The sequence below is a fragment of the Actinophytocola sp. KF-1 genome (assembly GCF_054661535.1).
Map to the genome: position 1 here is coordinate 538,612 of NZ_BAAFVK010000004.1, position 57,671 is coordinate 596,282.

Consider the following 57,671-nt stretch of genomic DNA (forward strand, 5'->3'; position numbering starts at 1 on the left):
ACGATGCCGAAGTTCCCGCCTCCGCCACCGGTGTGCGCCCACCACAGGTCCCGGTTCGGGTCCGACTCCGACCTCGTCGCCACGACCTTGCGGGGCTGTCCCGCGGCGTCCACGACGACGACCTCGACGGCGTGCAGGTGGTCGACGGCGAAACCGTGGATGCGCGAGTAGAAGTTGTAGCCACCGCCCAGGATGTGCCCGCCGACGCACACCTCCGAGCAGCCCGCGGACGGCATGGTCACACCCCAGCCCTTGAAGAGCGTCCCCTGCAGGGGCTGCACCATCGCACCCGGGCCGAGCGCGAAGGCCTGCCGCTCGTCGTCGAAGTAGACGTCGGACATCTGCGACAGGTCGATCAGGTCGTTGATGTCGGACGTCGTCGTGAAGTTCTCCAGGCAGTGGCCGCCGGAGCGGACGGTCACGCGCCTGCCCGCGCCGACGGCCCGGCCGAGTGCCGCCACGACGTCGTCCGCGGAGCCGGCGACCGTCACCCGCTCCGGCCTGCCCGCGAACCGCGTGTTGTGGCCCCGCAGGAAGCTGTCGTAGCGGACGTCCCCGGGCTGGATGGTGACCGGGTCGAAGGGCGAACACCCCGCGCGGTGGGTTTGCTCAGCGGCCGCGGGTGCCGCACCGGCGAACGTCCCAGCCGAAACCGCACCGGCACCGACGACCGCGGCACGGGTCAACAACGCCCTGCGGCTTAATTCAGCCATGTATGCAACTCCTCAAATCCTGATATCAGGCGGACAGCGCTATTCGATCCGACCATATCTCGAACATGGCAGACGCAACCAAGGCCCGACTCTTATCTCGGTATCACATCGGTCTTAAGTCGTCACGACGCATGAATACCCGGCTACAATTCGGTCGAGGCCATCCGGTTACACCCCCAGCACTCAGCATCGACTACGGTCGCACGACATGCCGAAAGATGATCACATGGCAGCACAGCACCGGTCAAGGTCGGGCGGCGTACGCGCCGGTAAGCGCGAGTGGATTGCACTCGGCGCGCTGGCATTACCAGCGTTGCTCATCTCACTTGACAACACGGTCCTGTATCTGGCAATTCCACATTTGAGCGGCAGCCTCAACCCCAGCGGTCAGCAATTGTTGTGGATCGTCGACGTCTACAGTTTCATGATCGCGAGCCTGCTCATCCTCGCGGGCACGCTCGGGGACCGGGTGGGGCGGCGGCGGCTGTTGTTGATCGGTGCCGCCGGTTTCGGCGTGGCCTCGCTGCTCACCGCGTTCGCGGTCAGCGCGGAGATGTTGATCGTCAGTCGCGCGCTGCTCGGGATCGCGGGCGCGACCCTGATGCCCTCGTCGATGTCGCTGATCCAGAACATGTTCGTCGAACCGCGCCAGCGCTCGCTCGCGTTCAGCGTGTGGATCGCCTGTTTCCTCGTCGGCGGGGCGATCGGGCCGGTGGTCGGCGGGGTGATGCTCGAGCACTTCTGGTGGGGCTCGGTCTTCCTGCTCAGTGTGCCCGCCATGGTCCTCCTGCTGGTGGTCGGTCGTGCGCTCCTGCCCGAGTACCGGGACCCGGCACCCGGCCGGATCGACGTCGTGAGCGTCGTGTTGCTGGTCCTGGCGCTCCTGACCGCGGTCTACGGGGTCAAGAAGGTGGCGGGCGACGAGGCCGGCCCGCTGCCCGCCGGCGCCCTGGTGGCGGGCCTGGCGCTGGGGACCGTGTTCGTGCTCCGCCAGCGACGGCTCGACAACCCGCTGATCGACTTGAAACTGTTCCGCGAGCGGACCTTCTCCACCTCGCTCGGCAGCATGGGACTCGCCCTCTTCGTGATGGCCGGGTCCCAGTTCTTCGTGACCCAGTACATGCAGATGGTGATCGGGCTGTCCCCCTTCGAGGCGGGTCTGTGTTCGCTGCCGGCGAGTGTCGGCGGCGTGACGGGCGCTCTGCTCGCACCGCTGCTGCTCCGGCGGATGCGAGCGGCGGCCGTGATGGCCGCCGGGCTGGTGATCACGGCCGTCGGTTTCGCCATCCTGACGCAGATCAACGAGGAGAACGGCGTCGTCGTGGCGATGGTGGCGCTCGGCCTGCTGAACTTCGGCGTCTCCCCCACCATCGCGCTGGGCACCGACATGATGATCGCTTCGGCGCCGCCGGAGAAGGGCGGTGCGGTGTCCGCGATCTCCGAGACCACGCACGAGATCGGTCTGGGCGCGGGCATCGCGGTGATCGGCAGCATCGGGACGTCGGTGTACCGCGCCCAGACGGCGGACGGGCTCCCGCACGACCTGCCGGACCGCTCCGCCCCGGCGTTCCTCGACACGATCGGCTCCGCCGTGGAGGAAGCGGGCAGGCTGGCGACCGCTGCGAGCGACGTCGCTCTCGGCGTCGCCAGGGCCGCGTTCACCCAGGGCATGTTCGTGGTCAGCGTCATCTGCCTCGTCGTCACCGTTCTCGCGGTGTCGATGGTGGCGCTGCTGCTCCGTCGTGCGCGGACGGACACCGAGGTGGCCGATGCGCCGGCCGAGGTGCCGAGCACACCGCGGACGTAGCCCGGAACGCGAAAGAACGACACGGCCGCACGTCGGCCGTGTCGTTCTTCGCGTTGCCGCCTACTTCGTGGCGATGAGGATGCCGTGCGGCGTCCACCCGGGGCAGGGCACGCGCTTGATGGCGTGGAATCCGGCGGCACGAAGGCACTCTTCGTGCTGTTCCCACGAGTAGATCATCCCACCTTCCGCGGGGAGGGCGGCGAAGTAGACGCTGTCGAGCGCGGCGACCACCGGCCCGTCACCGTCGTCGCTGGACATGGAGTTGAAGATGACCAGACGTCCGCCGTCGGGCAGGGCGTCGTAGGCCTTGCGCAGGAGCAGGGTGTTCTCTTCCAGCGTCCAGATGACGAGCTGGTGGGCGAACATGATGGTGTCGAACCCGGCGGGGAACGGGTCGGCGAACATGTCCCCGCTGATCACCGAGACGCGGTCGGACAGCCCCGCTTCGGCGATCTTCTTCTGGGCGATGGCCTCGGTGGCCGGGATCTCGAACACGGTGGCCGACAGGTGCGGGTTGGCCTGCGCGAGTGCGATCGAGTTGACCGCGTCCCCACCACCGCAGTCGAGGAGCTTCTTCGCACCGGACAGGTCGAGCTGCTCGACCAGGTGGGCGTTGGCGAGTTCCGACCACGACCGCATGTACCGGTAGAACACGGACTCGAGGTGCGGGTTCTCGCTCAGGCGGTGGTACAGGTCGCGGCCGGTGCCCCGGACGCGGCGCAGACCCACGTTGGAGTTCGTCCTCAGCGATTCGGTGAAGTCGAGCTGGCCCTCGTAGACGACGTACTGCTCGAAGGCGACCGTGTCCTTGAAGCGCTGCCAGTCACTGCCCTGCTGCAGGTCGGTGATCACCTGCGCGTTCGCGTAGTTCCCGTCGCGTCGCACGGTCAGCCCGAGTGCCGTGGTGCCCAGCAGCAGGATGTCCGTCGCGCGGTCCGCCAGCCCGAGCTTCGCCTTGATCTCGGGCTTGGTCAGCGAGCCGTGCTCTGCCAGGAGCTCGAAGAGCTGCAACTCGCAGGCCGCGTTCAGGTACTGGAAGGCAGCGTGTCCGAAGAGGATCCACGACAGGCCGGGCATGTCCAGCGCCGGTGGCGCGGAGGTCTTCCCCGTGCTGCCGAGTGTCGACGTCATGACCTTGGTTCTCCTTTTGGTTCCGTTTGTTGGTTCAGCTGCCGGCGCGCTTGTACGCCAGCGTGATCCCGTCGAACACGGGCAGCGTGCTCAGCGCGACGCGTTTGTCGTCGCGCAACGACGAGTTCAGTGCGCGCAAGGAGTCGGTCTCCGGGTCACTGATGTCCCGGCGAGCCACCTTTCCGGACCACAGCACGTTGTCGAGCACCATCAACCCGCCCGGGCGCAGCAGTTCGAGGCAGCGTTCGAAGTAGAGCGAGTAGCTTTCCTTGTCGGCGTCGACGAACGCGAGGTCGACCGTGTCCGCCGCCCCACCCGACAACAGCGCGTCGAGGGTCTCGAGGGCCGGCCGCAGCTCGAGCTGGATGCGGTCCGCGACACCCGCCCGCTCCCAGAACGAGCGGGCGATGCCGGTCCACTCCTCGCTGACGTCGCAGGCGATGACACGACCGCCGGGTGGCAAGGCCCTCGCCATGGCCATTGTGCTGTAGCCGGTGAACACGCCGACCTCCAGCACCGTCTTGGCCGACAGCAGCCCGACGAGGAACCCCATCAGCTGACCCTGTTCCGGCGGGACCAGCATCGTGTGTTCGGACAGCTGCAGCGTGGTCATCCGCAGTTCGCGTGCGAGGTCGTCCTCGCGGAGCGACACGTCGTGGACGTACTGCTGGATCTCGTCGTCGAGCACCAGGCTGTGGATCATCGTGTTCCTCCACGGATTTCGGGTACGGGCAACTGCGGCAGCTGGTCGAGGCGGATCTGACGGAACTGGCTCAGCACGCCGACGGCCGACCGGTTCGACGACGAGTTGGCGAGGAGACTGGGCGACTCGGCACCGACGAAGTGCTCGCACACGCCGCGGTGGGCGTCGTAGGTCTCCCCCAGCGCGTCCCGGAACGCGGCGAGTGGTGCGGCGTTCCGCCGTGTCAGCCAGTCCCATCCGGAGGTGGAGCGCGCGAGTTCGCGGACGAGGGCCTCGTGGTCGCGCCAGCGCAGGCCGCTCATCTTCGGTGGCGCGACCGGAGGCATCAGGGTCGGCCGGATCTCGGCGTTGTACTCCGGCTGGGCCACGTCGCCCGCGTACTTCAGCGCGCCCCGGGATGCCCACATCAGCGCGGTCGCGACGCCCGCCGCGATCAGCGCGCCGTCGACGTCGTCGCGCGCGGCGTGGTCGCCGAGGCACGAACAGGCCATCGCGCATCCCTGTGCCAGCACCATGAACAGGTGGTGGCCGCGCACCCAGCTGCGCAGCGCGTCGTACGGCGCGGGCTCCCGGCGCCCAGCAGGGACGGGCACGCCGCGTGGCCGGGGCGCGGTGGCAGGGTCGGCGCACCAGTCGAGCAGGTGGTCCACGCCGCGCACCAGGTCGGTCCAGGACCGTTCGTCGAGGCCGCAGCCGCGGTCGACCGCCGGTTCCAGGACGCCGATCAGGGCGGCGATCGCGGCGTCCACGAGCAGCGGCAGCGGCGGCCCTTCGACGCGGTGGATGCCGAAGGCCAGGTCGTTGTCCCGGTTGGCCGCCGACTCGACGGGGTCGTGCCGGATCTGTTCGCCCGGGAGTTCGCCGAGTTCCCTCCTGGTCCGGATCGCGGCGGCCAGGAGCGCGTCGACGTCGGCGCGGGCACGCGGGTCGGCGATGCGGGCGACGGCGAGCCGGGCCCGGTCGCGGTGGTCCGCCAGGTCCCGGACGGTGCGGGGCAGGTCCTCGGGCCGGCCGAGACGGAACGGCACGGTCGCGACCTTGGGCAGGTAGTCAACCATGGCGTGCCGGTTCACCGTCGCCTGAGCAGCGGACGGCCGAGCGGGAGGCGTTTCCCGCCGGTCGCCGCGAGCATCGCGCCGGCGAAGATGTACATGCCGACGAGGATGAACAGCAGCATGCTGACCATGCCCACGTAGATGAGCCACGGGTCGCCGGGCTGGGTCGGGTTGTTGATCGTCCGTTCGATGGCCTGGTTGATCGAGCCGAACAGGGACAGCAGGGTCACGTCGACGATCACGAACAACACCGTGAACACCCTGGGCAGGTGCAGGGTGGTCAGCGTCAGCAGGATCATCACGATCGCCCACACGACGACGAAGTTCGCGGTGGCGGCACGCTGCTCGATGTTCTCGAACTCGCCGAGCAGGCTGTTGTTCAGCACGATGCTGAGCACGGAGAAGCTGAGCCAGAACGTGCCGAACAGGCCGTAGATGGCCGCGAAGACACCGTCACCGAGCCGCATCGACCAGCGCGCGGCCATCAACAGCAGGACGCTGCTGCTGAAGATCATGATCGGCAGCGAGGCGACGAGTGAGTTCGCGGCGACGCTGTAGTCGACGAGGTAGAGCGCCAGGGAGATCGAGCCGATGAGGAACCCGGCGAACCCCGGCAGGCTCGGGTCGGCGGTGAGCTGACCGAACCGGCTCTCGGCTGCCTGCGCCCCACCGACGAGTCCTACCGGCGCGGTGTGGCGCTCTTTCGCTTGTGTCATCTCACATTTCTCCCGTGTAGTGGGTGGAACCGGACGTCGGTCACGTGTCGTTCACCCGGCCGAGGACGCGGGGCACGCGGGGAATGGCGGTCGGTGCGGCCGCGGCTGTCCGCTCGGGGAGCTGGGCGGCGAGCTCGGCGACGGTGGGGTGGTCGAAGACCAGCCGCAGCGGCAGGTCGACGCCGGTGCGTGCGGACAGCCTGCTGATCACGCGGGTCGCGAGCAGCGAGTGGCCGCCGAGGGTGAAGAAGTCGTCGTCCGCGCCGACGTCGGCGACGCCGAGCACGTCGCGCCAGATGTCCGCGACCAGTCGTTGCGCGTCCGTCTGGGGTGGCCTGCGTGGCCCGTCGGACGGTCTGGCCTCGGGCGCGGGAAGGGCGCCGCGGTCGATCTTGCCGTTGGGCAGCAGCGGCAGCTCGGGCAGCGTCACGAACGCGGACGGCACGAAGTGCGCGGGGAGCAGTGCACGCAGGTAGGTGGTGAGGGAGGCGCGGTCGGCGTCCCCGTTCGCGGGCACGACGTGGGCGACGAGCTGGGTGGTGCCGGAGGTGTGGTCGTGCGGCGTGACGACGGCGTCCGTGACGTTCGGGTGGCCGCGCAGTGCGGTTTCGATCTCGCCGAGTTCGATGCGATGGCCGCGGATCTTGACCTGGTTGTCCACCCGCCCCAGGTAGTCCAGCAAGCCGTCCGGCCGCCACCGCACCAGATCACCGGTGCGGTACATCCGGCCCTTCCCGAACGGGTCCGGCAGGTACCGCTCGGCCGTCAGACCGGGTCGCTCGTGGTAGCCCCGCGTGATCCCCGCCCCCGCGAGGTACAACTCCCCCACCGCACCCAACGGCACCGCCCGCAGCTCCGCGTCCAGCACGTACGCGCTGGTGCCGTCCACCGGCACACCGATCGGCGTGCGCTCGTGCCCGGGGTCGGTCACCGCGTGCGTCGAGTAGGTCGTGTCCTCGCTCGGCCCGTACAGGTTGTTCACCTGCTCGACCACCGGGTGCGCGTACAACGCACGCACCAACTCCGGCGGCAGCGGCTCACCCGCGAGGTTGACCGTCCGCGCCCCCGGCGGGATCGCGTCCGACGCCAACAACTCACGCGCCGCCGACGGGACCGTGTTGACGAGGGTGACGTCCCGGTACCGCTCGGGGTGCTCGATCACGTCCAGCACCGTGTCCGGCGTGAGGATCACGGTCCCACCGACCGACAGCGGCGCGAAGATCTCGAACACCGACAGGTCGAACGACACCGACGTCGCCGCCAACGTGCCCGCCAACTGCTCAGCCGAGAACACCCGACCGGCCCACGCCACCATCGCCGCCGCCTGACGGTGCTCGATCACCACCCCCTTCGGACGACCCGTCGACCCCGACGTGTAGATCACGTACGCGACATCCTCGGGCGTCGCGGTGGCGGGCAGCCGTTGTCCTGGGCCGTCGGCGGGCAGATCGGCTGCCGAGCGGAGCACGGCGGCGGCCGCCGCGTCGTCGAGCATGAAGGCGATGCGGTGGTCCGGATAGCCCGGGTCGATCGGCACGTACCCGGCGCCGGACTTCAGCACCCCCAGCACCGCGACGACGAGGTCGCTCGTGCGTGGCAGGCACACGCCGACCAGGTCACCGGGTCCGAGCCCCTGGTCCCGCAGGTGCCGTGCGAGCCGGTTGGCCTTCGCCTCGAGCTCCGCGTACGTCAGCGTCCCGTCCACCGCCCGCACCGCCACCGCGTCCGGTGTCCGGTCGGCCTGGCGCTCCACACCGGCCTGGAGCAACGCGGGTCCGGCCGCGGCGACCGGTGAGGCGGTCAGCGCGGCGCGGCGCGCCTGTTCCGCCGGGCTCGCCACTTCCAGCTCGGCGACAGTGCGGTCGGGGGTGGTGGCGATCGCCTCGACCGCGGTGACGAGACGGCCCGCGATCATCTCGGCGGTGGCGGCGTCGAACAGGTCGGTGTTGAACGCCAGGTGCCCGGACAGGGCGCCGTCGCGCTCCTCGACCTGCACGACCAGGTCGAAGGGGGTCGCGCGGCGGGGCACCGCGACCGGTTCGACCACGAGCCCCGGCAGGTGGGGGCGCGGCGGCGTGCCGTTGACGGCGAGCAGCACCTGGAACAGCGGGCTGCGGCCGCGGTCGCGGTCCGGGCGCAGGTGACGCACGAGTTCCTCGAAGGACACCCGCTGGTGCGTCCGGACGCGGTCCACGGTGTCCCGCACGGTCCGCAGCGCCTCGGCCAGCGTGGCGTCGGGGGGCGTCGTGAGGCGCAGCGGCAGTGTGTCGACGACGAAGCCGACGACGTCGGCGAGCGCCGGGTCGTCCCGGCCCGCCGCCGGGGTGCCGATCGTGAGGTCGTGGCGGCCGGTGAGCTTGGCCAGCACGGTGGTGAGCGCGGTCGCGAGCACGACGAACGCGGTGGTGCCCGCCGTGTGCGCCGCCGCGCGGACGGTGGCGGCGGGCAGGTCGAGCGGCACCGTGTCGCCGCGGTAGGTCTGGGTCGCCGGTCGTGGCCGGTCGGTCGGCAGGTCGGGGGCGACCGCGCCGTCGAAGTGGTCTCGCCAGAATGGGAGGTCCTCCGGTGCCCGGTTCCGTTGCCAGCGCGCGAAGTCGGCGTACTGGACCGGTGCGGGCACCGGCGGTTCGGCGTGTCCGGCGGCCAGTGCGCCGTAGCGGTCGGCGATCTCGCGGAGCAGGAGGTCGAGCGACCAGCCGTCGGCGATCGCGTGGTGGAGGTTCAGCACGAGCACGTGGTCGTCGGTGGCGACGCGCACGAGCGTCACCCGCCACAGTGGCCCCTCGGTGAGGTCGAAGGCCCGGTCCGCCTCGGCGTCCACGGCCGCGGCCCAGTCCTCGTCGTCCACCAGCACCAGCGGCACCTCGGGTGCCGGCGCGACGACCTGGACCACGGTGCCGTCGACCTCGCGCAGCGACGTCCGCAGCGCTTCGTGCCGCAGTGCGGTGTCGCGCAAGGCGGTGCGTAGCGTGCCCACGTCGAGCGGTCCGCCGATCCGGGCGGCGCCGGTGATGTGGTAGGCGAGGTTCGCCTCCTGGTCGATGCGGCACAGGATCCACAGCCGTTCCTGTCCGGTGGACGCGGGCAGCACGAGGGTGCCGTCTGGTTCCGGCACCCGCTCGACGGCCGTGATCTCGGTGGCGGTGCCCGCGGTGGGGAGGTTCGCCGCCAGTTCCGCGACGGTCGGGTGTTCGAAGACCAGCCGCACGGGAACGGCCACGCCGGTCGCCGCGCCCAGCCGGTGTGCCACGCGGATGGCGAGCAGCGAGTGGCCGCCGAGGCTGAGGAAGTCGTCGTCGGCACCGATGTCGGTGACGTCCAGAACTTCCCGCCAGACCGCCGCCACCAGGCGCTCGGCGTCCGTCCGAAGTGGACGGCGCAGCGCGGTCGACCGCCGGAGGTCCGGGTCGGGCAGGGCAGCGCGGTCGATCTTGCCGTTGGGCAGCAGCGGCAGCTCGGGCAGCGCCACGAACGCGGATGGCACGAAGTGGCCGGGCAGCGACGCCCGCAGGTGGGCCGCCAGTGCCGAGGTGTCGAGGTCGTCCGCGGCCGCGACGACGTAGGCGACCAGGATGTCGGAGCCGGCGGGGTCGGGCCGGGCGACGACGACGGCGTCGGTGACGCTGTCGTGCCTGCGCAGCACCGACTCGATCTCGCCCAGCTCGATGCGGTGGCCGCGGATCTTGACCTGGTTGTCCACCCGGCCCAGGTAGTCCAGCAAGCCGTCCGGCCGCCAGCGCACCAGATCGCCGGTGCGGTACATCCGGCCGTTCCCGAACGGGTCCGGCAGGTATCGCTCGGCCGTCAGACCGGGCCGCTCGTGGTAGCCCCGCGTCACACCGGCGCCCGCCAGGTACAGCTCCCCCACCACACCCAACGGCACCGGCCGCAGCGACGCGTCCAGGACGTACGCGCTGGTGCCGTCCACGGGGACACCGATCGGCGTGCGCTCGTCGGCAGGGTCGGTGACGGCATGCGTGGAGTAGGTCGTGTCCTCGCTCGGCCCGTACAGGTTGTTCACCTGCTCCACCACCGGGTGCGCGTACAACGCACGCACCAGTTCCGGCGGCAGCGGCTCACCCGCGAGGTTGACCGTCCGCGCCCGCGGCGGGAGCGCGTTCGCGGCGAGCAGTTCGCGGACCGCGGACGGGACCGTGTTGACCAAGGTGACGTCCCCGTACCGCTCGGGGTGCGCCACCAGGTCGAGCACGGTGTCGGGGGCGAGGACCACGGTCCCGCCGACCGACAGCGGCGCGAACAACTCGAACACCGACAGGTCGAACGACACCGACGTCGCCGCCAACGTGCCCGCCAACTGCTCGGCCGGGAACACCCGGTTCGCCCACGCCACCATCGCCGCCGCCTGGCGGTGTTCGATCACGACCCCCTTCGGACGACCGGTCGAACCGGAGGTGTAGATCACGTAGGCGACGTCGTCGGGGGCACCGGTCGGCGCCGGCCGGTCGTTGCGGCCGCTCCACGGGATGTCGTCCGGGGACCGGACGACCGCGGCCGCGTGCGAGTCCTCGATCATGAACGCGACCCGCTCGGCCGGGTAGCCGGGGTCGATCGGCACGTAACCCGCGCCGGACTTCAGCACACCCAGCAGCACCACGACCAGGTCGCTGGTGCGTGGCAGGCACACGCCGACCAGGTCGCCGGACCCGATGCCCTGCTCTCGGAGGTGCCAGGCGACGCGGTTGGCCCCGGCCTCCAGTTCCGCGTACGACAGCGTGCCGTCCACGGCGCGCACCGCCACCGCGTCCGGTGTCCGGTCGACCTGGCGCTCCACACCGGACTGGAGCAGCGCGGGCCGGGCCGCGGCGACGGGCGCGCTGGTCAGCGCGGCGCGCCGCGCCCGCTCGGCCGGTCCTGTCACGTCGAGTTCGGCGAGCCTGGTGGCGGGGGCGGCGGCCATCAGCGATACGACGGCGGCGAGTCGCTCGGCGAAGAGCCGGGCGGTGGCCGCCGCGTACAGGTCGGTCCGGTAGGTGAGGTGACCGGTGATGTCGGCGCCGGACCGTTCCAGGTGGAGGGACAGGTCGAACTGGGTCTCCGCCGGGGGCATCGGCAGGCGGTCGATCCGCAGGCCGGGCAGGTCCACGGCGCGGGGCGGCGTCTCGTTGAGCGCGAGCATCACCTGGAACAGCGGGCTCTGCGACGGGTCGGGCCTGCGGGCGAGGGTGCGCACGAGCTGGTCGAAGGGTGTGCCGGCGTGCCGGTGTGCCTCGACGAGGGCCTCGTGTGTGGCGCGCAGCGCGTCGGCGAGCGTCGCGCCCGGGGCGGTCGCGGTGCGCAGCGGCAGGGTGTTGACGAAGAACCCGAGCACGTCCGCGGTGTCCGTCCGGGTGCGGCCACTCGTGGGGATGCCGATGGTCACGTCGTGCGTGCCGGACAGCGCGCCGAGCAGCACGCTGGTCGCGGCCGCGACCACGGCGAACTCGGTGGTGCCCTCGGCGGTGGCGAGGCGGCGGACGGCGTCGCCGGGCAGCGTCAGGGGGACGTGGGCGCCGCGGTGGGCCGGCTTGGCCGGGCGGGGGTGATCGGTCGGCAGTGCGAGCGGCGGCGCGCCGGCCAGCCGGTCACGCCAGTACGCGAGTCCGTCCTCGTCGTCGGGCTGGGTGTCCTGCCAGTGCGCGACGTCGCCGAACTGCACGACGGGCTCGGGCGGCAGCGCGGCACCGTCGGTGAGCGCCCGGTGGACGGCGGCGATCTCGGACAGCAGCACGTCCAGCGACCACCCGTCGGCGATGGCGTGGTGCAGCGACAGGAGCAGCAGGTGCTCCTCGTCGGCCAGCCGGACCACACGTGCCCGGAACAGCGGCCCGTCGGCGAGCTCGGTGGTGCTGTGCCGCCACCGAGCGATCAGGTCGTCCTCGTCGGTGCCCGCCACGTCCTCCGGGGCGGGGTCCCACTGCCAGACGGGGTGCACGACCTGGACGACGTCGCCGTCCTCCTCGCGCAGGGTGGTCCGCAGTACCTCGTGGCGGCGGGCGACCTCGCGGAGCGCGGCGGCGAGCACGGCCGCGTCGAGCGGGCCGTGTATCCGTGCGCCCCCGTTGAGGTGGTAGGCGAGGTTCGCGGCCGGGTCGAGCGTGCACAGCAGCCAGAGCCGCTTCTGTCCCGGCGAAGCGGGAAGGGTGACGGTGCCGTCGAGTCCGGGTGTGCGTGGTGCGACGGGCAGCGGACCGGTCTCGGTGCCGGAGGGCAGCGCGGCGGCTAGTTCGGCGACGGTCGGGTGGTCGAAGACCAGCCGCAACGGCACGTGCGTGCCCAGTTCCTCGCCGAGCCGGTGCGCGAGGCGGGTCGCGAGCAGCGACTGACCGCCCAGGACGAAGAAGTTGTCGTCGATGTCCACTGTGGATACGCCGAGCAGTTCGCGCCAGAGCGACGCCACGAGCCGTTCGGCTTCGGTGCGGGGCGCGGTGTGCGCGCGCCCGGTCTGCTCGGGTTCGGGGAGCGCGCCGCGGTCGATCTTGCCGTTGGGCAGCAGCGGCAGCTCGGGCAGCGGCACGAACGCGGACGGCAGGTAGGCGCTGGGGAGACGCTCGCGGAGATGAGCGGTGAGGCGCTCGTGGTCGGGGTCGGCACCGGCGACCGGGACCACGTAGGCGACGAGCTGGGTGGTGCCGGAGGTGTGGTCGCGTGCCACCACGACGGTGTCCGTGACGTCGGGGTGGCCGCGCAGCGCGGTCTCGATCTCGCCCAGTTCGATGCGATGTCCGCGGATCTTGACCTGGTTGTCCACCCGGCCCAGGTAGTCCAGCAAGCCGTCCGGCCGCCACCGCACCAGATCACCGGTGCGGTACATCCGGCCCTTCCCGAACGGGTCCGGCAGGTACCGTTCCGCGGTCAGACCGGGCCGCTCGTGGTAACCCCGCGTGACCCCCGCCCCCGCGAGGTACAACTCCCCCACCGCACCCAACGGCACCGCCCGCAGCCCCGCGTCGAGCACGTAGGCGCACGTGCCGTCGACAGGCACGCCGATCGGTGTTCTGTCGTGCGCCGGGTCGGTGACGGCATGGGTGGAGTACGTGGTGTCCTCGCTGGGCCCGTACAGGTTGTTCACCTGCTCGACCACCGGGTGCGCGTGCAGCGCGCGCACCAACTCGGGTGCCAGTGGTTCGCCCGCGAGGTTGATCGTGTGCGCACGGGGCGGGATCGCGTTCGCCGCGAGCAGTTCGCGGACCGCGGACGGCACGGTGTTCACCAACGTGACGTCCCGGTACCGCTCGGGGTGCTCGATCACGTCCAGCACCGTGTCCGGCGTGAGGATCACGGTCCCACCGACCGACAGCGGCGCGAACAACTCGAACACCGACAGGTCGAACGACACCGACGTCGCCGCCAACACCCCAGCCAACTGCTCCGGGGAGAAGACCCGACCGGCCCACGCCACCATCGCCGCCGCCTGACGGTGCTCGATCACCACCCCCTTCGGACGACCCGTCGACCCCGACGTGTAGATCACGTACGCCACGTCCTCGGGCGTGACCACCGCGGGTGGCCGGGACACCGAGTCGGCGGCGGGAAGGTCCTCTGTGGACGTGATGACGAGCTTGGCGCCGGAGTCCTCGGCCATGAACACGACCCGGTCGGCGGGGTAGCCCGGGTCGATCGGGACGTAGCCCGCACCGGACTTCAACACCGCCAGCACCACCACGACCAGCTCGGTCGTCCTCGGCAGGCACACCCCGACGAGATCACCGGGGCCGATGCCCTTCGCCGCGAGCGCGGCCGCGAGGCGGTCCGCGGCGGCGTCCAGTTCGGCGTAGGTGAGCGCGCCGTCGACCGCCCGCACCGCCACCGCGTCCGGGGTCCGGCCGGCCTGCTCCGCCACCACGGCGTGCAGGCACGCGGGTGCCGGGGGCACGATCGGCGATCGTGACAACTCGTCCCGGCGCGCCACCTCAGCCTCCGCCACGACGTCCACTTCGGACAGTTGCGCGCCCGGCCGGTCCACCAGCGCGGCGACCGCGACGGCGAAGCGGTCGGCGAGCAGACCTGCGGTGGTGGCGTCGAAGAGGTCGGCGTCGTAGCCGAGGAAACCGGTGAGCCCGTCCTCTCCCTGCCACAGGTACAGCTCGCAGTCGTGGCGGACCCCGGTCGGCGCCATCACGAGCGGACGCGCGGCGAGGTCACCGAGCCGCACCGACGGCAGCTCGTCCTGCAGCACCAGCAGCACGTCGTACAGGGACGTCCTGCCCATCACCGCCTCGAGCGGCACGTGCACCCGCGTGTACGCGTCCAGGCAGGTGCCGCGCACCGCGTGGAGCACGTCGCGCAGGGTGTGCGCGGACGCCGAATCGGTGCGCAGCGCGACCATCGTCGCGAGCGGTCCGATCGCGCCCGGCGCCTGGTGGCGCGCCCGGGTCGCGACCGGCGAGCCGACCGTGACGTCGGTCTGCCCACTGGTCCTGGCGAGCACCAGGTGCAGCGCGGCCAGCAGGACCATGAACGGCGTCGCGCCCTCGGCCGCCGCCAGCTCGGTGACGCGACGCCCCACCTCCGCGGGGAGCGTCACCGGGACCTGCCCGGACCGGAACCGGCGCCGCGCGGGGCGCGGCCGGTCGGTCGGCAACGTGAGGGGCGGCGCGCCGGCCAGCCGGTCACGCCACGCCGCCAGGTCCGCCTCGCCGGGTTCGGCGGGGACCGCGGGCGGCACGGCCGGCGGCGGCAACGCCTGCCCCGCGTACGCGGCGGACAGTTCGGCGAGGAAGACACGCAGCGACCAGCCGTCGGCGACGATGTGGTGTGCGAGCAGCTGCAGCAGCGACGTGTCGTCGGGCAAGCGCCACACCGCGACGCGCCACAAGGGTCCCGCTGCGAGGTCGACCGGCTCCGCCGCGCGCGCGTCCGCCGCCGCGCGCGCCATCGCACGACCGGCACCCGGGTCGTGGCCGGTCAGGTCCACGACCGTCAGGTCCGGCACGACCTCGTCGGCGACGGCGCACGCCGTCCGGTCCCCGGCCGGGAACGTGCTGCGCAGGACGGGGTGCCGCCGTGCCAGTTCGGCGAGCGCCGCCGCGAGCCTGCCCGCGTCGACCGGTCCGTCCAGTTCGGCTTCGAAGCGCAGCACGTTCACGGCCGTGCCGGGGTTGAGTTCCTCGAACAGTCGCAGACCGAGCTGGATCGGGTTCACGCCCGCGGCCGACGACGACCGCCCGCGCCATCGGGCGAGCAGCGCACGGCCGACGTCGGCGGAGACCTTGTGCGTCCCGGCCATCACGCCGGTCCTCCCGCCATCGCGTCCCGGACACGCGTGACCGCGTCGGCAGGCGCCACACCGGAACTCGCCCACAGCGCCGCCAGCCGGGCGGTCAGTTCCCGCGGCGACTGGGCGAGCAGCACGAGGTCGACCGGCACGGGCAGCGTGAGGGCGTCCTCGACGACGCCCGCGATCTCCGCGGCCCGGACGGAGTCACCACCGAGCGCGGTGAGCGTGTCGGTCGGCGCACACGCGGGCACCTCGCACACCGCCGCGAACACCGAGGACAGGAACCCGGCGATCACGTCGGCCTGCGGCCCGGGAACCGCCGGGACGGCGGTGACGACGTGCCCGGTCAGTTCACCGGCGAAGTAGCGCTCGCGGGCCAGCGAGCGCTGGATCTTGCCGCTGGTCGTGCGCGGGAGCGTGCGTGGCGGGCAGATCGCGACCGCGGCGACCCGGACCCCGGTCGCGGACAGCACCTTGGCGCGCACGTCCTCGGCGACCCTCTCCTCGGGCACGGCGTCGCCCGCCCGTTCGACGGCGATCACCACCTCCTCGTCGGCGCCGCTGAAGGCCGCCGCGGTGGGGCGCACGTGCGGGTTGTCCTCCACCGCCGCGGCCTCCAGGTCGTGGGCGTGGTGGTTGACCCCGTTCTGGATCAGGACGTCCTTGCGCCTGCCGGTGACGACCAGGTGGCCGCCGCGCAGCACGCCGAGGTCACCGGTGCGCAGGAACCGCGCACCGTCGAGCACGCCGGAGGACTCGTCGTCCTCGGTGTCGTTCCAGTAGCCCTCGCTGACGCTCGGTCCGCTGAGCCAGATCTCGCCCTCGGCGCCTTCCGGCACGGGCGCCGCGGTGTCCGGATCGACGACCGCGAGGTCGTGCCCGCTGATCACGGCGCCGCAGTCCACGCGGCCCGCGTCGTCCACGCCGTCGGACTCCGACCAGTGCCTGCCGGTGACGATCAGCGTCGCCTCGGCGAGTCCGTAGCACGGCAGGAAGGACCGGGCGCGGAAACCGTGGGGCGCGAACCGTTCCGCGAAGTCGGCGATGGTCCGCGCCCGGATCGGCTCGGCGCCGTTGAACGCCACGCGCCACGTGCTCAGGTCGAGCCCGGTCAGGTCGGCGGTGGCCCGCCGCAGGCACAGGTCGTAGGCGAAGTTCGGGCCGCCGGTGTGGGTGACGCCGAGCTCGCTGATCTGCCACAGCCACGCGAGCGGATTCTTCAGGAAATGCACCGGCGACATCAATCGCACCGGAAATGCGCCGTGCACGGGAGTGAGAATGAATCCGATCAACCCCATATCGTGGTAGGGCGGCAGCCATGAGACGACCCGGGCCGACTCGTCCAACCCGAAAACCTCGGTAATGCCGTTGATATTGGCGATCAGGTTGCGGTGCCGGAGCACCACGCCTTTCGGCGCGCCGGTGCTGCCCGACGTGTACTGGACGAGCGCGACGTCGTCCTCGCCGGGCAGCGCCGGCAGTGCGGGGATGCCCTGGGGACCACCACCGAGCGTGATCACCTCGGGCAGCTCGAGGTCGGGCGCGCTCGCCCTGAGCACCCCGAGCACCGCCGGGTCGGCCAGCAGCACCGTGGCGCGGGAGTCGGCCAGCACCCGCCGCAGCCGGACGGCGATCCGCTCCGTCGGGCCGAGCAGCGGCGGATACGCAGGTACCGCGGGCACACCGGCGAGCAGACAGGCCCACATCGCCACGACGAAGTCCAGCCCGGGCGGGTAGAGCAGCAGCGCGGGGCCGGGAGGTGTGCCGCCGTCACGCAACCGCGGCGCGGCAGCGGCCGCGGCGAACAGCAGATCACGGTAGGTGATGGTGTCGACGCGGCCGTCGTCGTGCAGGTATTCGTACGCGACCTGGTCACCACGGTGCGTGGCGTTGTGCACGAGTGCGTGCGCGAGAGTGCGAAAAGCTCGGTTCGGCATCGACGCATTCCATTCCCGTGTCACGACGGCAGAGGAATCGGCTGGCGGTTCCCGAGCAAATTTATGCGGCACCCCTCTCGGCTCACTCTCACCTCCGTACCGCTCATCTCTCAGGCTGAGCGGGCTTTCTTGACGCACCCGCGGGTAAAACTGCTAGGAATTAGACGCCGTGCCGCGACCGGCGCGCGGAACCACTTCCGGTGGGCGCGGTCGCCGATCACACCGGTATCCCCGAACGGAGGTAGGCGTGCACAGGCTCCGGCCACGTCCGCAGTGGTTCACCGCGTTCGGCGACGGGCGCGGCGCGACGCACGAGGTGGTGTGCTTCCCGCACGCGGGCGGCAGCAGTTCCACGTTCCGCACCTGGGCCGGGCACGCCCCGGCGCTGCACGTCACCGCCGCGCTGCTCCCCGGACGGGAGAACCGGCTCGGCGAGCGCGCGGTCACGGACATGGGCCACCTCGTCGCGTCGCTGGCCGACGCGTTGACGCCGCCCGCCGGTCGTCCCTTCGCCTTCTACGGCCACAGCATGGGGGCGCTCGTCGCGTTCGAGCTCACCCGGGAGCTGCGCGCGCGGGACCTCCCGATGCCCGCCGCGTTGTTCGTCGCCGGCCGTGACGCACCGCAGTACGCGGATGTCGACCAGGTGCACCACCTGCCGGACGAGCAGTTGCTCGAACGGTTGCGCGCGTGGGACGGCCTGGACGGGGGCGAGGAGCCGGACCTGCCGCAGTACGACGAACTCCTCACGCTGATGCTGCCCACCATCCGGGCAGACCTCACCCTCGCCGAGACCTACGAGTACCAGCCGCGGCCACCACTGCCGGTGCCGGTCCACGTCCTGCGCGGCACCGCCGATCCGCTGGTGCGACCGGACGACGGCGGGTGGCGGGCACAGACCTCCGCCACCTGCACGGTCACGGAGTTCGCGGGCGGCCACTTCTTCGTCCAGGACCACGAACGCGCCATCGTCCGGTTCATCGCGAGCACGTTGGGCGCCACGCACGACGAACAGGAGCAGAACCGATGAGCAGCTCGTCCTATGTGGGCGGTGTCGGCGGTGGCGAGTCGCGTGACTACAGCGGCTACTTCGTCCTGTCCGCCGCGCCCGCGCAGCGCAGGCTGTGGTTCCTCTGCCAGCTCGATCCGGCGAGCAACGCCGCGTACAACGTGGTGACCGCGGTCCGGATGACCGGCGAGCTGGACGTCGTGCTGCTGCAGCGTGCGCTGAACGACGTGGTCGCGCGGCACGAGAGCCTGCGCACCGGGATCGGTCTCGTCGACGGCGATCCGCACCAGCTCGTCGTCCCCGAGGCGCTGGTGTCGCTGCCGCTGCTGGACTGGACGGACCTGGCGGCCGACGCCGTCGCCGCGCGGGTGCGGCGGCTCGCACGCGATCAGGCGGCGGCGCCGTTCGACCTCGACGCACCGCCTCTGGTGCGGGTGGCCCTGGTGCGGGAGTCGCCGCTGGCTCACACCCTCGTCGTGGTCGTCCACCACATGGTGTGCGACGGCTGGTCGATGGACGTGTTCTACCGGGATCTCGCGGCCTCGTACCAGGCCCTGCGCGAGGGCAGGCCCGCGGATCTGCCCGAACTGCCGGTCCAGTACGCGGACTACGTCGCGTGGCAGGACCAGAACCTCACCGAGCAGCGGATGTCCGACCTCGTCACCTACTGGCGGCGGGCGGTCGCGGGCACCGAACCGCTGCGGCTGCCCGTCGACCGGCCCCGTGACCAGCGCGGCGGCGCGGGCGGCAGGCTGGAGATCGAGCTCGAGCCCCCGCTCGTGGCGCAGCTGACCCAACTCGGCGAGCGGGCGAACGCGACGCCCTTCATGGTGCTCCTCGCCGCGTTCAAGGTCGTGCTGGCGCGGATCACCGGCCAGGACGACATCGCCGTCGGCACACCGGTGGCCGGGCGCCACCACCCGGATGCCGAGCAGCTCGTCGGCTTCTTCGCCAACACCCTCGTCCTGCGGTCGCGCCTCGCGATGGCCGAACCGTTCGCCGCCGCGGTCGATGCGGTCCGCGACACGTGTCTCGGCGCGTTCTCGCACGACCGGATGCCGTTCGACCGGCTCGTGCAGGAACTGCGGCAGGCGCGCGTCCTCGACCGCAACCCGTTGTTCGACGTCATGTTCTCGCTGCAGAACACGCCCGGGGTGCGCGTCGAGCTGCCCGAGCTGACGATGTCGCCGGTCGAGCTGGACGCGACGTCCGCCAAGTTCGACCTGTGGCTGACCGTGCTGCCCGGCGACGACCGGACGCGGCTGCGGCTGGACTACGACCGCGGCCTGTACGACGAACCCACCGCGTCCCGGATCCTCCAGCTGTACCGCGCGGTGCTGACGAACGCACTGCGCGACCCGGCGGCGCCCATCGGCGCGCTGCCCGCAGCGGGACGGGCGGACCAGGCGACGGTCGCGCGCTGGGACGCCGGCACCGCCGGCACGCCGACGGACCGGACGGTGCTCGACCTGATCGCCGCGCGCCGCGCCGACGACGTCGTGCTGTCCGCCGCGGACGCCGTGGTGACGGTGCACGAACTGCGGCAGTGGGCGGCCGACCTCGCGACGCGGTTGCGGGCGGACGGCATCGCGGGACCGGGTGTCGTGGTGACCACGCCACCGGTGCCCTCCGCCGCGCTGGTCGCGGTGTTCCTCGCCGTCTTCGAGGTCGGCGCCGTCCTCGCCTACGGCCGCAAGCACGAACGAGCGGGCGCGTTCGTGCGGCACGCGGACGACGAGCCCGGCGGCTGGCTGATCACGACGGGACCGCGGTTCGACCCCGTGTCCCCGGCACCGACCGCGGACCTCAACGGCCCGGCGTGGCGTGTACCGCACCGCGGGCCGGGACCCGCTCCCGTGCTGTCGCACCGGTCGCTCACCGCGACGCTCACCGCCGTCGCCGACCGGCTCGAAGTCACCCCCGACGACGACATCCTGCTGCTCGACGGCGCCACGCCGCCGCACCCGGTGGACCTGCTGCTCCCGCTCGCGCGGGCCCGCAGCCTGCTCCTCGCGAAGCAGGAGGACACCGAACCGAGCGGTCCGCCCGGCGCGTTCGTGGTCGCCGACGCGCCGACGTGGCGCGCGGCGCTCACCGGCGGCTGGCAGCCACCACCGGGCACCAGGCTGGTGTGCCGCAGCGAGGTCATCGCTCCTGATCTCGTCGACATGCTGGTCCGCACGGGACACCCGGTATTCCTGGGCCACGTCAGCCCGCCCTACGGCGTGCCCGCCGGGCTCGCGCGACTGGACCTCTCCCGAGGACGCCACCTCGGCCCGCCGCTGGTGGGCACCACGCGCAGGCTCGTCGACCTGACGGGCGCACCGGTGCCCGTCGGCGTGGTCGGTGACCTGCACGTGGCGAGCACCGGGCACCCGGCCGAACCGACCGGACTGCGCTGCCGCCACACCAGGGACGGCGACCTCGAGCTGGTGGGTCTGGCGCCGGACCGCGTCGCCGTCGGCGACCACGCGGTCCCGTTGGGGGCGGTCGAGCACGAACTGGCCGGGCTCGCCGGCGTGCGCGCGGCGGCGGTCGTCGCCGCGGCCGGCGCGCCCGTCGCGTGGGTGGTGCCCGACGAGCCGCCGGAGTCGGACCGCGAGCGCGACGCGTTCACCGCCCGCGTGCGGTCCGCCGCGCAGGCGGTGCTCCCACCGCACGAGGTGCCCACCGTGATCGCCGTGCTCGACGAACTCCCCCTCGCACCCGACGGCACCGTCGACCACGCCGCGCTGCCCGAACCGCCGCGCGCCCTGGCACGGCACGCGGAGACCGACGTGCAGCCGCGCACCTCGGTCGAGCGGCGCGCGCTCGCGATCTTCCGGGACGTCGTGCCGGTGCGGGAGTTCGGCATGCACGCCGACTTCTTCGCGCTCGGCGGGCACTCGCTGCTCGCCGCCAAGGTGATCAGCCGCGTCCGCACCGAGTTCGGCGTGCTGGTGCCGATCCGCGACTTCTTCCGCGACCCGAGCCCGGCCGGCCTGGCCACCGCGATCGAGCGGCTCGAACGCGAACGCGACGAGCGGGCGGCGGGAGGGCGCGGTTCGGCGCGGGACCGCCTGACCGGCATGTCCGACGACGAGATCGACCAGCTCCTCAGCCAGCTCGGGTGAGCGACACGGCACGCGACAGCACGAGAACCACGAAGGAGACCGACATGGGCATCGACGACGCCGACACCACGTTCCAGGTCGTCATCAACGAGCAGGACCAGTACTCCATCTGGTTCGCCGACCGGCCGCTCCCGGCGGGCTGGACCGCCGAGGGCGTGACCGGGACGAAGCAGGACTGCCTGAAACACATCGAGACGGTCTGGACGGACATGCGTCCCCGTTCGGTCCGCGAACGCATCGCCTGACAAGCATCCGACAGCAACGACAGGAGTTCCAGCACGATGAGCAGGCAGCCCGACCTCAGCACCATGACACCCGACGAGAAGCGCGCCCTGCTCGCCAGTCTTCTGGACGGGTCGGCCACGGCGACGCCCAGCAACCTCACCCTCGAGCAGAGAAGGCTCTGGCTCCTGGTCCAGCTCGACCTGAACCGTCCCTGGCACAGCAGTACCGCGGTCCGGCTCACGGGCCCGATCGACCCGGCAGCCCTGCAGCAGGCGCTCGCGGCCACCACCCAGCACCACGAGGTGCTGCGCATGACCTTCCGCGAGGTCGACGGCCACCCGCTGGCGACGGTCAAGCCGGTGGCGTCGCTCCGGCTGCCCGTCCTGGACGTCGACGCGGACGACCTCGACGGCGAGCTGACGCGCGTGCTCACCGCGGAAGCACGCACGAGGTTCGACCTGGCGCAGGGTCCCCTGGTGCGGGCGAGCCTGCTCCGGCTGCGGCCCGAGGACCACGTCCTGCTGCTGACCGCGCACCAGCTGGTCGCCGACCGGCCGTCCGTGCGCAGGATCATGCGTGAGGTCCTGGACCGGTACGCGGCACTGGCCGGCGGCTCCGAGCCGGCCGCCACCGCGCGTGCCACCGATCTCGCCGCGCTCGGGGCGGCGCAACGCGAGTGGATCGGCACCGACGACGCCGCGAAGGACATCGACTACTGGCGCACGCGCATGGCGGCGATCACGACGCTGAACCTGCCCACCGACCGCTCCCGCCCGTCGACCAAGACCATCAACGCCGACGTGGTGACCGTCGCCGTGCCGCCGTCGCTGCGCGCGGCGCTCGAGGAGCACACGCGCGAGGCGCGCCACGCACTGCCCCAGGTACTGCTCGCCGGCTACGCGGCCGTGCTGTCCCGGTACGCCCAGCAGCACGACTTCGCCGTCGGCGTCGCCGTACCGCCCTCGTGGCTCCCGGACGGCGACGCGCTCGTCGGCCCCCTGGAGAACACGCTGCCGCTGCGGTTCGAACTGGACGGCGGCGAGACCCTCTCGACACTGGTCGCCCGCACCGAGGTCGCGCTCGGCGAGGCGCTCGAGCACGCACGGCTGCCGTTCGAGCAGATCGTGGAGGCGGCCCAGCCGTTGCGCGACCTGTCCCACACCCCGCTGTTCCAGGTGTTCTTCGGCTTCGAGGAGGGCGACGAGGGCCGGGAACTGCCGGGTGGGACCGCGGAGCCGATCGAGCTGGGCACGACGTGGACCCCGCACGACATCGACCTCTACGCGATCCGCCGCGGTGGTGAGTTGTCCCTGCGGGCGCAGTACAACACCGACCTGTTCGACGGGACCACGGTCCGGCGGATGCTGTCGCACGTGCTCCTGCTGCTGGAGTCGGCGGTCGCCGAGCCGAGGCGGGCGCTCGCGGACGTCCCGCTGCTGACCGACGACGAGCGCAGGCAGCTCGGTGCGTGGAACCCCTCGGGCCAGGAGCACCGCGGCCCGTGGACCCTGCACGAGCTGATCGAGGAGGCCGCGGCCGCCAACCCCGACGGCATCGCGCTCACCTCGAGCGCGGCCGAGATGACCTACGCCTCCCTGGACCTGCGCGCCGAGGCGCTGGCCGCCGCGCTGGCCGAGGAGGGGGTCGAGCAGGAGAGCCGCGTCGGCGTGCTCAGCGACCGGTCCGTGCACGCCGTGGTCGGCCTGCTCGGCGTGCTCAAGGCGGGCGGTGCGTACGTGCCGCTCGACCCGTCCTACCCGCCGGACCGGATCGCGGTCATCGCGGAGGACGCGGGCATCACCCGGATCGTCGGCACGCAGAACGCGCTCGACGCGTTCGCGGGCACGCTGCCCGGGATCGCGCGGGTCGCGATCCCGACGAGCGACCCGGACGGCGCGGTGACCAGGCCCGCCACGAACACCACCGGCGACAACCTGGCGTACATCATCTACACCTCCGGCTCCACGGGCCGGCCGAAGGGCGTCGCCGTGGAGCACCGGGAGATCGTGTCCTCGACCGTGGCGCGCTCGGCGTGCGAGGAGCCCGGCATGCCGGAGCGCTACCTCGTGCTGGCACCGCTCACCTTCGACGCCTCCGGCGGCGGCCTGTACTGGACGCTGCGCCGCGGCGGCACCGTGGTGCTGCCCGACGACCAGGAGGTGCTCGACCCGAAGCTGCTCTCCGACCTGATCCGCGGCAAGGCGGTCACCCACGTCGACGGCGTACCGTCGCAGTACGCGGTGCTGCTGGAGACGCGGCCCGAGTCGTTCGACTCGGTGCGCGCCACGGTGCTGGCCGGTGAGCTGCTGCCGCCGGGTCTCGTCGCGGAGCACTTCCGCCGCATGCCCGGCGTCGCGCTGTTCAACGAGTACGGCCCCACCGAGGCGACCGTGTGGGCTTCGGTCCACCGGGTGTCCGCAAAGGACGGCGAGGCGAGCAGGGTGCCGATCGGCCGCCCCATCCCGGGTGCGCGGATCCGCCTGCTGGACAAGCAGTTCAACCCGGTGCCGCCCGGCGTGCCCGGTGAACTGTGGATCGGTGGCGGCGGTGTCGCCCGCGGCTACGTCAACCGGCCGGCGATGACGGCGGAGCGCTTCCTGCCCGACCCGTTCTCCGACGAGCCCGGCGCGCGCCTGTACCGCACCGGCGACCTCGCGAAGTACCGGCCGGACGGCTCGATCGAGTTCCTCGGCCGCGCGGACACGCAGGTCAAGATCCGCGGTTTCCGCATCGAGCTGTCCGAGATCGAGAACGTGCTGCTGCGCCACCCGCTCGTCGCCGAGGCCGTCGTGACCGTCCTCGACGACCAGCCGGGCGGCCCGCGGCTGGTGGGCTACGTCGTCCCGGTCGTCGGCCGGGTGCTGGCACAGGAGACGCTGATCAAGCACGTGCTCGGCCAGGTACCCGACTACATGGTGCCGAGCGCGTTCGTCACGCTGGAGCGGATGCCGCTCACCCGGCACGGCAAGATCGACGTCAAGGCGCTGCCCGTGCCCGAGGCGGGCGCCGCGGACGAGTTCGTCGAGCCGCAGACCCAGCTCGAGGCCGAGATCGCCGAGACCTTCGCGGAACTGCTCGGCGTCAGCAAGGTCAGCGCCACCGGCGACTTCTTCGCCCTCGGCGGCAACTCACTGCTCGTGGCGCGGTTGTCGGCTCAGCTGTCGCGCAAGCACGACGTCTCACTGCCGGTGGAGCAGATCTTCCGCGTGCCGACGGTGGCGGGCGTCGCGCAGGCCATCGAGGAGAGCCGCAGGCAGCAGGAGAACGTCGACAGCGAGGTCCTCTACGCCCAGCAGCTCGCCGAGTTGCACGCCGAGATCACGCTGCCCGAGGAGATCACCCCGGGCGACCTGCCGCACGCGGACTACCTCGCACCACACGACGTGCTCGTCACCGGCGCCACCGGCTACCTCGGCGCGTTCCTCGCCGTGGAACTGGTGCAGAAGACGGACGCCACCGTGCACTGCCTGGTCCGTGGTGAGAACGAGGAAGCGGCGTGGGACCGGCTCGAGGAGACGCTGCGCGGCTACCGGGCGTGGGACGAGTCGTACCGGACGCGGATGAAGATCGTGCTCGGTGACCTCGGCAAGCCGAGGTTCGGGCTGAGCCCCCGGGAATGGGACCACTACGCGGAGATCCTGGACGTGATCTACCACAGCGGCGCGGTGGTCAACTTCACCTTCCCGTACGAGGCGGCACGGCCGGCGAACGTCGAGGGCACCAAGGAGGTGCTGCGCCTCGCCACGACGAAGACGGTGAAGTCCGTGCAGTTCGTGTCCAGTGTGGACGTCTTCATGGGGACCGGCGCGGAGCGCCCGTTCACCGAGGAGGACCTCGACGAACGCCCGATCCGGATCCCGACCGGCTACCCGCGCAGCAAGTGGCTCGCCGAGAAGATCTGCCACCTCGCGCGGGACCGCGGGGTGCCGGTGATCGTGCACCGGCCGTGGATGATCACCGGGCACGCCGACACGGGGGCCGCGCACCACACCGACTACCTGTACGTCTACCTGAAGGGCTTCCTGGACCTCGGTGTCCTGCCGCTCTACAACGACGTCATCAACGCGGTGCCGGTGGACTTCACGGTCCAGGCGATCGTCTACACGTCGCTGCGCGAGGAGAACTTCGGGAAGAACTTCAACATCACCAACAAGGAACCGACGACCATGCAGCAGTGCTACCAGTGGCTGCGTTCGTTCGGCTACGACCTCAACGTGGTGGACGAGGAGGAGGCACGGCAGCAGGCCCTCGCCGTGGAGGAGGACCACGTCCTGTTCCCGATGACCCCGCTGCTGCGCGTCGCGTCGATGCGGCACGCGGCGCTGGACCCGGAGCTGCAGAAGCGGGTCAACCCGATGGACGAGTGCCGGACGCTCACCGAGGCCCTCGAGGGTTCCGGCATCGAATGCCCGCCGGTGAACGAGGAGTGGGCGCACTCGTGCTTCCGCTTCCTCGTCGAGGAAGGGCACCTGCCCGCTCCCGAGGACGTCGTGCCGCAGGGCACGTCCGCGTGACCGACCGGATCGAGGACGTTCCATGGAAACGAAGACGATCACCTTCCCCGGCACGGAAACCGACCGGCTCCGCCACGTCCGGCTCACCGCAGAGGACGGCGCGGCGGTGGACAGGATGGCCAGGGAGGTGCTGTCCGAGTACGGGTCGAGCACTGCCCCCGCACTCCTGACCGCGGCCTCCGAACTGGCGCACCGGTTGCCGGACGCGCTCGTGGCGGAGCTGCGGGGCCTGCGCCTGCACGAGACGGCGCCCGCGCTGGTCGTCCACGGGCTGCCCGTGGACGACCAGCGGATCGGCCCGACCCCGCTGAACTGGCAGGACCGCGACCAGCACGACGAGTCGGAGGTGCAGGAGGTCTTCCTCGTCCTCGTCTCCGGCCTGCTCGGCGACATCTTCGGCTGGTCGACGCTGCAGAACGGCAGGCTCATCCACGACGTGCTGCCGATGCCGGACCAGGAGAACGAGCAGAGCGGGCACGGCACCGTCGAGCTCGCGTGGCACACCGAGGACGGCTTCCACCCGTACCGGTGCGACTACCTGCTGCTCCTCGGCCTGCGCAACCACGACGCGGTGCCCACCGTGATCGCGGACATCGACCGGGTCCGGCTGAGCCCCGGCCACCGCCGGGTGCTCGCGCAGCCGCGGTTCCTGATCCGGCCCGACACCGAGCACCTCAACCAGGCGCGGAAACTCGCCGCGAGTTCCGGTGAGGTGCACCCGATGCAGCGCATGCAGGACGCGCCCGAGCCGTGCTCGGTGCTGTTCGGTCACCCCGAGCAGCCCTACCTGCGCATCGACCCGGTGTTCATGTCCGCACTGCCGGGCGACGCGGAGGCCGAGGAGGCGCTCGGCGCGCTCACCGCGGAGCTGCAGCGGCACCTCGTCGACGTCCCGCTCGACGCCGGTGACCTGCTGGTCGTGGACAACTACAAGGCGGTGCACGGGCGCAGCGCGTTCACCGCACGGTTCGACGGCACCGACCGCTGGCTGAAGAAGGCCATCGTCACGAGGGACCTGCGTCGTTCCCGCGCACATCGGGCGGCGGCGCACGACCGCGTCCTGATCTGACGATGGCGGGCGGCGAAGCCGTGAGGTGAGGAGAGCGACCGGTCATGACCGACGACATCCGGGTGCACGACGGGGTCTGGCTCGTGCACGGTCAGCTGGACCCGGACGTGCAGCGGGACCGCGTGAGCACCGAGCAGCCGCCGTTGCGGCTGGTCATCCAGGACGTGGTGCCCGGCGGCGCCGAGCCGGACTGGAGCGTTCTCCTCCGCGACGAGGTCGCGGCCGCCCGTGCGGACACGGTGCCCGCACGGGCGGTCCTCGCGCGCCTCGCGGACGACCGTTTCCTCGTCGTGGTCGTCACCACGGCATCCCTGGCGCCGGACGCGGTGCTGCGGTGGCTGCTGGACCCGGCCACCCGGTTCCCGGTGGCGTGCGAGGAGAACCCGGGCCCGCAGGTGCAGGCACCGCCGGTCACCGAGGTGCCCGCTGCACTGGACCGTGGTTCGTCGTCGTCGGGGTCGGCCGGGACGGTGTACCGGTCCGCGGCGAACCTGGTGGGCCGGCTGCGGTCGGTGGGTGTGCCCGAGACGGCCGTGCTGGCCGCGGGGGTCACGCTGTTGCTGCACCGCTACGGCGGCCCCGCGGCGAACACCGTGGTCGTCGACGGCACGCCGCCGGCCGCCGTCCGGCTGGACGTCGTGGAGCGCGAGCGCGGCGGCGAGTTCCTCGGCCGGGCCGGCAGGGCGGTCCGGGCCGGCGCGCCCACGTCCCCGCACGCTGAGGGGGCCGTGGCGGTCGGGTGCGCGGGACGGACGGTTCCCGACTCGATCGGCGGGTATCGCGTGGCGTCCCTGCGGTTGCCCGGCGGCATCGCGCACCACCAGCTCGCCGTGCTGTTCGACGGTGACCGGCTGCGGATCGACCACGACGCGCAGCGGTACGGGCGGGACACGGTGGAGACCTTCGCGGACCGGCTGCTGGCCGTCCTGGGCGCGCTGCTCGCGGACGCACCGGTCCAGGGCATCACCGGGCTCACCGAGCGCGAACTGTCCGATGTGGATGGATGGTCGCGCGGCACGGCGCGCGTGGTCGACGACGTGTGCCTGCACACGCTCGTCACCCGGGTGGCGGCACGGGCCCCCGGCAGACCCGCCGTGCTGTGCGGCGGCACCGAGCTGACCTACGGCGAGCTGGAGGCGCGGGCGACGGCGGTCGCGCACCGGTTGCGCGCCGAGGGGGTGCGGCCCGGCGACCACGTCGGCCTGCTGGCCGCGCGTGCCGCGGTCTCGGTGGGGGCGATGCTCGGCGTGCTCAAGGCGGGTGCCGCGTTCGTGCCGATCGACCCGGCGTTCCCGCCGGAGCGCGTGCGGCACATCCTGCTCGACTCCGGTGCGCGGGCACTGCTCGCGGACCGGACACTCACCGCGGCGCCACCCGTTCCCGTCCTGCCCGTCGAGCCACCGGCGGGCGCGCCCGGCGACGCGGTGACCGTGCGCGTGTCCGCCGACGACACCGCCTACCTCGTGTACACCTCCGGTTCGACGGGCTCACCGAAGGGGATCGCCGTACACCACGGCGCGATCGTCGCCTCGACCGTCGCGCGCCAGACCGGGACGGCACCGCCGGAACGGGAGCTCGTGCTGCCGGCGCTGTGCTTCGACGGCGCGTACGGCGGGTTGTTCTGGGCACTGACCACCGGCGGCACCGTCGTGCTGCCCACCGACACGGAGGTCCACGACCCGGCCGCGCTCGCGGCGTTGCTCGACCGCGCGCTGGTCACCCACATCCACGCCGTGCCCTCCCAGTACGACCTGGTGCTGCGGGTCGCCACACCTGCGGCACTCGCCCGGCTGCGGTCCGTGTCGCTCGGCGGCGAACCGCTGCCGCCCCGTCTCGTCGCGCAGCATCTGCTCGACTGCCCGGACGCCGAATTGTTCAACGACTACGGGCCGACCGAGTGCGCGGTGTGGGCGACGACCCAGCCGTGCGGGCTCGAGGAGGCCCTGGGCGGTGACATCCCCATCGGCGGACCGGTCGCCAACTACCGCGTCCACGTGCTCGACCCGCTGCTGCGCCCGGCACCGCCCGGGGTGCCTGGCGAGATCTACCTCGGCGGCCCGGGCGTCGCGCTGGGCTACCACGGCAAACCCGCGCTCACCGCGGAGCGGTTCCTGCCGGACCCGGCCGGCGCCGGGACCCGCCTGTACCGCACCGGGGACCGGGGCGCGTGGTCGCCGGACGGACGGCTGCGGATCAGCGGACGCACCGACGACCAGGTGAAGGTGCGCGGCTTCCGGATCGAGCTGCGCGAGGTCGCGGCCGCGGTCCGCGCCCACCCCTCGGTCGCCGACTGCGTGGTGCTGCTGCGCGGCGAAGCCGGCACCGAGTGGCTCGACGCCTTCGTCGAACCACTCGCCGAGGTGACCGAGGCCGAACTGCGCCGCGCGGTGGCGGCGACGCTGCCGCACTACATGCGACCCGACCGCTTCACGCTGCTGCCCGCGCTGCCCCGCACCCCCGGCGGGAAACTCGATATGCCGGCACTGCGTGCTATTGATCCCGCTGCGCCGCGGGGTCGATGCCGCTGATACCGGAACGAGAATCCGGCGCGCTATCCTGCGACTCGGCACACCGCTTGCCGAACGTCCGGCCGCTGCCCCTTCGCCGGTCATGACACCCCCTCAGGATAATTCGACGGCGAGGCGCACAGGGGTCGCCTTCCGTGATTCATCACATGGTTTCCCACCCTGGTCCGACGCGGAGATTTAGTTCTCGCGCGAGCGGCTACCAACACTACTCATGTGGAAATCATGTGATGCACGACCACAGTTACTTCGAGTGAACGTGCCGAGCCTTTGCGGGCTCCATGTCGGACATGTCCTGATTTCGTCTCCGCTCCGCGGTCACGGTAGGTGTCACCCCTTTTGCACGCATCGGGTGAAGCGCACATAACAGACTGTCACCACCGGCGCTGACTTCGATCGCCCGGATGGGCGTTGTCCCTCTCAGAACCCTTGTGGTTGCATTGCAGATTGCCGCGCCTTCCGACCGAGGGACGTCCAGTTGTCGCACAATAACCCGCGCCACCAGCGCCCGCCTTTTGCGCAGACCACCAAATCTGCGCCGGAAGAAGGAGAAAATAGTGGGGGAACGTTTTTCCGAATTCTCGGTCCACTGCAGGTTACCATTCGCGACAAGATCGTCCGTGTTGGCAGAAACCGGCAGCTCACCGTCCTCGCGGTGCTCCTCATCAACGCGAACAAGGTGGTGCCCGTCAGCGCTCTGATCGATGCGGTCTGGAGCGCGGCACCCCCGGCGACGGCGGAGAAGCAGATCCAGACCTGCGTGTGGCGCCTGCGCATCGCGTTCAAGGCCGCCGGTGCGCCGACCGACCTCGTGGAGACCGTGCAGGGCGGCTACCGGATCCGTCTCGGGGACAACGACCTCGACGCGCACCTGTTCGAGCGCGCGGTCCGCCGCGCGCGGGACCTGGTCGCCGCGAACGACCTCGCGGCCGCGAGCGCCGAGTACCGCAGGGCCCTGTCGATGTTCCAGGGCCAGCCGCTCGCCGACCTGCCCAGCGCCGGTGTCCAGGCTGTCGCGGCACGCTGGGAGGAACGCCGGTTCTCGGTGCTCGAGGAACGGCTGGACGTGGAGCTGGCGCTCGGGCAGCACGCCGAGCTGATCAGCGAGCTCAAGCCGCTGGTGGCCGAGTACCCACTGCGGGAACGGCTCTGCGCCCAGTTGATGACCGCGCTGTACCTGTCGCAGCGCCGTGCCGAGGCACTCGCGGTGTACCGAGCCAGCCGGACCGCGCTGGTCAACAACCTGGGTCTGGAACCGGGTGCCCGGCTCCAGGATCTGCACCGGCGGATCATCGCGGGTGAACCCGTCACGCACGCCCAGCACCCGCGGCCACGACAAGCGGCCGGGAAGATCCCCGAGCAACTGCCCGCCGACATCGCGGACTTCACGGGCCGCCGCGATCTGCTCGACCAGATCGTCCGCGACCTGCGCACCGGAGGGAGCCGCGGGGTGATCGCCCTCGTCGGCCCCGGCGGCATCGGCAAGACGACTCTCGCCGTGCACGCGGGTCACCGGGTGCGCGAACACTTCCCGGACGGGCAGATCTTCCTCAACCTGCGCGGCAGCGAGGACCCCATGCCGCCGGAGGAGGCTCTGCAGTTCCTGCTCGACGCGCTCGGGGTGCCGGAGCAGCGGACCATCGGCGCGCTGGACGGGCGGGCCGCGTTGTTCCGCAGCCTCACCGCCAGCAAGCGCCTGCTGATCGTGCTCGACGACGTCGCCGACGCGGCCGCCTACGAGGCGCTGCTGCCCAACGGCGAGAGCGCGGTGATCTGCACGGCGCGCACCAGCATCCTGGAGATCCCCGGGGTCCGCGACCACCGCGTCGGCGGTCTTCCCCCTGCGGAAGCCGTGGAACTGCTCACGTCACTCGTCGGGGTGGAACGCGTCGCCGGGGACCGCCAGGCGGCGCACCGGATCGTCGAGCTGTGCGGCTACTTCCCGCTCGCGATCCGCGCCTCGGCCGCCCGGCTGCGGGCCCGGCCGGCTCAGCGCCTCGCCCAGTTCCTCGACCGGCTGCGCGACGAGCGCGAGCGGCTCGCCGAACTGTCGATCGGCACCTTGGACCAGAGCGCACGGCTCGCCTCGACAGCGGCGCGGTTGTCCGCTGCCGCGCGGGAGATGTGGCTCCGGCTCAGCCTGTGTGAGCAGCCGACCATTCCCGAGTTCGTCGCGTCCGCCGTGTTCGACCGGCCGGGGGAAGACCACCAACGGTTGCTCGACGAGCTGGTCAACCACCAGCTGATCGAGGTGGGTGTCGCCGACGACCCGGCCGGTGGCCTCAGGTACGTATTCAACCCGCTGGTGCGCGTGTACGCGCGACAGCGCGCCATCGCCGAACTCGGCACCAGCACGTGCCCCTGTGTGGCGGACCGGGCCGTCACCGACCTCGGCCCGCCGATCGTGGCGCCGCTGCCACGCAGGGCGCCGGAGCACACGGACAGCACGAGTACCGCGTACCTCGTCGAACCGGCTTCCGGGTGGTGGCGGGAACCGCAGGACGAGGAGCCGCACGAGGCCGGGAACAACGCACGGCAGTCGACGAGGAAGTGACGGCACCGCCATGACCGGAGATCTGTCCGAACGGTCGGCGGTCACGAGGTGGCGGGCGCGCGAACCGGTGTCCGCTCCTCCGGACGCGACAGCGGGCACCGCCGACGGTCGGCGGCTGACGGTGGTCGCCGCCGTGCTGGCCGTGCTGTGCCTGCTCGCGGTGTGGTGGACCGAGCGGCTGCCCGCGCCGGCCGGGCGCTCCGCCCCCGCCGGCGCGTTCTCGGCCGCGCGGGCACTCGACCACGTCGCGCGGATCGCCCAACAGCCCCGTCCCACGGGTTCGGCCGCGCACGCCGATGCGCGGGATTACCTCGCCGGTGTCCTGCGCGGGCTGGGCCTGGAGACCCGGGTGCACGACTCGGCCGCGGCCGCTCACTCCCCCGAGCTGTCCCCCACCGGTACGAACGCCGCGTACGCGAACCTGCGGCTGTCCAACGTGGTGGCGCGGCTTCCCGGCACGGCGAGCACCCGGCCGGTCGCGCTGGTCACCCACTACGACACGGTGCCGACGGGTCCCGGCGCGAACGACGCGGGGGTACCGGTGTCGGTGCTGCTGGAGACCGCGCGGGCGCTGCGCGCGGGGCCACCGCCCCGCAATGACGTGCTGTTCGTGTTCACCGACGCCGAGGAGAGCGGCCTGCTCGGCGCGCAGGCCCTCGCCGCCGCTCCCGGCGTACTGCCCCGGGACGCGGTCGTGCTGAACTTCGAGGCACGGGGTTCCGCCGGACCGAGCCTGATGTTCGAGACCGGCGCCGACGACGGCTGGCTGATCGGGACGCTGGCCGACCACGTCGCGGACGCGCGCACCAGTTCGCTGCTCGACGCCGCCTACCGGTACATGCCCAACCGCACCGACTTCACCGTGCTGAAGGAGGCCGGGCACCCGGGGATGAACATCGCCTACCTCGGCGGCTACACCCGCTACCACGGTGCGAACGACACGGTCGACCACGTCGACCCGCCGACGGTGCAGCACCAGGGTTCCTACGCACTCGGGCTCGCCAGGGCACTCGGGGCGGCCGACCTCACCGCTCCTCCGGCCGGCGAGCGCGAGTACTTCGTGGCGGCGGGGCTGCTCGTGTCCTACCCGGTGTGGGTCGCGCTGCCCGTCGCGCTGGCGGTGGCCGCACTCGCCGTGGTCGTGTTCCTCCGGCTGCGGGCGCGGGGTGTGCTCACCGGTCGCGGTGTCGCACGTGGGCTCCTCGTCGCGCTCTGCCACCCGCTGCTCGCCGCGGGTGTCGCGTTCGGACTCGCGCCGCTCGTCGCGGGCGGGCACCCCGAGTTCGCCGACTACTACGACATCGCCGGGCACGGACCCGCGCTGGCCGGCTTCGTGCTGCTGACCGTCGCGATCGGACTCGTGCTCGTCCGGGTCACGCGCCGGTTCGCCGGCACCCGGCACCAGGTCGCGGGCGCGGTCGTCCTGTGGGTGGTGCTGGCGTGCGCCGCGGCGGTCGCGTTCCCGGGCGGTGGCCACGTCTTCACCTGGCCCGCGCTGGGGCTCGTGATCGCGGGCGCGGTGCTCGGCGGCGGTGTCCCCAACCCGGTCGCGCGGGTAGCCGCCGTGGCCGCCGGTGTGGTGCCGCTGGCACTCCTCGTCGCGCCACTCGTCCCGCTGCTCGCGGACGCGCTCGGCATCGGACTCGTCGCGGTGCCCGCGGCACTGGCCGGTCTGGTGACACCGCTGCTGTCCGCCGTGCTCCCCGCACGGAGCGGGCGCGCCGGGCGGGTGCGCGCTGCCGGGACCGGGGCCGTCGTGGTCGCCGCGGTCGCCGTGCTGGTCGTGGCGGCGCTGTCGCCCGCACCGGTGGAGACCGGCCGGCGCGCGGACGTGATGTACGTGCTCGACGCCGGCGCGCGGGAGGCGCTGTGGCTCAGCGGTTCCGGACCGGACGCCTGGAGCCGCCGCTTCCTCCCGGACGACGCCGAACCGGCCGACGTCGCGGACGTCTGGCCGGGGTGGCGGGTCCCGGTCCGCCGCGGGCCCGCGTCCGTGGTGCCGCTCACCGGGCCCGACGTCACCGTCGAGACGGTGCGCGACGACGGTGACCGCGGCAGGCGCGTCGCGATCACCGCCGCGTCCACGCGGGGTGCGCGCGAACTCGTCCTCATCGTGAGCGGGCCCGCGGTGCGGCGGTTCTCCGTGGCCGGTGTGCCAGGCCCTGCCCGCGAGGTCGCACCGGCAGGGCCGGCCTGGGAGCTGTGGGTGCGCGCGGTGCCTGCCGACGGGGTGACCGTGGTCGTCGACCTCGGTCCGGGGAGTGGAGAGCTGCGCGTGCTCGATCGCACCCCGGGACTGCCACAGCGGCTCGCGCGGACACCGGCGACACCGGGTCCGCCCGCGCTGGGGGTGGCGAGCCTGAGCGACGCGACGTTCGTCGCGACCCGCACCCGCCTGGGGTGACCTGGCGGGTGCGGGGACGTCGCGGGACGAGGTGGGATCAGCCGTTCTCGCTCTTCGTGCCGAAGTCCGCCGCCACCCCTTCGGCGATAGGCTCGAGTTCGGCGCACGTCTGCTGCGTCATCGCGTTGTTGCGGACGAGGCGGAGCACCACGCTCGACCCGTCGCCCGCGTCGAGGAAGACCTGGCACTCACCGGAGTTGATGTCGCCGAGCAGCATCACGGCGTCGTGTCCGGCGAGGTTCAGGTCGGAGCGCTTGCCCCGGCCCGACACCGACTCCGCCAGTGGGCGCTCGTCCAGCGTGACCGTGAACGTCACGTACTTGCGGTTGTCGGACTCGCGGCTGCCCGCGGTGCAGCGCTCACGCTCGTCGAGCGTGCTGACCGCCGGCTGCCCGAGACCGAGGTCGCGTGCGATCGGCCGGAGCAGGTCGCACGCACGGTTGTTCGTGGGCGCTGCCTCCTGCGGCAGGGACACGCAGCCGGTGAGCGCGAGCGCCGAGCAGGCGAGCACGGCGGCGGCACGGCGGTGGGTGCGGTGACGGGTCATCGGGTTCACTCCATTCCGGTCAGCTGGTGATGTCCTTGCGGGAGAAGCGATACGCGGCCAGCACACCGAACACGCACGCGTACACGACCGACACCAGCACGCCGTCCGCGATGGCGCGCACGTCGGGCGCGGGTGACAGCAGTTCCATCCACGTCCACGTGTAGTGGCTGGGCAGGACGTCCCGCAGGGCACCCAATGCGGTGACCTGGTCGAGGATCTGGGCGAACATCGACGCGAGCACCGCACCCCCGACCGCGCCGAGCGGCACGTCCGTGGAGACCGTCAACAGCAGCGCCAGCCCGGCCAGCCAGGCCAGGTGAACGACCACGTACAGCTGCGCCAGCCCGAGCACCACCACGGCCTCCCAGAAGGAGAGCGAGTAGCCGGTCGGGGTGGTCAGGTCACCGGTACCGATCGACAGCGTGCCGACCGCCAGCGCCACCACGGGCACCAGCGTGGTCACGACGGCGGCCAGCAGCGCCGACACCACGGCCTTGCGCCACAACAGGCGCAGCCGCGGTACCGGGATCGCCAGCAGGTACTTCAGGCTGGCGTACGCGGCCTCGCTCGCGACGCCGTCCGCGACGAGGAGCGCCACCAGCACGCTGTTGAGGTAGGTGCCCGCGACGAACATCACGTACATCACGAAGTTCGGGGTGCTCTCCGCGGCGAGTGCCTCGTAGTCGGGGGTCGGGCCCTTCGCGGGCGGGTCGCCGATGCCGAACGACACGACGAGCACCAGGGGCAGGAGCACCGCGCACGCCGCGACGAGCAGGGTGCGCCCGCGCATCAACTGCCTGCGCAGCTCGACCGAGAGCCGCAACGACCGCGCCGGCCGGAACCCGCTCGCGGCACCACCGGTGTCCGCAGCGCCCCGCCACCGGCCGGCTCCACCCACCACCGTCATCGCGCTTCTCCGACCAGTCGCAGGAACACGTCCTCGAGCCGTCGTCTCGGCGCCGCGTGCCGGACCGCGACACCGGCCCGCACGAGCGCCTCGAGCACCTCCGCGCCGTCGGCGCCCGTCAGCTCCGCGTGCACCACGTCATCATGGACGTCCACAGTGGACACACCGGGGAGGTCGCGGAGCACCGCGGCGGCCGCGTCGGGCCGGTCGACGGCGAAGGTCAGCTCGTCGCGGGAGGCCGCCAGCTCCCGCACGGGCCCGCCTGCCACCAGCCCACCGCGGTTCATGATCGCGATGTGGCTGCAGGTGCTCTCGACCTCGGCGAGCAGGTGGCTGGACACCAGCACCGCACGTCCGGTCGCCGCGTAGTCGTGCAGCACCTCGCGCAGGCGGCGGATCTGCGGCGGGTCGAGGCCGTTCGTGGGTTCGTCGAGCACCAGCAGGTCCGGCAGACCGAGCATGGCCTGGGCGATCGCGAGGCGCTGCCGCATGCCCTGGCTGTAGGTGCGGACGGGCCGGTCCACGGCGGCGCCCAGCGCGGCGATCTCCAGCGCCTCCGCCAGGTGCGCGTCGGCGGCGGGTCTGCCGGTCGCGGCCCAGTGCAGCTCCAGGTTCGTCCGCCCGGACAGGTGCGGCAGGAACCCGGCGGCCTCGACGAAGCAGCCGATGCGCGACAGCACCGGCGCGCCCGGGGTCACCCGTTCACCGAACACGCGGATCTCCCCCGCGTGCGGGGTGATCAGCCCCATCAGCATGCGCAGCGTGGTGGTCTTGCCCGCGCCGTTGGGCCCCAGCAGACCGAACACCTGGCCGCGCTCGACCCGCAACGACAGGCCGTCCACCGCGTTCGTCCCGTCCGGCAGCGTCCGCACCAGACCGTCGACGACGAGTGGTGTGTCCCGCAGGGCCGGGTCGGTGTCGCGGCCGCGCCGCTGTCGTGCGGCGAGGTGCGCGAGGAGCAGCGCCGTGGCCCCGAGGACGAGCACGATGCCGACCATCTGCGGCACCGGCCACGCCGACGCGGTCGGTACCGCGGGCACGCTCGGCACCGACAGCGCGCCGACCGCGCTGACCCGGTAGACGGCGGGTTCCGCCGTGGTGGCGCGAAAACCCTGGTCGGTCGTGCCGACGACGAGCCGCAGCCGGTGCCCGGACTCGACCGGGTGCACGACGCCGGGCAGGGACACCACGACCTCGACGGGAGTGCCGTCCTCGGGCAGCGGTGGCAGCCGGATCGGCGCGACGGCGTTGCCGGGCAACGTCTTCATGCCGTCCGGACCGACGTCGTACAGCTTCGCGAACAGCACGCCGTCCCCCGGCGGGCCCACCGCGGCCACCCGCAACCGGACCGTGGCGGCGCCGGTGACGAGCAGCTGACGGGTCAGCGGGGCGGAGTCGAAGCGGGCCGACTGCCCTGGTGGGTCCGTGCTCTCGGGGGGTAGCAGGGCGGCCGCGCCGGTCACGAGGGCGTTCAGCCCCGGGATGCCGCTGAGTCCCGCGGGCAGCCCGCCGGGTGGCTTGGCGATCACCTGGTCGCGGCCGGACACCGGAACGGCGCGGCGCGGCACGCGGTCAGCGCGCAGGCCCGGGTAGCCCGCGGCGCGCACGGTCCGCACCGAGACCGCGCCTTCCGGCCGGACCGCGCCCTGGACGTCGTACTCGAACGCGCCGAACGGGTTCGTGCCCGTTCCGGCGAGCCGGAACGAGAGCCACCGCCAGATCTTGGCGCGCAGGTCGGGACCGGGCATGCCCGCGTCGTGGCCGCCCGCGAACCACACGAGCTGCACCTCGCCGCCCGCCGCCGCGATCTGCCGTGCCGTCGCGTCGGACTGGTCGAGCCCGAACAGGGTGTCCTGTTCGCCCTGCACCAGCAGCGTCGGCGCGGTGATCGACCCCGCGACCGACGCGGGTGACAGCCGGTGCAGCAGCGCCGCGGTCGCGCCGGTCGTCGTGCCGGTCGTCACGACGTCGACGTAGGCCCGGCACACCTCCTCGGTGAACCGGCCGCACACCGCGTCGATGTCCGCGCCGAGACCGTCGTCGCCCCGGTACGCGCCGGGGTCCGCGCTCAGCCTGCCGTCGAGCCCGGCCAGGAAGAACAGGCCGGACCAGCCGCTCTTGAACACTCCAGCGCCCCGGGCCCCGGCGGCGGGCGACGCCGGTTCGGCCCCGTCGCGCAGCGCGTTCGGCACGAGGCTCTCGCCGAGGTCGTGATAGGTGGCGATGGGCACGACGGCGTCGACCCGGCGGTCGGTGCCCGCGAGCAGCAGCGACAGCGCCCCGCCGTAGGACGCGCCGACCGCGGCCACCTTCGGGTCACCCGGGGCGTCGCGGCGCACCTCGGGCCGCTCAGCCAGCCGGTCGAGCAGGAACCTCGCGTCGGCGACCTCGCGGTCCGGGTCGTTGAGCCCGATCCGCCCGGAGCTGTGCCCGAACCCGCGCGGCGAGAAGGTCTGCACGACGAACCCGTCCCGTGCGAGCTCACGGGCCTGCTCGTCGACGCTGTCCTTGTCGGCGCCGAACCCGGGGGCGAGCAGCACCGCGGGTGCCGGGGTGACGTGCGGCAGGTACAGGGTGGTGTCGATGTCGACGCGGCCGGCCGACCCCGGCTCGTCCGGCACGCGGTAGACGTGTTCGGTCACCGTCGGGGCGGGTGTGCCGCCCGTGGTCACGAAGGCGGCCGTCGCCGCGCCCACCAGCACGACCGCCGCCAGCGCGGCGAACCGGACCGTGCGACGCGTTCCTCTCAGCGCAAGCATGTGGTCCCCACCGTGTCCCGGCACCGTCCGGCGGTGCCCGCGCCGTCAGTTCTGGAGGATCGCGGCCGCCCAGTGCATGCCCCGGCCGTTGGCGGCGAGCGCGACCAGGTCGCCGGGCGCCAGCTCGCCGGAGTCGTGCAGTTCGGCGAGGCACAGCAGGTGGTCCGCGGCGCCGAAGTGCCCGTGCCGCGCCGCCGTGCGCGCGTTGGTCCGCGCCAGCGGGACGCCGATCAGCTCGGCCTGCGCCGCGAGAACCGCGGCGTTGTCGTTCAGCAGGACCAGGCGCGCGAGGTCCTCCTCGGCGCAGCCCGCGTACCGGCACGCGCGGTGCACGGCGCGTGCCGTGCGGTCGTTGATCTCCTCCGCGTAGGCGGTGACCCGCTCCGCGTCGTGGTCGAAGTGGGCGACGACGTCCCACGCGTCCCGTACCGCGGGCGCGTCGGTGCCCGGTGTGAACGGGTGCCGGGCACCGCCGACGTCCATGCGGTAGAAGTCGGCGTACCGGCCGTCGGTCTCGGCGTAGGACGCCCGCCACCGCAGCGACGGCGCACCGCGGGCCGCGACCGCGGCCGCGGCACCGTCGGAGAACAGCAGCGAGTGCGTCACCAGCCGGTTCCAGTACGCGTCGACGGTGCGGTTGGCGCCGATCACGAGCGCGAGGTCGTAGTCCGGATGGGTGGCGAACCGGCCGGCCAGCGTGTCCAGTGCCGAGACCCCGCCCACGCATCCCTGGTCGACCAGCACCGCCTCCGCCCGGCCGAGCCCGAGCGCGCGCTGCACCCACGCGGCCGCGTCCCAGTAGAGGTAGTCGGGCAGGTCGGTGATCGCGAGCACCAGCAGGTCCACCTCGTGCGGGGAGTGGCCGGCGAGTGCCTTCGCGCCCGCCTCGATGGCGAGGTCGGTCACGCTCACGTCCGGCGCCACCCGGTGCACGGACTCGTAGCCGTACCCGAGGACGCGTCCGACGTCCTCCGTGTACTCGGTGACGATGTCCGCCACGGCCACCTCGTCGCCGACTGCGACACCGAATCCGGTCAGCCCGTAGTCCACTGGCGCTCCTCGCGGTCCTTGCGGTCGTTGCGGTGAAAGGGTTTTCGGCTCGGTTCACTCGATGAGCTTGTCGAGCTGGTGCGGGTCGCACAGGCTGTCGGCCACCGCACGCAGGAACGCGACGGCCGTGCGGCCGTTGACCACGCGGTGGTCGTAGGCCAGGCCGAGCGTCACAGCGGTGGCCGGCACGGGCGTGCCGGCCACCGCGACCACGCGCTCCAGCGGACCACCCACGGAGACCATGCACAGCTGCGGCCACAGCACGATCGGGGCGACGACCGACACGCCCGGTTCGAGGTTGAGGGAGACGCCGATGGCACCACCGTCGAGCTCGCGTGCCGTGAACTCGCCGCGCAGCGCCTTGAGCCGGAAGTCCATCAGGTCGTCGGCGAGCTCGCTGACGGGTCTGTTCGCGCAGTCCCGCAGGACCGGGGTGTAAAGGCCGTTGCCCGCGTCCACCGTCACGGCGATGTCGGCGGTCTCCGCCAGCGTGACGGTCCGCTCGTCGACGAGCCTGCCGAACAGCGACGGGAACGCGGGCCGCGCCGCGGCGACCGCCTTCACCACCGCCTCGGCGAGCCCGATCTCACCGCCGGTCTCCTCCGACACCGCGCGCAGGCGCTCGATCGTGTGGTCGACCCGGACCTCGAGCGCGGTGAACGCGGCGGGCACCTCGCGGTGAGCGCGGGTGACGACAGCGGCGATGCCCTGCTGGACGCGGTCGAGCACCACGGTGGTGCCCCGATCCGTCGCCGGTGCCACCGACGTGACCGCGGGAGTGCCGTGCGGCGCCGGCCGCGGGGTGGGCGATGGCGCGGGCAGCAGTTCGGCGAGCACCGCGCCCACCGCGACCTCGGTGCCCGCGTCGGCGCGGGTCCGCAGGTAACCGGACGCGGGTGCGGCGATCTCCTCCACCGCCTTGGACGTCTCCAGCTCGACCAGCGGAGCGCCCTCCGCGACCCGCTCCCCGTCCTCGACGAGCCATTCCAGGACGACGTAGGTCTCGTCGTTGTTGTTGAGCTTGGGCGCGGTGACCGGCACCCCGGCGACCGACGCGGATCCCGTCTCCTCGGGGGCCGCGGCGGGTGCCACGTCGGGCACGCCGCCGAACGCCGCCGCGATCTCCTCGGCGATCCGGTGCGCGCCGAGCAGTACCCGGGCTTCCAGGTGCGGCGCGGTGGGCACGACGGAATCCGCCGACGACAGCGTCAGCACCGGCGCCCGCAGGTCGGGCCAGCACGACCGGTGCAGGCGGGCGGCGACCTCCGCACCCCAGGTGCCGCCTGCCGTGCTCTCCTCGGCCACCGCGACCAGGCGCGCCTCCGCGACCGACGGCAGCACCGGTTCGAGGTCGAGCGGGTACAGCCTGCCGGGCACCATGACGTGGACCCGGATCCCCTTCTCCCTCAGCGTGGCCGCCGCCTCGATGGCGCGGTGCGCGACACCGCCGGGGCACAGCAGCAGCACGTCGGCTGGTGCCCCGTCCACGGGTGCGACGTGCGCCCAGCCCGGCGCGGCGCCGGTCATGGCGAACCGGAAGTGCTCGTCCACGATGCCGTCGGTGAACAGCCGCCGCGTGTAGAGCACCTTGTCCTCGAACACCATCGCCGGGCCGTGGTCGAGCGCGTGCGACAGCAGCTCGTACGCGTCGTGGAAAGGGGAGGTCTCGTACAGCGCCAGGTTCGGGATCCCGATGAAGTGTTTCTGCACGCTCTGGCTGTGCGTCGGCCCGTAGCCGCGCCTGCCGCCGACCGGGCACCGCACCACGACGCGCATCGGCACGTGGTGGCCGTACATGGTCACCGACTTCGACACGAAGTTGAGCAGCTGGTCGAACGCGAGCGCGGCGAAGTCACCGAACATCACCTCGACGACGACCTCGTCACCCGCCAGCGCGAGCCCGGCCGCCACCCCCGTGATCCCCGCCTCGCTCAGCGGTGTGGTGAGCACCCGCTCCGGGTGGGCCGTCGACAGCCCCCTGGTGACCTTGAACGCGCCCCCGTAGGGATCGAGCACGTCCTCGCCGAGCAGGTGCAGTGTGGGACGCTCGGCGAACAGCCGGTGCAGCGCCGCGTTGAGCGCCTCCACGACCCTCGGCGCGAGCGCGGTCATGACGTCTGTCCCTTCTCCGCCAGCACTTCCCGCAGTGCGCGCACCGACCGGCACGTCCGCGCCTCCCGGGCGGTCAGCCTGATCCCGTACGCCTTCTCCACCCCGGCGACGATCTGCAGGTGCCGCAGGCTGGTCCACGCCGCGGTCGTCGCCATGCCGGTGTCGTCGTCGACCTCCGCGGCAGGTACTCGCAGGACCTCGGCCACCAGCTCGGCCAGCTCGCTCATCGCGGACCACCCGCCACGACCGGCCGGTCCACCCCGGGGACCCACGCGGTCGACGGGCGCGCACCCACCTCCTCGGCCACCCGCGCCACCTCCGCGCATGCCTGCTCGTCGAGCCGCCGGAACTCCTCCCCCATCCGGTCGGCGAGCTCGGCGTACCAGTCGGCCGCCCACAGCGGCTCGAGTTCCTCGGCGGGACGGGTGTCGTCGCCCTTGCTGTGCGGGCCGAGCCGCCGCGTCGTGAACTGCAGGACGGCCGGGCGGTGTTGCTCGCGCACCCACGTCACGACAGGAGCGACCCGGGTCCGGATCTCCGCGACGTCGTGCCCGGTGATCTCCAGGAAGTCGGCCCCGAAGGCGGCAGCCCGGACGGCGATCGAACCGGCCATCTGCAGCGGGGTCGGGGTGGACTGGGCGATGCCGTTGTGCTCCACCACGACCAGCACGGGCACCCGCCACAACGCGGCCATGTTCAGTGCCTCGTACACGGCGCCCTCGCCCCAGGTGCCGTCACCGATGTACGCGACGGCGATGCGTCCCGCGCCCGTGCGCTTGTAGTGCAACCCGATGCCGACCGCGACCGGCAGGCTCTGCCCCTGCACACCGGTGGACAGGAAGCGTTCCCGGTGCAGGTGCTGGCTGCCGCCGACGCCTGCGCACACCGCGCCGGCGCGCCCCATGATCTCGGCGAGCAGACCGGCCGGGTCCCGGAACCGCGCGAGGTAATGACCGTGACCGCGGTGGTTGCTCAGCACGAAATCGTCGGCGAGCAGCGGTTCGAGGGCCACCGGAATGTATTCCTGGCCGAGACACGTGTGGGTCGTGCCGTTCAGCTGTCCTTCACCGAACATGCGCAGCAGCAACATCTCGAAATGGCGGATGGTCAGCATCGCGGACACATCGGAAACGTCCGGCCGCGTACTCGTGTCCCTTTGCTCGACGGTCATGGCGTCACGGGCTCCTGACGGGCGTGGTGTGCACCTCGTCCGCCACGTTAGGAGCAGCCGTTCTCAATTCGGTCGCCGCATCGGTATCACCGCGCCGCGCCCGGACCGCATTCCCGGAATACCACAGCGAATTCCCCCGATGGTGCGCACCCGGTTTGTGGTTCGGGCCGGGGGTGCGGCAAAGTCGTGGACATGGACGAACTGAAGGGAAAGGTCGCGCTGGTCGCGGGCGCGACCCGGGCCGCGGGCCGCGCGATCGCGGTCGAGCTGGGCCGCAAGGGCGCGACGGTGTACGCGACCGGCCGGACCACGCGCGAGCAGCGGTCGGAGGTGAACCGCGCGGAGACCATCGAGGAGACCGCGGAACTGGTCACCGCCGCGGGTGGCGTCGGCATCGCGGTGCGCGTGGACCACCTCGTGCCCGACGAGGTCGCGGCGCTGGTGGCACGGATCGACCGGGAACAGGGCCGCCTCGACGTGCTGGTGAACGACATCTGGGGTGGCGACATCTACCTCAAGTTCGGTCAGAAGCTGTGGGAGCACGACCTCGACGGTGGGCTGCGCATGTTCCGGCTCGGTGTCGACACACACGCGATCACCAGCCACTTCGCGCTGCCGCTGCTGATCCGCAGGCCCGGCGGGCTGGTGATCGAGATGACGGACGGCACGACGGAGTCCAACGCGAAGTACCGCGCGGACGCCGGCTTCTTCTACGACCTCGTGAAGGTGTCGGTGCAGCGGATGGCACTGGCACAGTCGGAGGAGTTGCGCCCCTACGGCGGCACCGCGGTCGCGCTGACCCCGGGCTGGCTCCGCTCCGAGTCCATGCTCGACAACTTCGGTGTGACCGAGGAGAACTGGCGCGACGCGATCACCAAGGAGCCGCACTTCGCGATCTCGGAGTCGCCGGTGTTCGTCGGCCGGGCGGCGGCGGCGCTCGCCGCGGACCCCAACGTGGCGCGCTGGTCGGGCCAGTCCTTGTCGTCGGGCCAGCTGGCGAAGGTGTACGGGTTCACCGACGCCGACGGCAGCCGCCCCGATTCGTGGCGCTACTGGGAGGAAGTCCAGAGCAAGGGCAAGCCGGCCGACGTGACCGGCTACCGCTGATCCGCGCCGAGCCACGACCGCCGGGGAGCACGGAGGCACCCCGGCGGTCGTGGCTCACCCGTCCGGTCTGTCAGTGGTTTGACAGATTCGGCGGACTGCCGCCGGGAAGGCGTTAACGTCTCGGTCGCATCGGCGGACGCCCCCGTTGATCCGCCCCCGGGAACCCCTGTCGACCGAGGTGGAGGGTGGTTTCATGGCCGACGACCTGCCTGTTGAGGTGGTCGAAGTCTTCCGGCGCACACTCACCTGCGAGTTCTCGACGGTCTCCCAGCCGGACGGTCGTCCCCTGGCGAGCCCGATGACGCACCTGTGGCGAGACGACCTCGGGGAGTTCGTGCTCAGCAGCAGCGTCGTGGTGCCCAGGAAGCTGTACCGGCTCCACGACGATCCGCGCGTCTCGTTGGCGTTCACGCACTTCGCGGGCAGCGGACTGGACGACCCCGCCCCGGTCCTGGTGCAGGGCGACGCGTCGCTCGCCGACGGGTTGTTCGGCGCCGAGGGGATGGAGGACTTCTGGCGCGAGATGTTCCGCAAGAAGCCGGACTGGCAGGACCTCGACTTCGGTCCCGACGACGGCGAGGTGTCGACCCGGACCCGGATGTACTGGCGGGTCCGGATCACGGTGCGTCCCAAGAGGATCTGGGTGCTCCGCGGTCCCGCGGGCGGGCAGGAACTGGAGCAGGTGCGATGACCGCGGCGGACCACGACGCGAAGATGCCCGCCTACCTGGCGCGTTTCGGTGAACTGGAGCGGACTCCGCTCCTCGGTTTCGTCGAGGACGGTTACCCGTTCAGCGTGGTGTGCGCCGCCGAGTGGCTGGGCAACGGAGAATTCCGCATCACGACGAAGTGGCCGTCCCTGGGGCCGTCGGACCCCGAGCGCGCCGCGTCGTTGCTCTGGCACCACCACGACGACAACCTGGAGGACCAGCGTTCGATGTCGTTGTCGGGATGGCTGCGCGCGGACGGGGACGGCGTGGTGTTCCGGATGTCCGGGCGCCCGGCTCTCAACGGTCTCGAACCTGTTGACGAAGAGGAAATGTTCCGGCGGTTCGACCGCGCCGCCGAGAAGTACCTGGCCGATCACGGACTCGAACCGCCCGTGGTGAACAGAACCGCCTTCGAAGCGCTGATCGCGGAAGTGCGCGGGGCGAACGCGGAATGATCCCGCCGAGCGCGTCGGCACGATCACGAACCGGGTGAACTCCTAGAATCGGAATCCCCGAATGGAGAAGGAGATCGCATGTCCGTGAAAGTCGCCGTGATCTACTACAGTGCGACTGGCAACGTCCACACCCTCGCCGAAGCCGTCGCCGAGGGTGCCGAGAAGGAAGGGGCCGACGTCGCCCTGCGCCGCGTCCCCGAACTCGCGCCGGATACCGCGATCGACGAGGACCCCGCATGGCGGGCACATGTCGAGGCCACCAAGGAGTCCGTGCCCGTGGCCACCCTCGACGACCTGGAGTGGGCGGACGCCTACGCCTTCGGCACCCCGACCCGGTTCGGGCTGCCCGCCGCTCAGCTCAAGCAGTTCCTCGACACGACAGGCGGCCTGTGGTTGCGCGGTGTGCTGTCCGACAAGCCGGTCACCTCGTTCACCTCCGCGATGAACCGCCACGGCGGCCAGGAATCCACGCTCCTCGCGCTGAACAACACCTTCTACCACTGGGGCAGCGTCATCGTTCCCCCCGGCTACACCGACGAGTTGCTGTTCGCCGCGGGCGGCAACCCGTACGGCACGTCGTGGCCCTCCGGTGCGGGAGAAAGTCCCGACGGCAGCGCTGTCGCCGCCGCCCGGTACCAGGGCGCGCGGCTGGCGCGGTTCGCGATGAAGCTCGCCCAGTGAGCCAGGGACCCGCCTGACGCGGTGCCCTGCTGAGAGGATGCGGAGGCGTGGTGGCCCGGCCGTCACCCGGCCAGTCCGGACGGGGCTGGTTCGAGGATGTAGCCGTGGCCCCGCGCCGTCCGCACGGCGAGCCCAACAGGGTGAATCCGCCGCCGTATTCGCGTGATGTGCAGGTCGAGAGCGTTCCGGCTGCCGCAGGCCCGGTGTTTCGCCAGGCATGCCAGCAGTTCGCTCCGGTCCACCAGGGAACGGAACCTGGTGGCCAGGATCTGGAGCAGGTTCGTTTCCATGGGTGACACGACGACGACCCGGCCGCCGAACTTCAGGGCACCGCTCGGATCGACCAGCGGGACGTCGTGCGCGTAGGACTTCGCCCGCAGTGCTTCCATCCTCGCGTTCAGGTCGTCGCGGCTGATCGGTGCCCGCACCCAGTCCTCGCGGACGTCACGGCAGAGGGGCGCCGGTGCGCCGCCTTCCACGACGAGCAGGCGCAACACTCCTTCCTTCTCGCACCTGAGACGTGCGGCTGAATCCGCCGGCCACCGGACGAGTCTCACATCGGCCTTGTCGCGGCCGAGTGTCGGCGTCATGCCCTCGGTTCTCCTCGGTGCGGTTTCGTGATCACCCGCCACAGTAGAAGTCGATGTTCTCAATCCGGTATCAGCCGCGACCGGTCTCTTCTCCGGCTCTCACGCGGATCTCACCGGCTTGCCCCGGCACACCGCGAACCCGTTCACTCGTCGAGCACCCAGCCGGCCACGCATGTCCACGTCGACTCGAAGGAAGGTATGACATGTCGCCCTCCCCGCAGGTGCTCGTCGTCGGCGCCGGCCCCGCAGGCCTGTCCCTCGCGGCCGAGCTGGCCGAGTTCGGCATTTCCTGCCTCGTGGTGGAGAAGCGGCCCCACCGCCCCCCGCTGTCCCGTGCGTGCACCGTCGAGCCCCGCACCCTGGAGCTGCTCGACATGCGTGGCCGAGCGGAGGGAGTGCTGGAGCGGGGGCGTCAGTGCCAGCACCCGCCGCTGGGCGACGACCGCTACCTCGACTACGGCGTCCTCGACACCCGGTTCCCGTTCAGCCTCTCGATTCCGCAGGCGTGGACCGAGGAGGCACTGAAGATCACCGCCGAGAAGGCCGGTGCGGTGATCCGCACCGGCGTCGAGGTGACCGGGCTCAACCAGGACGAGTCGGGGGTCGACGTCGACATGACCGGCCCGGACGGCACCACCACGGTCCGCGCGGACTACGTCGTCGGCTGCGACGGCGTCAACAGCACCGTGCGGCAGGCGATCGGTGTCGACTTCGACGGCTGGAACTACGACGAGTCGCTGATGATGGGGGACGCGAAGCTGGCCAATCCCCCGGGACCCGCCGAGTACGCGCGGATCACGCGGCGGGGAATGGCAGGTCTGTTCCCCTTCAAGGACGACACGTACCGGGTGATCGTGCTCGACCGCGAGAAGTTCACCGTTCCCGCCGATACGCCCCTGACGCTCGAGGACCTGAGCGAGAGCTGCACGGCGATCCTCGGCACGGACATCGGCATCCACGACGCGGTCTGGTTGTCCCGGTTCCGCAGCGCCCAGCGCCACGCCAAGCGCTACCGCGTCGGCCGGGTGCTGCTGGCCGGGGACGCGGCCCACACCCACATCCCGTCCGGTGGCCAGGGCCTGCAGACCGCGATCCAGGACGCGTTCAACCTCGGCTGGAAGCTGCGTGCCGTGCTGACTGGCTGGGCATCCGACCGGCTGCTCGACACCTACGAGGCCGAGCGGTACGCGATCGCACGGGAGACGCTGCGCAAGACCGACCTGGCGTTCCGGTTCGAGACGTCCGACAGCCTCTTCGCCCGGCTGGTGCGCAGGGTCGTGATGAGCTCCATGCGCATCACGACCGTGCACCGCCTCAACCTCGAACACCTCTCCGGCCTCACACTGCGCTATCCCGCCGAGGGCGGCAGCAAGTGGACAGGCCGCCGCGTGCCCGACCGGCCACTCGCGGGCGGCGGTGCGGCGCGCTTGTTCGAGCTGTTCCGCGACGGCAGTTTCGTGCTGCTCTGCCCCGGCACCGACGTCGCGTGTGCCGCGGACTGGTCGAGCAGACTGCGGACCGGCACGCTCGCCGAGCCGTTCGGCACGAACTGGCCCGCGTACGTGCTGGTGCGACCGGACGGTTATGTGGCGTGGACGGGGGCGACGGCGGACGGTCTCACCGACGCGCTCCACCGCTGGTGCGGGGAACCGGACCGGGTCGCCCGCTGAGCGGCCACGGCGCTGTCACCGGACCGGCTCGCCCAGCAGCGGTTCACCGGCCGCGTACCTGCGGAAGAACGTCGCGGTCGGTGTGCCGGCGGCGGCCACGTCCTCCGGCGTGCCTTCCGCCACCACCGAGCCGCCGTCGCGGCCCGCGCCCGGGCCGAGATCGATCACCCAGTCCGCGGTCGCCGCGACCGGGATGTCGTGCTCGGCGATGACGACGGTGTTGCCGGAGTCCAGCAGCACGTCGAACGCGTCGACCATCCGCTGGACGTCCGACGGGTGCAGTCCGGAGACCGGTTCGTCGAGGACCACCAGTCCGGCCTTGCGGCTGCCGGTCCCCCGCTGGATCGCCGCGGCGAGCTTGAGCCGCTGTGCCTCACCGCCGGAGAGTTCGGTCGCGCTCTGACCGAGCTGCAGGTAACCCAGTCCGACGCGCTCGAGCGCCGCGAGCGTCGCCGCCAGCTGCTTCGGCTCGGCGAACCGTTCGGCCGCTTCCGCGACGGTCAGGTCGAGGACCTGGTCGATGGACAGCCCGCGGTAGGTGATGTCGAGGACCTCCGGCTTGTAGCGGCGGCCGTCGCACTCGTCGCAGACCACCCACACGTCCGGCATGAAGTGCATGTTGACGAGCTTGCGGCCGTGCCCACCGCACTCTTCGCACCGTCCGCCCGCTGTGTTGAAGGAGAACCAGGAGGCGGTGACGCCGCGTTCGCGAGCCGCGTCGGTGTCGGCGAAGAGCCCGCGGATGATGTCGAAGGCCTTGCTGTAGGTCGCCGGGTTGGACCGCGGTGTCCGCCCGATCGGCTCCTGGTCGACGACCGCGACCCAGGCGAACGCGGACGCTCCGGACACCCGCTCCACCTGCTCGGCCGTCTCCCCGGCGAGCGCCGCCTCCACGCCGCCGGCGACGGCGCTGAGCAGGCTGCTCTTGCCGCTGCCGCTCACCCCGGTGATGGCGGTCAACCGCCCGACCGGGAACCGCACCTCCGGCGTCGTCACGTTGTGCGCGCGCAGGCCGTGGAGGGTGAGCCAGCGCGACGTCTCGTCGACGGGCCGGTGTGCCCGGTCGACCCGGGGGCCGCGACCGGCGAGGTACCGGCCGGTGAGCGAGTCCGGGTGCGCGGCCACGTCGGCGGGCTTGCCGGTGACGACCACCTCCCCGCCCAGCCGGCCGGCGGCAGGGCCCATGTCGATCACCCAGTCGGCCCGCGCGATGAGCTCCGGGTCGTGTTCCACCAACAGCACCGTGTTCCCGGCCGCCCGCAGTTCCAGCGCGATGTCGAGCAGGTGGATCTTGTCGGCGGGGTGCAGTCCGGTGCCCGGCTCGTCGAGGACGAAGGTGATCCCGCTCAGCTCGGTGGTCAGCTGCGCGGCCAGGCGCGTGCGCTGCAGTTCGCCACCGGACAGCGACGTCGCGGGGCGGGAGAGCTGGATGTGCGCGAGGCCGAGCCGCTCGAGCAGCGTCAGTTTGCGCTTCAGGTCCTGCAGCAGCGGCTCGCCGACCTCGCGCTGCGCGTCGCCCAGGTCGTCGAGGACGACGTCCACCCAGGCACGGACCTCGCTGATGTCGCGCTCGACCAGCACCGGGTAGGTCAAGCCGCCGACGGTGACGTGCCGCGCCGCCTCGCCGTACCCGCTGCCACCACAGGCGCCGCACGGCGCCTTGCGCATGTACCGCAGGTAGCGCTCCTTCGCGCTCGGCGTGCCCGCGTTCGCGAACACCCGCTCCACCTCGGCCAGCGCGCCACGCAACGGCTGGGTGCTGGTGTAGGTCCAGGTCGCCCGCTCGTTCTTGTTGGGCATGTCGATCGTGGCCTCGATCGCCTCGTCGCCCGTGCCGTACAGGACCTCCCGCCGGAACTCCTCCGGCAACTCCCGCCACGGCTTGCCGAGGTCGACACCCCGCTTCTCCGCCAGCGCGGGCACGAACGCGTGCTCACCGGAGTGCCACTTCGCATACCAAGGGGACGCGCCATCGAACAACGGCAACGCCGGGTCGGTGACGATCAGGTCTTCCTGCGCCTGCCAGCGCCCGCCCACACCGTGGCACTCCGGACAATGCCCCTCCGGCGAGTCCCGGTCGAAATGCGCGGTGCTCAAGTGCTCGCCCTGCGGGTGATCCGCCGCGAGACCGGGCAACCGCGAGAACAGCAACCCGAGATGCCCGTCGATGCCGGTGACCGTCGCGACCGTCGACCGCGGGTTGCGGTTGAGCCGCCGCTGATCCACCGCGAGCGTGGGCCCGAGCCCCAGGATGCGATCGACCTTCGGCCGGTTCCGCTGCGGGATGTACTGCCGCACGAACGGGGACAGCCCCTCCAGGTAACGCAACTGGGCCTCGCTGTGGATCGTGTCGATCGCCAGCGACGTCTTCCCACTCCCGCTCACGCCGGTGAACGCGACAACCTGCCCCTTCGGAATCCCCACCGAAACGTTCCGCAAGTTGTTCGTTCGAGCCCCGTACACCTCGATCTCCGAAGCGTCGCGCGCCAAGGCCGTCATCACTCCCCAAACAGTCAAACCGGACCCCAGATGTTACTGGATGTACCCGATCGACTGCGTTGGAGCACACCCGCGCCGCCGAGATGACGTCTGCGCGACGGCGCCATCGACCACGGGCTGTTCGATCCGAAAACGACCTGATCCGAGCGCTAGATGTATGAGGCCATGACGTTGGTGACGCTGGTGTGGAGCCGGGTTGCTGGTGGCTGGTTTCCGGCGGCAGTGTGGGGTCGATGGTGGCGCTCGACTTTGCCGTTGTGGCGTGGTGTGTATGGGGTGATCCGTTGGTGGCGGGCGCCGCGGAGCATGGTGGCGAAGTCGCGGGCTCGGTAACAGGCTCCGTTGTCGGTGACGATCCGGTGAACGTGCCGGATGCCGTGTCGGGCGAAGAACGCGCGAGCGCGGTGGGTGAACCCGATCGCGGTGCGGGCCTGCTCGTCCGGCAAAGCCTCGGTGTAGGCCAGGCGGGAGAACCCGTCAATCGCGGTGTGCAGGTAGGTGTAGCGGGCTTTGACTCCGCGTTTGCGGCCGCGGACCGACTGCTTGGCTTGTTCGCTGCCGCGGCCGTGGACCCGCCAGCCGCCGCCGGGGATGACACCGACTTTCTTGACGTCGAGGTGGACCATGTGACCGGGCCAGCGAGCATGGACCCGTCTGGGTTGGCGGTTGGTCTCACCGGTCGGGTCGAGGAACCGGCGCTGGTTCAACCCGAGGTGGGCCAGCTGCCGACTGACGGTGCGGACCGACACGGTGATGCCCTCGCCGGCCAGCTCGATGGTGATCCGCCGGGCTGACCACTTGTGGTCTCGGCGCATCGCCTCGATCCGCGCGACGACCTGCGCGGGCGTGGCAGTGGGCTGGTGATGCGGGACGCTGGGCCGGTCCAGCAGGCCCGCGTCACCGTGCTGGCGGTGGCGGTTGACCCACTTGCTGGCGCACTGTCGCGAGATCCCCATCTGGGCGGCGACATGCGCGATCGGACGGGTCTTGCAGCGCTCGATCAGACGACGGCCTTCAACTGACAGCGGGGCATTACGGTGGAGCATCGGACGGGTCTTCCAGTCGGCGGATAGTTGGTCGCACTTCCATCCTGCCGCTGAAAGACCCGTCCCCTCTCTCCTCAGCCTCTACCCCACGTCACCAACGTCATGTCCAGCAACATCAGTCGACGACGACCTTGCCGGTGGCCGCGGACGTGGCGAACGAGCTCGCGTAGAGCCGCTGCACCCGGCTGATCTCGGTCGAGTTCGGGTACGGGTTCGTGCACGACACACCCGCGGAACTACCCGACATCAGGCTCGAGCACGGACCCGGCTTCATGTCGGGCAGCCCGAGGATGTGCCCGAACTCGTGCGAGGCGATCCGGACCACGCTGTAGCCCTGGTTCACGGCCTGGCGGCCCATCCAGACCGTGCCGCTCCCGCCCGGGCGGACCGGGCCCAGCGTGGCGCGCGGCCACCCGTCGTCGGCGATGACCTGCACGTCCGCGCGCGTGCCCGCCGCGGCTTTCACGATCCGGACGTTGGTCACGCTCGCGTTCCAGATCGCGACGCCCTGTGCGACGGCGTTGACGAACTCGCCGGCGCGGGCGTCGCTGTAGGTGATGGTGACGACCGCGGCGTGGACGTCGGCCGCTGCCTGCGGGGCAGTGCCGGCGACCAGCGCCGCGGTCAGGGAAAAGGTGGCAAGCAACCCGAGTAGTGCTCGTCGGAACACGGTTACCTCCAGTTATTGCAGGGTGACTGCAGGTTAACCCTCGCCCGCCGGTGTGTCAGCGGTCACCAGTTACCGGTCAACGACGCCGGTTCCCTTGTGCGGGGCGGGAATCCGGCCGCCCCGTGGTTCGCCTCGGCCGCGGTTCGCCGGAACACGTGCCACCTCCTCGGCCGGCTGGTCCGGACGCCAGGTGCGCAGGTCGGGGCTTCGGACCGGCTGATCGTCGTGAACAGTTGCCACCTGGCAGAATGAAGGTGGAGTGAACTGACCTCGAGGAGGCAAGCGCGGTGCAACTGGGCGAGCTGCGTGGTGTGATCGCGCTGGACGGCCCGTCGGGGACCGGCAAGTCGACGGTGGCCCGTCGCCTCGCCGACGCGCTCGGTGCGGGGTACCTGGACACGGGCGCGATGTACCGCGCCGTGACGCTGGCCGTGCTGCGGTCCGGCGTCGCCACCGACGACGAGGAGGCGGTGCTCAGCATCGCCGAGAACGTCGACCTCAGGGTCAGCACCGACCCGAACCACCAGGAGACGCTGCTCGGCGGCGAGAACGTCGGCATGGAGATCCGCGGCCAGGCCGTGACGCTCGCCGTGTCGGCCGTCTCCGCCGTCGCCGGGGTGCGGGCGCTGCTCGTCGCCCGGCAGATGCGGATCATCGACGAGGTCTGCGAGGAGCGCGGCGGCATCGTCGTCGAGGGCCGGGACATCGGCACGGTCGTGGCGCCGGACGCCGCGCTGAAGGTGTACCTGACCGCGTCCGCCGACGCCCGCGCGCTGCGCAGGTCGTTGCAGGACAAGGCATCCGGCCGCGAGGTGTCGGTCGACGACACCCGCAGGGACGTCGACCGCCGCGACCGCCTCGACTCCGGCCGCGCCGCGTCGCCGATGCAGCCCGCGGACGACGCCGTGTGGCTCGACAGCACCGACCTCGACCTGCAGGGCGTGCTGGACGAGATCATGGCGCTGGTCGACGAGCGGGACCTGCGTGGGGTGGCTGCCGGCTGGTGAGCGGAGCTTGCGGAGCGAACCATTCGACACAGGGCGACCGCGAGCGGCTCGACCGAGCCCGCGAGGGGGAGCCGTGAGCACGCTTCCCCCCGGGGCGGTCCCGTGGGTGCACGATTTCGGGCGCTGGCTGGCCGCGTGGTTGCACCGGCCGACGTACCGGATCCGGATCCACCACCGGTCCCGCGTGCCCGCGACCGGGCCGGTCGTGCTGGTGGCGAACCACAGCTCGTTCATCGAGCCGCAGGTGTTGTTCGGAATGGTGCGCAGGCGCGCGGTGTTCCAGGTGAAGGCCGAGCTGTCCCGCGGCATCGCGGGCCGCGCGTTCCGCTGGATCGGGCAGATCATGGTGCGGCGGGGCAGCGCGGACCGGGAGCCGCTGATGCGGGCGGTGGCCGTGCTGCGTGCCGGTGGCCTGGTCGGCGTCTTCCCCGAGGGCACCCGGGGAGCCGGTGACGTGGCCCACGCCGAGCAGGGCGCGGCGTGGCTCGTGCGGATGACCGGCGCGGTCGTCCTGCCGGTCGCCACCCGCGGTACGTACCGGCCGCCCGGCACGCGGCGCAGGTTCCGGCCTAAGCTGGACGTTCTGGTCGGGGAGCCGTTCCGGCTGTCCGTCCAGCGTGGACGCACGGGCCTCGTCGCCGCGACGGAGGATATTCGCAAGCACCTGGCCGACCTGGTGCGTGAACTGGATGAGCAACGCAATGACTGAGCTGGATGGCACCTGGGCCGAGGAGTCCGAGTGGACCGCCGTCGACGAGGAGTTCGGCCACCCCGATGACACCGGCGGGGAGCCGCCCGTCCCGGTGCTGGCGGTCGTCGGACGGCCCAACGTGGGCAAGTCGACCCTGGTCAACCGCATCCTGGGCCGCCGAGAAGCGGTCGTACAGGACAAACCAGGCGTGACCAGGGACCGCGTGGCCTACGACGCCCTGTGGAACGGCCGCAAGTTCACCGTCGTGGACACCGGCGGCTGGGACCCCAAGGCCGACGGCCTGCAGGCCTCGGTGACCGCCCAGGCGGAGCTGGCGATGCGCACCGCCGACGCGGTCCTGCTGGTGGTGGACGCGTCAGTGGGCGCGACCACGACCGACGAAGCCGCGGCGCGGGTCCTCCGCCGCTCCGACAAGCCAGTCCTCCTGGCGGCGAACAAGGTCGACGACGAGCGCCTGCTGGCGGACGTGGCGTCCCTGTGGTCCCTGGGTCTCGGGGAGCCGTTCCCGGTGAGCGCCCTGCACGGCCGCAACTCCGGCGACCTCCTCGACGCCGTGCTCCACGCCCTCCCCACCACCCCCCGTGAGTCCTTCGGCGCCACCCGCGGCCCCCGCCGGGTAGCACTCGTCGGAAAGCCGAACGTGGGCAAGTCGAGCCTCCTGAACCGCCTGGTAGGCGAAGAACGAGCGGTCGTGGACGCGGTGGCGGGCACCACGGTCGACCCAGTCGACTCCCTCGTGGAGCTGGACGGCGAGGTCTGGCGCTTCGTGGACACCGCGGGCCTGCGCAAGCGCGTGAAGACGGCCAGCGGCATGGAGTACTACGCGTCGCTGCGCACCAGGGCAGCCATCGAAGCCGCCGAGGTGGCCATCGTCCTGCTGGACGCGTCCGAGCCCATCTCGGAACAGGACCTCAGAGTCCTGACCATGGTCGTGGACGCGGGCCGAGCCTGCGTCCTGGCCTTCAACAAGTGGGACCTGGTCGACGAGGACCGCCGCCACCAGCTGACCCGCGAACTGGAGCGCGGCCTGGTCCGAGTCCCGTGGGCGGAACGCATCAACGTGTCGGCCCTCACCGGCCGATCCGTCCGGAAGCTCGCGCCCGCCCTCCGCACCGCCCTGGACTCGTGGGACCAGCGAGTGCCCACGGGCAGGCTCAACGCGTGGCTGTCCGACCTGATCGCCGCCACCCCCCCACCCGTACGCGGCGGCAAGCAGCCACGTGTGCTGTTCGCCACCCAGGCCCAGACGAGGCCCCCGACGTTGGTCCTGTTCACGACGGGTTTCCTGGAGGCCGGCTACCGCCGCTTCATCGAAAGGCGCTTCCGCGAGGAGTTCGGCTTCACCGGCAGCCCCATCCGCCTGTCGGTCCGCGTGCGGGAGAAGCGCCCCCGTAAGAACTGACTGGAGGCGTACGCTAGGCTGATCGCGCACCTCCTCGAAGGGGAGATGCGACCGGGCTGTGGCGCAGTTTGGTAGCGCACTTGACTGGGGGTCAAGGGGTCGCAGGTTCAAATCCTGTCAGCCCGACCGGGGAGTGGTCGTCTACGCAGGTAGACGGCCACTTTTTCTTTGTCTCGGAGCTGATCCCGGGCCAAGATCGGCCAGGATTTTCCCAGAATGAGTTGATGCGCGACGGGTGAATGCTGGTGTCCGCCGCCTGGTGCTGCTGGAGGGGGTCCTCTGTGACCTGGTGGTTTGCCGAACCAACGCTATTGATCATGAGCATCTGACTTGAGACGAAGAGTCCTACAACGTTGGTTCAAGTCGGTGCTTCTGATTGGCGCTGCTGGGCGGGGGTGGCGGGTGCATGTCGTGAGTCTGCGGGCCGGGAGCGTCTGTAAACGGATGCGCCGCCTATGACGGGCTCGCCAACGACCAGGTCGCTGAGAAGATCGGCGCCAGCACCCAGTGTGCCCAGATGCGCATGTCCAACACTCACGAGATCGCGGCGAGCGATCACTAAGCAGACGTGCCACTGATTCGACAAGAGCGACTGCGTGCCGACGCGTCGATGGAGCCGACGGCATCCTCCTGCGAACTTCTCAACGCGGTCGAACCCGTTCGACCCGATCCCCAGGGGTTGTCCTGAGCGACACGTTCGAGGGCGTAGAGCCCGCCTTGGCGGACAGCAGGCTTGTCCGAGCCGAGTTGGTCGACGGCTTTGACGTAAAGCTCGGTCAGACGCCGTTCGGTGGCGTCGTGCTCGGTCGCCTGTTGGCGGCGTAGTGCCAGAGCGAGGGTGATCAGGGCTCCGATGCCCGCGCCGATGGCCAACCCGGTGCGCACGGTGTCGAGCCGGTCTTGTGCCGAGTTGGGCGCCAATATCCTGATCAGAACCGTCACCGCTGCGCCCGTGCTGATCAGCACGGGCAGGACGATTACCAGGACAGGCCGCCACCAACTCGTTCCGTTACGCCCTCGTCTGCTCACCAGGCGATCGTCCCGCGAGGCACCAGCTTCCGGCGTCCTGCCCCGGTTGAGTGCCATCTGTATGTTTCCGCTTGAACTTTGCGTCCGACGAGCCGTGGACCAGCGGCCCGCAATGTAGCTGTGGCCGCGTTGCCGTGGAGTTGTTCGGGCCTAGTCTGCGGATTCGGCGGGAGGCGGCTCGGCGGCGGCCGGGGGGGGGCGAAGGCCTGGCCGGGATCGAGTGCCGGGTTTCGTTCCAACCGCATCGATGATCTTGGCGGCTGGCAGTGGTGGTTGTTCGCGGCTGCCGACGGCGAAACATATGCAGTAGCGGGACGACGTGATCGATGTGAACAACTGGATGGCAGTTCTGGCGACCTTGTTCGGTGGCGCGTTCGGCTCGGTCACGACTTTCTTGAGCCAGCGTGCGACGGCCCGGGAGACTTCGCGCGAGGCCGAGCGGGAGGCTGTTCGACGAGAGGAGCGCGAGCGGCGAGATGCTGATCGGCTCGAGCAGCGGGAACGACGGGAGCGGGCTGCCCAGCGCCGCGACCTACTCCGGCACACGGTCCACGCGCTGCTGGATGCGGCACAGGATATTGACCAAGCGGCCAGCCATCGTCAGCAAGACGATCGTGACCATACCCTCGTGCACAAGCTATGGCTGACCTACCACCAGCTCGCGGTGATCGCTCCTGAACACCTCACCGACCGCGCGCGGGACTATGCCGTGGCGCTGGATACGGTGTTCTGGAGGGGCACGCCAAACGGGGAGCCAGTGTGGGAGGTCCTCCAAGAACCACGCGAGAAGTTTGATCGCGCTGCGCGCGTCGAAATGGCTGAGTAAGCTCAGCCATTTACTATTCCACGCAACGCA

Annotated in this window: 36 protein-coding genes, 1 tRNA gene and 2 pseudogenes (1 of these 39 running past the window's edge); 20 read left to right on the forward strand and 19 right to left on the reverse strand. The window is 71.6% G+C overall.

Annotation, left to right across the window (positions count from 1 at the left end; genetic code table 11):
- Window positions 1-713: the 5' portion of an FAD-binding oxidoreductase gene (locus ACYQ77_RS15485; protein WP_459711691.1), read on the reverse strand. The gene continues 907 nt to the left of window position 1, outside the view; 713 of the gene's 1,620 nt are visible here — the first part of the coding sequence; it begins with the start codon at window positions 711-713; its stop codon lies off the left edge, out of view.
- A 226-nt stretch (window positions 714-939) separates the two neighbouring features.
- On the opposite strand from ACYQ77_RS15485, the gene ACYQ77_RS15490 reads away from it, so the two are divergent.
- On the forward strand, window positions 940-2,520 hold the full coding sequence (locus tag ACYQ77_RS15490) for an MFS transporter (protein ID WP_459711694.1): 1,581 nt from the start codon (window positions 940-942) through the stop codon (window positions 2,518-2,520).
- A 60-nt stretch (window positions 2,521-2,580) separates the two neighbouring features.
- On the opposite strand, the gene ACYQ77_RS15495 is transcribed toward ACYQ77_RS15490, so the two are convergent.
- The 6 genes from ACYQ77_RS15495 to ACYQ77_RS15520 are packed head-to-tail and all read right to left on the reverse strand — an operon-like array spanning window position 2,581 to window position 17,279.
- A complete protein-coding gene (locus ACYQ77_RS15495) occupies window positions 2,581-3,651 on the reverse strand; it encodes a methyltransferase (protein WP_459711696.1) in 1,071 nt (356 codons plus the stop codon).
- A 34-nt stretch (window positions 3,652-3,685) separates the two neighbouring features.
- Window positions 3,686-4,354 (reverse strand): O-methyltransferase, encoded by a 669-nt coding sequence (locus ACYQ77_RS15500; protein WP_459711698.1) that lies wholly within the window; start codon window positions 4,352-4,354, stop codon window positions 3,686-3,688.
- The gene (locus tag ACYQ77_RS15505; protein ID WP_459711700.1) at window positions 4,351-5,412 is read right to left on the reverse strand and encodes a hypothetical protein; all 1,062 of its coding nucleotides are present in this window, start codon (window positions 5,410-5,412) and stop codon (window positions 4,351-4,353) included. The genes ACYQ77_RS15500 and ACYQ77_RS15505 overlap by 4 nt, the downstream gene beginning before the upstream one ends.
- An 11-nt stretch (window positions 5,413-5,423) precedes the next feature.
- A complete protein-coding gene (locus ACYQ77_RS15510; RefSeq protein WP_459711702.1) occupies window positions 5,424-6,125 on the reverse strand; it encodes a GPR1/FUN34/YaaH family transporter in 702 nt (233 codons plus the stop codon).
- A gap of 40 nt (window positions 6,126-6,165) precedes the next feature.
- Complete coding sequence (locus tag ACYQ77_RS15515) at window positions 6,166-15,351, reverse strand: non-ribosomal peptide synthetase (RefSeq protein WP_459711704.1); 9,186 nt, start codon at window positions 15,349-15,351, stop codon at window positions 6,166-6,168.
- Window positions 15,351-17,279 (reverse strand): AMP-binding protein, encoded by a 1,929-nt coding sequence (locus ACYQ77_RS15520; protein WP_459711706.1) that lies wholly within the window; start codon window positions 17,277-17,279, stop codon window positions 15,351-15,353. The genes ACYQ77_RS15515 and ACYQ77_RS15520 overlap by 1 nt, the downstream gene beginning before the upstream one ends.
- Window positions 17,280-17,526: 247 nt before the next feature.
- Between ACYQ77_RS15520 and ACYQ77_RS15525 the strand changes: the two genes are divergently transcribed.
- The 9 genes and pseudogenes from ACYQ77_RS15525 (at window position 17,527) to ACYQ77_RS15565 (ending at window position 34,692) form a co-directional block, all read left to right on the forward strand.
- Window positions 17,527-18,309 carry a thioesterase II family protein gene (locus tag ACYQ77_RS15525; RefSeq protein WP_459711708.1) on the forward strand — a complete coding sequence of 261 codons (783 nt, stop codon included), beginning with the start codon at window positions 17,527-17,529 and terminating at the stop codon, window positions 18,307-18,309.
- Window positions 18,306-21,401, forward strand: a complete 3,096-nt coding sequence (locus ACYQ77_RS15530; RefSeq protein WP_459711710.1) for a condensation domain-containing protein — start codon at window positions 18,306-18,308, stop codon at window positions 21,399-21,401. The genes ACYQ77_RS15525 and ACYQ77_RS15530 overlap by 4 nt, the downstream gene beginning before the upstream one ends.
- On the forward strand, window positions 21,398-21,646 hold the full coding sequence (locus ACYQ77_RS15535) for an MbtH family protein (RefSeq protein WP_459711711.1): 249 nt from the start codon (window positions 21,398-21,400) through the stop codon (window positions 21,644-21,646). The genes ACYQ77_RS15530 and ACYQ77_RS15535 overlap by 4 nt, the downstream gene beginning before the upstream one ends.
- Window positions 21,647-21,682: 36 nt before the next feature.
- On the forward strand, window positions 21,683-26,140 hold the full coding sequence (locus ACYQ77_RS15540; RefSeq protein WP_459711713.1) for a non-ribosomal peptide synthetase family protein: 4,458 nt from the start codon (window positions 21,683-21,685) through the stop codon (window positions 26,138-26,140).
- 22 nt (window positions 26,141-26,162) lie between these two features.
- The gene (gene gntD / locus ACYQ77_RS15545) at window positions 26,163-27,209 is read left to right on the forward strand and encodes a guanitoxin biosynthesis L-enduracididine beta-hydroxylase GntD (protein ID WP_459711715.1); all 1,047 of its coding nucleotides are present in this window, start codon (window positions 26,163-26,165) and stop codon (window positions 27,207-27,209) included.
- Between the two features lie 44 nt (window positions 27,210-27,253).
- On the forward strand, window positions 27,254-29,737 hold the full coding sequence (locus ACYQ77_RS15550; protein ID WP_459711718.1) for an amino acid adenylation domain-containing protein: 2,484 nt from the start codon (window positions 27,254-27,256) through the stop codon (window positions 29,735-29,737).
- Window positions 29,738-30,212: 475 nt separating this feature from the next.
- Window positions 30,213-31,013 (forward strand): annotated as a pseudogene (locus tag ACYQ77_RS15555) (AfsR/SARP family transcriptional regulator); the annotation flags it as partial.
- A gap of 84 nt (window positions 31,014-31,097) precedes the next feature.
- Window positions 31,098-32,288: pseudogene (locus ACYQ77_RS15560) on the forward strand (NB-ARC domain-containing protein); the annotation flags it as partial.
- 10 nt (window positions 32,289-32,298) lie between these two features.
- Window positions 32,299-34,692 (forward strand): M28 family peptidase, encoded by a 2,394-nt coding sequence (locus ACYQ77_RS15565; protein ID WP_459711720.1) that lies wholly within the window; start codon window positions 32,299-32,301, stop codon window positions 34,690-34,692.
- A gap of 37 nt (window positions 34,693-34,729) precedes the next feature.
- Here the strand turns inward: ACYQ77_RS15565 and ACYQ77_RS15570 are convergent, their stop codons facing one another.
- From ACYQ77_RS15570 to ACYQ77_RS15600, 7 genes are read right to left on the reverse strand one after another with little or no spacing between them, the layout of a single operon-like run.
- A complete protein-coding gene (locus ACYQ77_RS15570) occupies window positions 34,730-35,239 on the reverse strand; it encodes a hypothetical protein (protein ID WP_459711722.1) in 510 nt (169 codons plus the stop codon).
- A 19-nt stretch (window positions 35,240-35,258) separates the two neighbouring features.
- Window positions 35,259-36,146 carry an ABC transporter permease gene (locus tag ACYQ77_RS15575; protein ID WP_459711724.1) on the reverse strand — a complete coding sequence of 296 codons (888 nt, stop codon included), beginning with the start codon at window positions 36,144-36,146 and terminating at the stop codon, window positions 35,259-35,261.
- Entirely contained in the window at window positions 36,143-38,905 is a 2,763-nt protein-coding gene (locus tag ACYQ77_RS15580; protein WP_459711727.1) for an alpha/beta fold hydrolase, read from the reverse strand. The genes ACYQ77_RS15575 and ACYQ77_RS15580 overlap by 4 nt, the downstream gene beginning before the upstream one ends.
- Window positions 38,906-38,950: 45 nt before the next feature.
- The gene (locus ACYQ77_RS15585; RefSeq protein WP_459711728.1) at window positions 38,951-39,955 is read right to left on the reverse strand and encodes a 3-oxoacyl-ACP synthase III family protein; all 1,005 of its coding nucleotides are present in this window, start codon (window positions 39,953-39,955) and stop codon (window positions 38,951-38,953) included.
- Between the two features lie 54 nt (window positions 39,956-40,009).
- Window positions 40,010-42,067, reverse strand: coding sequence for a 2-oxo acid dehydrogenase subunit E2 (locus ACYQ77_RS15590; protein ID WP_459711730.1), 2,058 nt, complete (start codon window positions 42,065-42,067; stop codon window positions 40,010-40,012).
- The gene (locus ACYQ77_RS15595) at window positions 42,064-42,294 is read right to left on the reverse strand and encodes an acyl carrier protein (protein WP_459711731.1); all 231 of its coding nucleotides are present in this window, start codon (window positions 42,292-42,294) and stop codon (window positions 42,064-42,066) included. Before ACYQ77_RS15595 ends, ACYQ77_RS15590 begins: the two co-directional genes overlap by 4 nt.
- On the reverse strand, window positions 42,291-43,238 hold the full coding sequence (locus ACYQ77_RS15600) for a thiamine pyrophosphate-dependent dehydrogenase E1 component subunit alpha (RefSeq protein ID WP_459711733.1): 948 nt from the start codon (window positions 43,236-43,238) through the stop codon (window positions 42,291-42,293). Before ACYQ77_RS15600 ends, ACYQ77_RS15595 begins: the two co-directional genes overlap by 4 nt.
- A gap of 192 nt (window positions 43,239-43,430) precedes the next feature.
- Between ACYQ77_RS15600 and ACYQ77_RS15605 the strand changes: the two genes are divergently transcribed.
- The 4 genes from ACYQ77_RS15605 to wrbA all read left to right on the forward strand — a co-directional run bounded on the left by ACYQ77_RS15605 (window position 43,431) and on the right by wrbA (window position 46,190).
- Window positions 43,431-44,345, forward strand: coding sequence for an SDR family oxidoreductase (locus ACYQ77_RS15605; RefSeq protein ID WP_459711735.1), 915 nt, complete (start codon window positions 43,431-43,433; stop codon window positions 44,343-44,345).
- A gap of 193 nt (window positions 44,346-44,538) precedes the next feature.
- Window positions 44,539-45,036 (forward strand): pyridoxamine 5'-phosphate oxidase family protein, encoded by a 498-nt coding sequence (locus ACYQ77_RS15610; protein ID WP_459711738.1) that lies wholly within the window; start codon window positions 44,539-44,541, stop codon window positions 45,034-45,036.
- Window positions 45,033-45,509, forward strand: a complete 477-nt coding sequence (locus ACYQ77_RS15615; protein WP_459711740.1) for a hypothetical protein — start codon at window positions 45,033-45,035, stop codon at window positions 45,507-45,509. The genes ACYQ77_RS15610 and ACYQ77_RS15615 overlap by 4 nt, the downstream gene beginning before the upstream one ends.
- 78 nt (window positions 45,510-45,587) lie before the next feature.
- Window positions 45,588-46,190: an NAD(P)H:quinone oxidoreductase gene (wrbA, locus tag ACYQ77_RS15620; protein WP_459711741.1), complete on the forward strand. Its 603-nt coding sequence runs from the start codon at window positions 45,588-45,590 to the stop codon at window positions 46,188-46,190.
- Window positions 46,191-46,252: 62 nt separating this feature from the next.
- Here the strand turns inward: wrbA and ACYQ77_RS15625 are convergent, their stop codons facing one another.
- Window positions 46,253-46,684, reverse strand: a complete 432-nt coding sequence (locus ACYQ77_RS15625) for a helix-turn-helix domain-containing protein (protein ID WP_459711743.1) — start codon at window positions 46,682-46,684, stop codon at window positions 46,253-46,255.
- Between the two features lie 299 nt (window positions 46,685-46,983).
- Here ACYQ77_RS15625 and ACYQ77_RS15630 point away from each other — a divergent pair, with 299 nt between their 5' ends.
- Window positions 46,984-48,450: an FAD-dependent monooxygenase gene (locus ACYQ77_RS15630; protein WP_459711745.1), complete on the forward strand. Its 1,467-nt coding sequence runs from the start codon at window positions 46,984-46,986 to the stop codon at window positions 48,448-48,450.
- 15 nt (window positions 48,451-48,465) lie between these two features.
- On the opposite strand, the gene ACYQ77_RS15635 is transcribed toward ACYQ77_RS15630, so the two are convergent.
- From ACYQ77_RS15635 to ACYQ77_RS15645, 3 genes are all read right to left on the reverse strand, one after another.
- Window positions 48,466-50,874 carry an excinuclease ABC subunit UvrA gene (locus tag ACYQ77_RS15635; protein ID WP_459711747.1) on the reverse strand — a complete coding sequence of 803 codons (2,409 nt, stop codon included), beginning with the start codon at window positions 50,872-50,874 and terminating at the stop codon, window positions 48,466-48,468.
- A gap of 224 nt (window positions 50,875-51,098) precedes the next feature.
- On the reverse strand, window positions 51,099-51,995 hold the full coding sequence (locus tag ACYQ77_RS15640) for a helix-turn-helix domain-containing protein (protein WP_459711749.1): 897 nt from the start codon (window positions 51,993-51,995) through the stop codon (window positions 51,099-51,101).
- A 115-nt stretch (window positions 51,996-52,110) separates the two neighbouring features.
- Entirely contained in the window at window positions 52,111-52,665 is a 555-nt protein-coding gene (locus ACYQ77_RS15645; protein WP_459711751.1) for a snapalysin family zinc-dependent metalloprotease, read from the reverse strand.
- Between the two features lie 287 nt (window positions 52,666-52,952).
- Here ACYQ77_RS15645 and cmk point away from each other — a divergent pair, with 287 nt between their 5' ends.
- From cmk to ACYQ77_RS15665, 4 genes are all read left to right on the forward strand, one after another.
- The gene (gene cmk / locus ACYQ77_RS15650) at window positions 52,953-53,672 is read left to right on the forward strand and encodes a (d)CMP kinase (RefSeq protein WP_459711753.1); all 720 of its coding nucleotides are present in this window, start codon (window positions 52,953-52,955) and stop codon (window positions 53,670-53,672) included.
- A gap of 73 nt (window positions 53,673-53,745) precedes the next feature.
- Window positions 53,746-54,381, forward strand: a complete 636-nt coding sequence (locus tag ACYQ77_RS15655; protein WP_459711755.1) for a lysophospholipid acyltransferase family protein — start codon at window positions 53,746-53,748, stop codon at window positions 54,379-54,381.
- Window positions 54,374-55,786, forward strand: a complete 1,413-nt coding sequence (der, locus tag ACYQ77_RS15660) for a ribosome biogenesis GTPase Der (RefSeq protein WP_459711757.1) — start codon at window positions 54,374-54,376, stop codon at window positions 55,784-55,786. Before ACYQ77_RS15655 ends, der begins: the two co-directional genes overlap by 8 nt.
- A gap of 52 nt (window positions 55,787-55,838) precedes the next feature.
- Window positions 55,839-55,912: transfer RNA gene (locus tag ACYQ77_RS15665), tRNA-Pro, on the forward strand.
- A gap of 432 nt (window positions 55,913-56,344) precedes the next feature.
- On the opposite strand, the gene ACYQ77_RS15670 is transcribed toward ACYQ77_RS15665, so the two are convergent.
- Window positions 56,345-56,752, reverse strand: a complete 408-nt coding sequence (locus tag ACYQ77_RS15670; RefSeq protein WP_459711759.1) for a hypothetical protein — start codon at window positions 56,750-56,752, stop codon at window positions 56,345-56,347.
- Between the two features lie 382 nt (window positions 56,753-57,134).
- On the opposite strand from ACYQ77_RS15670, the gene ACYQ77_RS15675 reads away from it, so the two are divergent.
- Window positions 57,135-57,641 carry a hypothetical protein gene (locus tag ACYQ77_RS15675; RefSeq protein ID WP_459711762.1) on the forward strand — a complete coding sequence of 169 codons (507 nt, stop codon included), beginning with the start codon at window positions 57,135-57,137 and terminating at the stop codon, window positions 57,639-57,641.
- Window positions 57,642-57,671 lie beyond the last annotated feature (30 nt).

Excerpts from the sequence above, each read along its gene's own strand:
- ACYQ77_RS15490 (WP_459711694.1), top strand. The coding sequence starts at position 940 with ATGGCAGCACAGCACCGGTCAAGGTCGGGCGGCGTACGCGCCGGTAAG.
- ACYQ77_RS15580 (WP_459711727.1), bottom strand. The coding sequence starts at position 38,905 with ATGCTTGCGCTGAGAGGAACGCGTCGCACGGTCCGGTTCGCCGCGCTG.
- ACYQ77_RS15540 (WP_459711713.1), top strand. The coding sequence starts at position 21,683 with ATGAGCAGGCAGCCCGACCTCAGCACCATGACACCCGACGAGAAGCGC.
- ACYQ77_RS15595 (WP_459711731.1), bottom strand. The coding sequence starts at position 42,294 with ATGAGCGAGCTGGCCGAGCTGGTGGCCGAGGTCCTGCGAGTACCTGCC.
- ACYQ77_RS15495 (WP_459711696.1), bottom strand. The coding sequence starts at position 3,651 with ATGACGTCGACACTCGGCAGCACGGGGAAGACCTCCGCGCCACCGGCG.
- ACYQ77_RS15505 (WP_459711700.1), bottom strand. The coding sequence starts at position 5,412 with ATGGTTGACTACCTGCCCAAGGTCGCGACCGTGCCGTTCCGTCTCGGC.
- ACYQ77_RS15530 (WP_459711710.1), top strand. The coding sequence starts at position 18,306 with ATGAGCAGCTCGTCCTATGTGGGCGGTGTCGGCGGTGGCGAGTCGCGT.
- ACYQ77_RS15605 (WP_459711735.1), top strand. The coding sequence starts at position 43,431 with ATGGACGAACTGAAGGGAAAGGTCGCGCTGGTCGCGGGCGCGACCCGG.
- der (WP_459711757.1), top strand. The coding sequence starts at position 54,374 with ATGACTGAGCTGGATGGCACCTGGGCCGAGGAGTCCGAGTGGACCGCC.
- ACYQ77_RS15615 (WP_459711740.1), top strand. The coding sequence starts at position 45,033 with ATGACCGCGGCGGACCACGACGCGAAGATGCCCGCCTACCTGGCGCGT.
- wrbA (WP_459711741.1), top strand. The coding sequence starts at position 45,588 with ATGTCCGTGAAAGTCGCCGTGATCTACTACAGTGCGACTGGCAACGTC.
- ACYQ77_RS15575 (WP_459711724.1), bottom strand. The coding sequence starts at position 36,146 with ATGACGGTGGTGGGTGGAGCCGGCCGGTGGCGGGGCGCTGCGGACACC.
- ACYQ77_RS15500 (WP_459711698.1), bottom strand. The coding sequence starts at position 4,354 with ATGATCCACAGCCTGGTGCTCGACGACGAGATCCAGCAGTACGTCCAC.
- ACYQ77_RS15610 (WP_459711738.1), top strand. The coding sequence starts at position 44,539 with ATGGCCGACGACCTGCCTGTTGAGGTGGTCGAAGTCTTCCGGCGCACA.
- ACYQ77_RS15510 (WP_459711702.1), bottom strand. The coding sequence starts at position 6,125 with ATGACACAAGCGAAAGAGCGCCACACCGCGCCGGTAGGACTCGTCGGT.
- ACYQ77_RS15630 (WP_459711745.1), top strand. The coding sequence starts at position 46,984 with ATGTCGCCCTCCCCGCAGGTGCTCGTCGTCGGCGCCGGCCCCGCAGGC.
- ACYQ77_RS15520 (WP_459711706.1), bottom strand. The coding sequence starts at position 17,279 with ATGCCGAACCGAGCTTTTCGCACTCTCGCGCACGCACTCGTGCACAAC.
- ACYQ77_RS15515 (WP_459711704.1), bottom strand. The coding sequence starts at position 15,351 with ATGGCCGGGACGCACAAGGTCTCCGCCGACGTCGGCCGTGCGCTGCTC.
- ACYQ77_RS15565 (WP_459711720.1), top strand. The coding sequence starts at position 32,299 with ATGACCGGAGATCTGTCCGAACGGTCGGCGGTCACGAGGTGGCGGGCG.
- gntD (WP_459711715.1), top strand. The coding sequence starts at position 26,163 with ATGGAAACGAAGACGATCACCTTCCCCGGCACGGAAACCGACCGGCTC.
- ACYQ77_RS15600 (WP_459711733.1), bottom strand. The coding sequence starts at position 43,238 with ATGACCGTCGAGCAAAGGGACACGAGTACGCGGCCGGACGTTTCCGAT.
- ACYQ77_RS15640 (WP_459711749.1), bottom strand. The coding sequence starts at position 51,995 with ATGCTCCACCGTAATGCCCCGCTGTCAGTTGAAGGCCGTCGTCTGATC.
- ACYQ77_RS15570 (WP_459711722.1), bottom strand. The coding sequence starts at position 35,239 with ATGACCCGTCACCGCACCCACCGCCGTGCCGCCGCCGTGCTCGCCTGC.
- ACYQ77_RS15550 (WP_459711718.1), top strand. The coding sequence starts at position 27,254 with ATGACCGACGACATCCGGGTGCACGACGGGGTCTGGCTCGTGCACGGT.
- ACYQ77_RS15590 (WP_459711730.1), bottom strand. The coding sequence starts at position 42,067 with ATGACCGCGCTCGCGCCGAGGGTCGTGGAGGCGCTCAACGCGGCGCTG.